Annotated in this window: 38 protein-coding genes; 26 read left to right on the forward strand and 12 right to left on the reverse strand. The window is 72.0% G+C overall.

The window, feature by feature from the left end:
- From B9O00_RS29390 to lpdA, 3 genes are all read left to right on the forward strand, one after another.
- The coding region (locus tag B9O00_RS29390; RefSeq protein WP_235017226.1) for a pyruvate dehydrogenase complex E1 component subunit beta at positions 1–1,191 on the forward strand (1,191 nt) is incomplete at its 5' end.
- A 60-nt stretch (positions 1,192–1,251) separates the two neighbouring features.
- Positions 1,252–2,613 (forward strand): pyruvate dehydrogenase complex dihydrolipoamide acetyltransferase, encoded by a 1,362-nt coding sequence (locus B9O00_RS29395; protein ID WP_085126527.1) that lies wholly within the window; start codon positions 1,252–1,254, stop codon positions 2,611–2,613.
- Between the two features lie 199 nt (positions 2,614–2,812).
- Positions 2,813–4,213: a dihydrolipoyl dehydrogenase gene (lpdA, locus tag B9O00_RS29400; RefSeq protein ID WP_085126598.1), complete on the forward strand. Its 1,401-nt coding sequence runs from the start codon at positions 2,813–2,815 to the stop codon at positions 4,211–4,213.
- Positions 4,214–4,446: 233 nt separating this feature from the next.
- Here lpdA and pdxR read toward each other — a convergent pair whose 3' ends face one another.
- Positions 4,447–5,961 carry a MocR-like pyridoxine biosynthesis transcription factor PdxR gene (gene pdxR / locus B9O00_RS29405; protein WP_085126529.1) on the reverse strand — a complete coding sequence of 505 codons (1,515 nt, stop codon included), beginning with the start codon at positions 5,959–5,961 and terminating at the stop codon, positions 4,447–4,449.
- A gap of 141 nt (positions 5,962–6,102) precedes the next feature.
- Here pdxR and B9O00_RS29410 point away from each other — a divergent pair, with 141 nt between their 5' ends.
- From B9O00_RS29410 to B9O00_RS29445, 8 genes are all read left to right on the forward strand, one after another.
- Complete coding sequence (locus B9O00_RS29410) at positions 6,103–7,206, forward strand: mandelate racemase/muconate lactonizing enzyme family protein (RefSeq protein WP_085126531.1); 1,104 nt, start codon at positions 6,103–6,105, stop codon at positions 7,204–7,206.
- A gap of 2 nt (positions 7,207–7,208) precedes the next feature.
- Positions 7,209–8,708: an aldehyde dehydrogenase family protein gene (locus tag B9O00_RS29415; protein ID WP_085126534.1), complete on the forward strand. Its 1,500-nt coding sequence runs from the start codon at positions 7,209–7,211 to the stop codon at positions 8,706–8,708.
- Between the two features lie 67 nt (positions 8,709–8,775).
- Positions 8,776–10,086 carry an NAD(P)/FAD-dependent oxidoreductase gene (locus B9O00_RS29420; protein WP_085126536.1) on the forward strand — a complete coding sequence of 437 codons (1,311 nt, stop codon included), beginning with the start codon at positions 8,776–8,778 and terminating at the stop codon, positions 10,084–10,086.
- A 370-nt stretch (positions 10,087–10,456) separates the two neighbouring features.
- Complete coding sequence (locus B9O00_RS29425; RefSeq protein WP_085126538.1) at positions 10,457–11,542, forward strand: extracellular solute-binding protein; 1,086 nt, start codon at positions 10,457–10,459, stop codon at positions 11,540–11,542.
- Positions 11,543–11,769: 227 nt separating this feature from the next.
- Positions 11,770–12,876: an ABC transporter ATP-binding protein gene (locus B9O00_RS29430; RefSeq protein WP_085126540.1), complete on the forward strand. Its 1,107-nt coding sequence runs from the start codon at positions 11,770–11,772 to the stop codon at positions 12,874–12,876.
- Between the two features lie 6 nt (positions 12,877–12,882).
- Complete coding sequence (locus tag B9O00_RS29435; RefSeq protein ID WP_085126542.1) at positions 12,883–13,752, forward strand: ABC transporter permease; 870 nt, start codon at positions 12,883–12,885, stop codon at positions 13,750–13,752.
- A gap of 319 nt (positions 13,753–14,071) precedes the next feature.
- A complete protein-coding gene (locus B9O00_RS29440) occupies positions 14,072–14,965 on the forward strand; it encodes an ABC transporter permease (protein ID WP_085126545.1) in 894 nt (297 codons plus the stop codon).
- A gap of 178 nt (positions 14,966–15,143) precedes the next feature.
- Complete coding sequence (locus B9O00_RS29445; protein WP_085126547.1) at positions 15,144–16,754, forward strand: GMC family oxidoreductase; 1,611 nt, start codon at positions 15,144–15,146, stop codon at positions 16,752–16,754.
- 173 nt (positions 16,755–16,927) lie between these two features.
- On the opposite strand, the gene B9O00_RS29450 is transcribed toward B9O00_RS29445, so the two are convergent.
- On the reverse strand, positions 16,928–17,962 hold the full coding sequence (locus B9O00_RS29450; protein WP_218822971.1) for a bifunctional riboflavin kinase/FAD synthetase: 1,035 nt from the start codon (positions 17,960–17,962) through the stop codon (positions 16,928–16,930).
- Positions 17,956–18,513, reverse strand: a complete 558-nt coding sequence (locus tag B9O00_RS29455) for a flavin reductase family protein (protein WP_085126549.1) — start codon at positions 18,511–18,513, stop codon at positions 17,956–17,958. The genes B9O00_RS29450 and B9O00_RS29455 overlap by 7 nt, the downstream gene beginning before the upstream one ends.
- Positions 18,514–18,845: 332 nt before the next feature.
- Between B9O00_RS29455 and B9O00_RS29460 the strand changes: the two genes are divergently transcribed.
- The 5 genes from B9O00_RS29460 to B9O00_RS29480 all read left to right on the forward strand — a co-directional run bounded on the left by B9O00_RS29460 (position 18,846) and on the right by B9O00_RS29480 (position 23,926).
- Positions 18,846–20,072, forward strand: coding sequence for a NupC/NupG family nucleoside CNT transporter (locus B9O00_RS29460; protein WP_235017227.1), 1,227 nt, complete (start codon positions 18,846–18,848; stop codon positions 20,070–20,072).
- A gap of 100 nt (positions 20,073–20,172) precedes the next feature.
- Positions 20,173–21,681, forward strand: coding sequence for a sensor histidine kinase (locus B9O00_RS29465; RefSeq protein WP_085126551.1), 1,509 nt, complete (start codon positions 20,173–20,175; stop codon positions 21,679–21,681).
- Positions 21,678–22,124: a response regulator gene (locus B9O00_RS29470; protein WP_085126553.1), complete on the forward strand. Its 447-nt coding sequence runs from the start codon at positions 21,678–21,680 to the stop codon at positions 22,122–22,124. The genes B9O00_RS29465 and B9O00_RS29470 overlap by 4 nt, the downstream gene beginning before the upstream one ends.
- Before the next feature lie 2 nt (positions 22,125–22,126).
- Positions 22,127–23,164: a histidine kinase dimerization/phosphoacceptor domain -containing protein gene (locus B9O00_RS29475; RefSeq protein WP_085126555.1), complete on the forward strand. Its 1,038-nt coding sequence runs from the start codon at positions 22,127–22,129 to the stop codon at positions 23,162–23,164.
- Positions 23,165–23,251: 87 nt separating this feature from the next.
- The gene (locus tag B9O00_RS29480; protein ID WP_200808703.1) at positions 23,252–23,926 is read left to right on the forward strand and encodes a c-type cytochrome; all 675 of its coding nucleotides are present in this window, start codon (positions 23,252–23,254) and stop codon (positions 23,924–23,926) included.
- An 18-nt stretch (positions 23,927–23,944) separates the two neighbouring features.
- Here the strand turns inward: B9O00_RS29480 and B9O00_RS29485 are convergent, their stop codons facing one another.
- Both B9O00_RS29485 and B9O00_RS29490 read right to left on the reverse strand, forming a co-directional pair.
- Positions 23,945–24,559: a DUF1523 family protein gene (locus tag B9O00_RS29485; RefSeq protein WP_085126559.1), complete on the reverse strand. Its 615-nt coding sequence runs from the start codon at positions 24,557–24,559 to the stop codon at positions 23,945–23,947.
- A 116-nt stretch (positions 24,560–24,675) separates the two neighbouring features.
- A complete protein-coding gene (locus B9O00_RS29490; RefSeq protein ID WP_085126561.1) occupies positions 24,676–25,263 on the reverse strand; it encodes a chalcone isomerase family protein in 588 nt (195 codons plus the stop codon).
- Positions 25,264–25,515: 252 nt separating this feature from the next.
- Here B9O00_RS29490 and B9O00_RS29495 point away from each other — a divergent pair, with 252 nt between their 5' ends.
- The 4 genes from B9O00_RS29495 (at position 25,516) to lon (ending at position 30,364) form a co-directional block, all read left to right on the forward strand.
- Entirely contained in the window at positions 25,516–26,040 is a 525-nt protein-coding gene (locus B9O00_RS29495) for a PAS domain-containing protein (protein WP_085126563.1), read from the forward strand.
- Positions 26,015–27,325 carry a methyl-accepting chemotaxis protein gene (locus B9O00_RS29500; protein ID WP_085126565.1) on the forward strand — a complete coding sequence of 437 codons (1,311 nt, stop codon included), beginning with the start codon at positions 26,015–26,017 and terminating at the stop codon, positions 27,323–27,325. The genes B9O00_RS29495 and B9O00_RS29500 overlap by 26 nt, the downstream gene beginning before the upstream one ends.
- Positions 27,326–27,502: 177 nt before the next feature.
- Positions 27,503–27,910, forward strand: coding sequence for an Hsp20/alpha crystallin family protein (locus B9O00_RS29505; protein WP_085126567.1), 408 nt, complete (start codon positions 27,503–27,505; stop codon positions 27,908–27,910).
- Positions 27,911–27,925: 15 nt separating this feature from the next.
- Positions 27,926–30,364 (forward strand): endopeptidase La, encoded by a 2,439-nt coding sequence (gene lon, locus B9O00_RS29510; RefSeq protein ID WP_085126569.1) that lies wholly within the window; start codon positions 27,926–27,928, stop codon positions 30,362–30,364.
- Here lon and B9O00_RS29515 read toward each other — a convergent pair.
- Entirely contained in the window at positions 30,361–31,242 is an 882-nt protein-coding gene (locus tag B9O00_RS29515; protein WP_085126571.1) for a LysR family transcriptional regulator, read from the reverse strand. The genes lon and B9O00_RS29515 overlap by 4 nt on opposite strands.
- A 107-nt stretch (positions 31,243–31,349) precedes the next feature.
- Here B9O00_RS29515 and B9O00_RS29520 point away from each other — a divergent pair, with 107 nt between their 5' ends.
- From B9O00_RS29520 to B9O00_RS29535, 4 genes are all read left to right on the forward strand, one after another.
- Positions 31,350–32,327 (forward strand): quinone oxidoreductase family protein, encoded by a 978-nt coding sequence (locus B9O00_RS29520; protein WP_322111230.1) that lies wholly within the window; start codon positions 31,350–31,352, stop codon positions 32,325–32,327.
- Positions 32,328–32,448: 121 nt separating this feature from the next.
- Complete coding sequence (locus B9O00_RS29525) at positions 32,449–32,892, forward strand: hypothetical protein (protein ID WP_085126575.1); 444 nt, start codon at positions 32,449–32,451, stop codon at positions 32,890–32,892.
- A gap of 205 nt (positions 32,893–33,097) precedes the next feature.
- Entirely contained in the window at positions 33,098–33,622 is a 525-nt protein-coding gene (locus B9O00_RS29530; RefSeq protein ID WP_159460372.1) for a PAS domain-containing protein, read from the forward strand.
- A 21-nt stretch (positions 33,623–33,643) separates the two neighbouring features.
- Positions 33,644–34,450, forward strand: a complete 807-nt coding sequence (locus B9O00_RS29535) for a fructosamine kinase family protein (protein WP_085126579.1) — start codon at positions 33,644–33,646, stop codon at positions 34,448–34,450.
- 16 nt (positions 34,451–34,466) lie between these two features.
- Here the strand turns inward: B9O00_RS29535 and B9O00_RS29540 are convergent, their stop codons facing one another.
- Genes B9O00_RS29540 through acsA form a run of 5 tightly spaced genes read right to left on the reverse strand, consistent with a single transcriptional unit; the run spans position 34,467 to position 39,725 of the window.
- Positions 34,467–34,718, reverse strand: a complete 252-nt coding sequence (locus tag B9O00_RS29540; protein ID WP_200808704.1) for an acyl carrier protein — start codon at positions 34,716–34,718, stop codon at positions 34,467–34,469.
- On the reverse strand, positions 34,715–35,920 hold the full coding sequence (locus B9O00_RS29545; RefSeq protein WP_085126581.1) for a dihydrolipoamide acetyltransferase family protein: 1,206 nt from the start codon (positions 35,918–35,920) through the stop codon (positions 34,715–34,717). Before B9O00_RS29545 ends, B9O00_RS29540 begins: the two co-directional genes overlap by 4 nt.
- Before the next feature lie 15 nt (positions 35,921–35,935).
- The gene (locus B9O00_RS29550; protein ID WP_085126583.1) at positions 35,936–36,922 is read right to left on the reverse strand and encodes an alpha-ketoacid dehydrogenase subunit beta; all 987 of its coding nucleotides are present in this window, start codon (positions 36,920–36,922) and stop codon (positions 35,936–35,938) included.
- Entirely contained in the window at positions 36,919–37,956 is a 1,038-nt protein-coding gene (gene pdhA, locus B9O00_RS29555) for a pyruvate dehydrogenase (acetyl-transferring) E1 component subunit alpha (protein WP_085126585.1), read from the reverse strand. Before pdhA ends, B9O00_RS29550 begins: the two co-directional genes overlap by 4 nt.
- Positions 37,953–39,725: an acetate--CoA ligase gene (acsA, locus tag B9O00_RS29560; RefSeq protein ID WP_085126587.1), complete on the reverse strand. Its 1,773-nt coding sequence runs from the start codon at positions 39,723–39,725 to the stop codon at positions 37,953–37,955. Before acsA ends, pdhA begins: the two co-directional genes overlap by 4 nt.
- A 263-nt stretch (positions 39,726–39,988) precedes the next feature.
- Here acsA and B9O00_RS29565 point away from each other — a divergent pair, with 263 nt between their 5' ends.
- Positions 39,989–40,585: a hypothetical protein gene (locus B9O00_RS29565; RefSeq protein ID WP_085126589.1), complete on the forward strand. Its 597-nt coding sequence runs from the start codon at positions 39,989–39,991 to the stop codon at positions 40,583–40,585.
- Positions 40,586–40,642: 57 nt separating this feature from the next.
- Positions 40,643–41,377 carry a 4'-phosphopantetheinyl transferase family protein gene (locus B9O00_RS29570; RefSeq protein WP_085126592.1) on the forward strand — a complete coding sequence of 245 codons (735 nt, stop codon included), beginning with the start codon at positions 40,643–40,645 and terminating at the stop codon, positions 41,375–41,377.
- 75 nt (positions 41,378–41,452) lie between these two features.
- Here B9O00_RS29570 and B9O00_RS29575 read toward each other — a convergent pair.
- On the reverse strand, positions 41,453–41,638 hold a 186-nt coding region (locus B9O00_RS29575), incomplete at its 5' end, for a transposase (RefSeq protein WP_200808705.1).

Consider the following 41,638-nt stretch of genomic DNA (forward strand, 5'->3'; position numbering starts at 1 on the left):
CCGGTGAACGAGGTGATCGCGATCCTGCTGGAGGAGGGCGAGAGCGCCGGCGACATCGACGTCGCCGCCGCCCAGAAGGCCGCCCCGCCGGCCCCGTCCGGCGAGGCGGCCGCGGAGCCGGCGCCCGCCGAGACGACGGCCGGGCCGGCGCCGGCCCGGCCGAAGGCGGAGCCCGAGGCGCCGGCCGAGTCCGAATGGGACGGTCCCACGAAGACCCAGACGGTGCGCGAGGCCCTGCGCGACGCCATGGCCGAGGAGATGCGCCGCGACCCCAAGGTCTTCGTCATGGGCGAGGAGGTCGCGGAGTACCAGGGCGCCTACAAGGTGACCCAGGGGCTGCTCGACGAGTTCGGGCCGAAGCGGGTCATCGACACGCCGATCACCGAGCACGGCTTCACCGGCCTGGGCGTCGGCGCCGCGATGTACGGCATCCGGCCGATCGTCGAGTTCATGACCTTCAACTTCGCCATGCAGGCGATCGACCAGATCATCAACTCGGCGGCCAAGACGCTCTACATGTCGGGCGGCCAGATCCACAGCCCGATCGTCTTCCGCGGGCCGAACGGCGCGGCCGCCCGGGTCGCCGCCCAGCATTCCCAGGACTACGCCGCCTGGTACGCGGCGATCCCCGGCCTCAAGGTCGTGGCGCCCTGGAGCGCGGCCGACGCCAAGGGCCTGCTGAAGTCGGCGATCCGCGACCCGAACCCGGTGATCTTCCTCGAGAACGAGGTGCTCTACGGCCAGTCCTTCGAGGTCCCGGACAGCGACGACTGGACCGTGCCGATCGGCAAGGCCAAGGTCGTGCGCGCCGGCAAGGACGTCACCCTGGTCACCCACTCGATCTGCGTCGGGCGCTGCCTGGAGGCCGCCGAGGCGCTGGCCGGCGAGGGCATCGAGGCCGAGGTCGTCGACCTGCGCACGATCCGGCCGATGGACCACGAGACCATCGTGAAGTCGGTCAGGAAGACCAACCGCTGTGTCTCGGTCGACGAGGGCTGGCCGACCTGCGGCATCGGTGCCGAGATCATGGCGGTGATGATGGAGCAGGCCTTCGACTACCTCGACGCGCCGGTCATGCGGGTCACCGGCAAGGACGTGCCGATGCCCTATGCCGCCAACCTCGAGAAGCTGGCGTTGCCGCAGACCGCCGACGTGATCGCCGCGGCCAAGGCCGTCTGCTACGCCGACTGACGCCGTCCCGGACTGACGACGCCCCCTTGTGACGACACCCGGGGCGCTGGAGAAGAAACGATGCCGACGAACATCCTGATGCCGGCGCTGTCGCCGACGATGACCGAGGGCACGCTGTCGAAGTGGCTGGTCAAGGAGGGGGACAGGATCTCCGCGGGCGACGTGATCGCGGAGATCGAGACCGACAAGGCGACGATGGAAGTCGAGGCGGTCGACGAGGGCAAGCTGGGCAAGATCGTGGTGGCGGAGGGCACGGAGGGCGTGCCGGTGAACGAGGTGATCGCGATCCTGCTGGAGGAGGGCGAGAGCGCCGGCGACATCGACGTCGCCGCCGCCCAGAAGGCCGCCCCGCCGGCCCCCGGCGCGCCCAAGGAGGAGACGCCCGCGGCGCCTGCACCGGCGCCCGCTCCGGCTCCGGCGCCCGCGCCCGCTGCGGCTCCCGCGCCCGCTGCGGCTCCCGCGCCGGCTGCCAAGGCCAACGGTGCCGCGGACTCGGGCGGCCGGGTCTTCGCCAGCCCGCTGGCGCGTCGCATGGCCGAGCAGGCCGGGCTGTCGCTCGGCCAGGTCCAGGGCAGCGGTCCGCAGGGCCGCATCGTCAAGGCCGACGTCGAGGCGGCGCTGAAGGGCGGCGCGCCGAAGGCCGCGGCCGCCCCTGCCGCCGCGACGCCCGCTCCGGCCGCCGCCGTCGCCGCACCGGCGGCCGGCGTGCGCGCCAAGGAGTGGGCCGACAAGCTGGGCCTGGCCTACCGCCAGGAGCCGCTCAGCGGCATGCGCAAGACCATCGCCCGGCGTCTGACCGAGTCGAAGCAGACGGTCCCGCACTTCTACCTGACCATCGACTGCGAGCTCGACGCGCTGCTCAAGGTGCGCAAGGAGCTGAACGCCCGCTCCGACGCCTACAAGCTGTCGGTCAACGACTTCGTCATCCGCGCCGCGGCCCTGGCCCTGAAGCAGGTGCCGACGGCCAACGCCGCCTACGACGACAGCGGCCTGATGTTCTTCGAGCACGCCGACATCTCGGTCGCGGTGGCGACGCCCGCGGGCCTGATCACGCCGATCATCAAGCAGGCCGAGAGCAAGGGCCTGGCGCAGATCTCCAAGGAGATGAAGGACCTGGCCGGGCGGGCCCGCGACAACAAGCTGAAGCCCGAGGAGTTCCAGGGCGGCACCTTCTCGGTCTCCAACCTCGGCATGTTCGGCATCAAGCACTTCGAGGCCGTCATCAACCCGCCCCAGGGCTGCATCCTGGCGGTCGGCGCCGGCGAGCAGCGGCCGGTGGTCAAGGACGGGGCTCTCGCCATCGCCACGGTGATGAGCTGCACCCTCTCGGTCGACCACCGGGTCGTCGACGGCGCGGTCGGCGCCGAGTACCTGGCGGCCTTCAAGAAGCTGATCGAGGACCCGCTGACCATGCTGCTGTGACGGGGCCGCCGAGGTCTGCGAGCGCCGTTGTCCGAGCGCTCACGTCCCTCGACAGGCTCGGGACGAAGCAGGTTCCGGTGCTTTCCTCCGCTTCGTCCCGAGTCTGTCGAGGGGCGTGGGAGCGCCGGCCGACGGCCGGACACGAGATCGAGGCGATCTCTCGGAACCCGAGGGTCGCGCAGAAGCTAGGAACGGGATGATGGCCGAGACCTCCTTCGATCTGATCGTCGTCGGCTCCGGGCCGGGCGGCTACGTCGCGGCGATCCGGGCGGCGCAGCTCGGCATGAAGACCGCGGTGGTCGAGCGCGACCAGCTCGGCGGCATCTGCCTCAACTGGGGCTGCATCCCGACCAAGGCGCTGCTGCGCTCGGCCGAGGTCTACCGGACCTTCCAGCATGCCAAGGACTACGGCCTCTCGGCCGAGAAGATCGGCTTCGACAACGCCGCCGTGGTCAAGCGCTCGCGCGCCGTCTCCAGGCAGCTCAACCAGGGCGTCGGCCACCTGCTGAAGAAGAACAAGGTCACGGTGATCCAGGGCACGGCGACCCTGAAGGGCGGCGGCAAGCTGGAGGTCGCCGACAAGGACGGCAAGACGACCGGCTACGCGGCCAGGTCGATCATCGTCGCGACCGGCGCCCGGCCCCGCGTGCTGCCCGGCCTGGAGCCCGACAAGAAGCTGATCTGGACCTACTTCGAGGCGATGGTCCCGGAGGCCATGCCGAAATCGCTGCTGGTCATGGGCTCCGGCGCGATCGGCATCGAGTTCGCCAGCTTCTTCCGCACCATGGGCGCCGAGGTCACGGTCGTCGAGATCCTGCCGCAGATCCTGCCGGTCGAGGACGAGGAGATCGCCGCCCACGCCCGCAAGCAGCTCGAGAAGCAGGGCATCAGGATCCTGACCAAGACCAAGGTCGCCAAGCTGAAGAAGGGCGCGGACTCGGTCACCGCGACCCTGGAGGACGAGGCCGGCAAGGCCAGCGAGCTCACGGTGGAGCGCGTGATCTCGGCGGTCGGCGTGGTCGGCAACGTCGAGAACCTCGGCCTCGAGAACACCAAGGTGAAGACCGAGCGCGGCGTCATCGTGACCCACGGCTTCGGCCGCACCGACGAGCCGGGCGTCTATGCCATCGGCGACGTCGCCGGCCCGCCGATGCTGGCCCACAAGGCGAGCCACGAGGGCGTGCTCTGCGTCGAGGCGATCGCGGGGCAGCATCCCCACGAGATGGACAAGCTGAAGATCCCCGGCTGCACCTACTGCCATCCCCAGGTCGCCTCGGTGGGGCTCACCGAGGCCAAGGCCAAGGCGGCCGGCTACGAGGTCCGGGTCGGCAAGTTCCCCTTCATCGGCAACGGCAAGGCGATCGCGCTGGGCGAGGCCGAGGGCCTCGTGAAGACGGTCTTCGACGCCAAGACCGGCCAGCTGCTCGGCGCCCACATGGTCGGCGCCGAGGTCACCGAGCTGATCCAGGGCTACGTCGTCGCCATGAACCTGGAGACGACCGAGCAGGAGCTGATGCAGACGGTCTTCCCGCACCCGACGCTCAGCGAGATGATGCACGAGTCGGTGCTGTCCGCTTACGGCCGGGCGATCCACTTCTAGGGGGACGTGGCAGAAGGCTTTGGCCGCCAGCTCCTTCGTTCCTCGTCATCGCGGCTCTCTCCACCGTCATCCTCGCGAAAGCGAGGATCCAGAGAACGGTGCCTTGTGCGCGAACCGATGAGGGCCTGTGCACGCCGCTTCTTCCTCTGGATCCTCGCTTTCGCGAGGATGACGAACGAGGGGAGGAGAAGACGAGGAGCGGACAGGTTCGCGGAAGAATCGAGGAAAAGCCCTCAAGCCCTTGCGGCGACTCGCCTTTCCGTGCCCGCCTTCATCCCCTCCAGCAGCTCCGCCAGCACCGCGACGCCGCGTCTCAGCTCGGTCGGCCCGACGCCGCTGAAGCCGAGCACCAGGCCGCGGGCGTCGATCGGCGCCAGGGCGAAGCGCTGCAGGGGCACGACGGTGATGCCGCGGTCCCAGGCGCGGGTCGCGGCCTCGGCCTCGTCGAGGCCCTCGGCGAGCAGCCCGACGGTGTGCAGGCCGGTGCCGGTCGGCACGACCTCGAGCAGGCCGGACAGGCGCTCGCGGGCCGCCGCCAGCAGGGCGTCGTGGCGCTCGGCGTAGAGCTTGCGCATGCGCCGGATGTGCGTCGCGAACTGGCCCTCGTCCATGAAGTCGGAGACCACCGCCTGGGGGTTCGAGGGCACGCCCGGCACGAAGCAGCGCATGACCTTGTCGAAGACCGCGACCAGGCCCGGCGGCACCAGCACGTAGCCGAGGCGCAGGGCGGGGAACAGCGACTTGGAGAAGGTGCCGACATAGATCACCCGGCCGGCGCTGTCGGTGCTCTTGAGCGTCGCCGGCGGGCGCCCGCCGTAGCAGAACTCGCCGTCGTAGTCGTCCTCGACGATCCAGGCGTCGGCCTCGTCGGCCGCGGCCAGCAGGGCGAGGCGGCGGCGCAGGCTCATGGTGCAGCCCATCGGCTGCTGGTGCGCCGGCGTCACGAAGGCGAGGCGGAAGCCGGGCTCGAGCGCCAGCCCGGCCTCGACGTCCAGGCCCTCGCCGTCGACCGGCACCGGCACCAGCTCGGCGCCGGCGGCAGCGAAGCAGTTGCGCGCGCCGATCGCGCCGGGGTTCTCGATCCAGACCGGGTCGCCGGGGTCGAGCAGGATCGAGGCGATCAGCTGGAAGCCGTGCTGGGCGCCATTGACCACGAAGACCTGCTCCGGCTCGCAGGCGATCGCCCGGTTGGCGCGCAGGTGCGCCGCGATGGCGCGGCGCAGCGGCATGTAGCCCTGGCTGTCGCCGTAGCCGAGCACGACGTCGCGGCGGTCGCGCCAGTGCTTGGCGACGTAGCGCGACCAGAGCGCGACCGGGAAGGCGTCGAAGGCCGGCATCGCCGTGGTGAAGGCGCGCGGCTCGTGGGGCAGGCGGTCGAAGAAGGCGCCGGCGCGCTGGGTCATGGTGCGCGACAGGCGGGGCAGGCGGGTCTCGCCCGGCTCGGCCGGCGCCACGGCGGGCGAAGGGCGGCGGCCCTCGAGCACCTGGCTGACGTAGGAGCCGGCGCCGACCCGCGCCTCGATCAGGCCCTCGGCCTGGAGGCGCGCGAAGGCCTCGATCACCGTGGTGCGCGAGACGCCAAGGTCGCGGGCGACCGTGCGGCTGGCCGGCAACCGGTCGCCGGCGCGCAGCGCGCCCGACAGGATCAGTTCGCGCAGGGCGACGCAGAGCTGGGTCGAGAGCGGCTTGGCCGAGTCCTGGTCGAGCTTGAGCGACAGCAGCAAGGCGCCGCCCGAGGTCTTGACCATGCGACTCTCCCCACGTTCCGGCCCCGACAAAACGGACTCGAAGATTATCCAGAATGGACCTTCCGTCCAGACCACTTTGGCGGACCTTTAGAGGCCCGCGTCCCCCTGCCGGGGCGCTCCGCCATCCGGACGGCCAGAGCCATGAAGATCAGATCGCTGGAGACCTTCACGACCGAGTATGTGGGCTTCGTCCGGGTCACGACCGACAGCGGCGACCAGGGCTGGGGCCAGGTCTCGACCTACAACGCCGACATCAGCGCCCTGGTGCTGCACCGCCAGGTCGCGCCCTGGTCGCTCGGCGCCGAGGCGCTGGACATCGAACGCCTGGTCGACCTGATCCCAGAGAGGGAGCTGAAGTTCCCCGGCCCCTACCTGTTCCGCGCGATCGGCGGCCTGGAATCGGCGCTCTGGGACCTGCGCGGCAAGCTGGAGGGCAAGAGCGTCTGCGCGCTGCTCGGCGGCACGCCGGGGCCCCTGCGCGCCTACGCCTCCTCGATGAAGCGCGACATCACGCCGGAACAGGAGGTCGAGCGCTTCCTCGCCTTGCGCGACCGCTGCGGCTTCGACGCCTTCAAGTTCCGCATCGGCGCCGAGTTCGGCCACGACGTCGACGAGTGGCCGGGGCGCAGCGAGGCGATCGTGCCGGCGGTGCGCAAGGCGCTCGGGCCGGAGGTCGATCTGCTGGTCGACGCCAACAGCGGCTTCTCGCCGAAGCGGGCGATCGAGGTCGGACGGATGCTGGAGGACAACGGCGTCTGCCACTTCGAGGAGCCCTGCCCCTGGTGGGAGCTGGAGCAGACCAAGGAGGTCCGCGACGCCCTTTCGCTCAACGTCACCGGCGGCGAGCAGGACTGCCTGCTGCCGAGCTTCCGCCACATGATCGAGATGGGCGCCGTCGACGTCGTGCAGCCCGACCTCTGCTATCTCGGCGGCATCGTGCGCAGCCTCAGGGTCGCCGGGATGGCGGCCGAGGCGGGGCTCACCTGCACGCCGCACAGCGCCAATCTCTCCCTGGTGACGCTCTTCACCATGCACTTCCTCGGCGCCATCCCGAACGCCGGCAAGTACCTGGAGCTCTCGATCGAGGGGCCGGACTACTACCCCTGGCAGGAGGGGCTGTTCCTGAACGACCCCTACAGGGTGGTCGACGGCCGGGTAACGATCCCCGACGCGCCCGGCTGGGGCGCCGAGATCGATCCGGCCTGGCTGGAGCGCGCCGACTACAGGATCAGCGAGGCCGCCTGACCATGAGCGATTCCCTTGCCGCGCTGGCGGCGCGGACCCTCGAGGCCGGCACCCTCGAGGGCCTGCCCGACCGCCACTGGATCGGCGGCTCCTGGCAGGCCTCGGCCTCGGGCCGGACCATGGAGAGTCTCGATCCCGGCTCGGGCAGGGCCTTCGCGCGCTTCGCGGCCGGCGAGGCCGCCGATGTCGAGGCGGCGGTCGCCGCGGCCGAGGCCGGCTTCGCCGCCTGGTCGGCCACGGCGCCGGCCGAGCGCGGCCGGGTGCTGCAGCGGGCGGCCCAGCTGATCCGCGCCGAGGCCGACCGCCTGGCGGTCGCCGAGAGCCTGGACTGCGGCAAGCCGGTCGGCGAGGCGGCGGGCGACGTCCGCGGCGCGGCGCGCGCCTTCGAGTACTACGCCGGGGCCTGCGACAAGCTGCAGGGCGAGCAGATCCCGCTCGGCCGCGACTACCTGGCCTTCACGACCCTGGAGCCGGTCGGCGTCACGGCCCACGTCATCCCCTGGAACTACCCGATCTCGACCGCGGCGCGCGGCCTGGCGCCGGCGCTCGCGGCCGGCTGCTCGGTCGTCGCCAAGCCGGCCGAGCAGACGCCGATGACCGCGCTGATGCTGGCCGAGATCCTGCAGCGCGCCGGCCTGCCGGACGGCGCCTGCAACGTCGTGACCGGGACCGGCGCCGCGGCCGGGGCGCCGCTGGTCGCGCAGCCCGCGGTGCGCCACGTCACCTTCACCGGCTCGGTCGCGACCGGCCGCACGGTGATGGCCGCGGCGGCCCGCAACATCGCCAGCGTCACCCTGGAGCTCGGCGGCAAGTCGCCGGTCGTCGTGCTGGCCGACTGCGACCGCGAGGCGGCGCTGGAAGGCGTGCTCGGCGCGATCTGGGAGAACGCCGGGCAGATCTGCTCGGCCGGCTCGCGCCTGGTCATCGAGCGCTCGCTCCACGACGGCTTCCTGGAGGAGCTGGTCGCCCGGACCCGCCGCCTCAGCCTCGGTCACGGCCTGCGCAACCCGCAGGTCGGCCCGCTCAACTCGCCGGAGCAGCTCGCCAAGGTCAGCGGCTACGTCGAGGCCGCCAAGGCGCGCGGCTGCAGCGTCGCGACCGGCGGCAACGCCACGGTCGACCCGCAGAGCGGGCTCGGCTGGTTCTTCGAGCCGACGATCCTCGACCGCCTCGATCCGGCCGATCCCTGCGTGCAGGAGGAGATCTTCGGCCCGGTGCTGGCCGTGCAGGTCGCCGAGGACGCCGAGCAGGCGCTGGCGCTGGCCAACGGCACGGCCTTCGGCCTGGTCGCCGGCATCTACACCGGCAACGTCGACCGCGCCCTGGCGCTGGCCCGGGACCTCGACGCGGGCCAGGTCTACGTCAACGAATACTTCGCCGGCGGCATCGAGACGCCCTTCGGCGGCAACCGGCTGAGCGGCTTCGGCCGCGAGAAGGGCCTGGAGGGCCTGCGCGCCTACTGCAAGGTCAAGAGCGTAACGGCGCGAATCCGGGCATTCTAGGCTATCCGACGCGTCGCGTGGGTCGGTGGTGCAGCTGCGATCGGTCGATCGCGTGACGGAGGCGTCTGTGGGGCGGGATCTCTTCACCGAGGATTTCAAGGCGGAGCCCTACTGGTGGGAGGCCTCGCCGCGGCCGCCGCAGGACTCCGGGGAGCTGTCGGGGGCGCTGCCGGCGGCGGCCGACGTCGTGGTCATCGGCTCGGGCTACACCGGCCTCCATGCCGCGATCGTGACCGCGCGCGGCGGCCGCTCGACCGTGGTGCTGGAGAAGGAGGCCGCCGGCTGGGGCTGCAGCTCGCGCAACGGCGGCCAGATCAGCACCTCGATCAAGCCCGGCCTGGCCGAGCTCGCCGCCCGCTACGGCGCCGAGCGCGGCTACGCGATCCTGAAGGAGGGCCACGAGGCGCTCGCCTGGATCGGCCGCTTCGTCGCCGAGGAGGGCATCGACTGCGACTTCGAGGTCTGCGGCCGCTTCCACGCCGCCCACAACCCGGCACAGTTCGAGAAGCTGCGGAAGACCGTCGCCGCCGAACCGAAGGGCCTGGAGACCGGCGCGATCCTGGTGCCGCGCGCCGAGCAGCGCAGCGAGCTCGGCACCGACGCCTACCACGGCGGCGTGGTCTATCCGCGCCACGCGGTGCTCGATCCCGGCAGGTACCACCTCGGCCTGCTGGCCCGCGCCCGGGAGGCCGGCGCCACCGTCGTCACCGGCTGCCCGGCCGAGGCGATCCGGCGCGAGACGGGCGGCTTCGAGATCCGCACGCCCAAGGGCACGATCCGCGCCGGCAAGGTCGTGGTCGCGACCAACGGCTATACCGGGCCGATCACCCCCTGGCAGCGCCGCCGGGTGATCCCGATCGGCAGCTACATCATCGCGACCGAGCCGCTGGCGCCGGACCTCATGGACCGGCTGATGCCGAAGCGGCGCATCGTCAGCGACAGCCGCAAGGTCGTCTACTACTACCGCGCCTCGCCGGACCGCCGGCGCATCCTGTTCGGCGGCCGGGTCTCGTTCAGCGAGACCGATCCCAGGGTCAGCGGGCCGCGTCTCCACGACTCGATGACGGCGATCTTTCCCGAGCTGGCCGGGACCCGGATCAGCCACTCCTGGGTCGGCTTCGTCGCCTACACCTTCGACACCCTGGCCCATGTCGGCCAGCAGGACGGCCTCCACTACGCCATGGGCTACTGCGGCTCCGGCGTCTCGATGGCCAGCTACTTCGGCATGCGCCTGGGCCAGCAGGTCCTGGGCCTCGCCGAGGGGCGCACCGCCTTCGACGGCCTGGCCTTCCCGACCCGGCCCTTCTACAGCGGCAATCCCTGGTTCCTGGCGCCCTCCGTCGCCTTCTACCGCTGGCGCGACAAGCTGAACGTGTAGGCGCCTCTACGCCCGATCAGTCACTCCCTCGCCGCCCTCGGGGGCGGAGAGGGCCGGGGAGAGGTGGGGGATTCGGACCCGTCCGCCTGTGCCGGCGTCGGCGGTGGAGACCGCCCCACCTCTCCCTGACCCTCTCCGCCCCCGAGGGGCGGAGAGGGAATTCGCAAAGTGCTGGCCGTCCGATTGGTCTCTCCTTTTCTCCAGAATGGACCTTCTCAGCCGACCATTGCCGTCCTCTACTGACGGTCGATCGTGCCGTCGGACCGGCGCGCCGGCTTGCCGGCGGGTCAAGAACGAGAAGAACGGCGGCGCGGCGGGGAGCTTGCACAGAGATCCCGGCGGCATGCCGACCGGGTTGGAGGACGGACCTATGAAAAGCACCAGAGCGATTCTGTTGTCGGCGAGCGCGGCCGCGCTCGTCCTGCTGGCCGGCACGGGCGGCGCCGAGGCGGAGACCCTGCGCCTGCTGACCTGGGGCTCCTACGCCCCGGACAAGATCGTCGAGGCCTTCGAGAAGAAGTACCCCGACATCCACGTCGAGGTGACCTTCTCGAACAACGAGGAGATGATCGCCAAGCTGCGCGCGACCGGCGGCGCCGGCTTCGACCTGGCCCAGCCGAGCCACGACCGCATCTACGCGGTGCAGAAGGAGTACGGCCTCTACAAGCCGCTCGACCTCTCGAAGATCGACATGTCGGTCTTCGAGCCGAAGCTGCTCGAGGGCGTCAAGGCCAACACCACGATCGACGGCAAGGTCTACGCCGTGCCGCACCAGTGGGGCACCTCGGGCATCATGGTCGACAAGACCAAGGCGCCGGACGCCAAGGGCTGGGGCGACCTCTGCAATTCCAAGTACAAGGGCCGGACCTCGATGCGCCTGAAGCGCACGATCCTGCTCGGCACCGCCTTCTCGATGGGCTACGACCCCTTCGCGGCCTACGGCGATCTCAAGAAGTACCAGGAGATCCTCGACAAGGTCGCGGACAAGCTGATCGCCTGCAAGGACAACATCAAGGCCTACTGGAAGGGCGGCGACGACCTGGCCAGCCTGATGCTGTCGGGCGAGGTGGTGATGTCGGAGACCTGGGATTCGACCGCCTACCGGATCTACAACCAGAACCACAACATCGTCTTCGTGCCGCCGGAGACCGGCGCTCTCGCCTGGATCGACACCTTTGCGATCCCGGCCAAGGGCGAGGCCGACGACGCCGCCTACAAGTGGATCAACTTCGTCATGCAGCCGGAGATGGTCAAGCTGATGTCGGCGAGCTCCGGTGCCGTGATCGCGGTCAAGAACGGCAAGGACATGCTGCCCGACGACAAGAAGGCGGCCTACGAGGCGGCCTGGACGCCCGAGGATGTCCAGCGCCTGAAGTTCTTCGCCAACATCCCGCCGGGCGTCGAGGACATGGAGGGCAAGACCCTGGAGAAGATCAAGGCCGCGACCGGCGGCTGACGATCGGGCAGGCAGTCCTCCACTCCCGTCGATGTCCCTCTCCGCCCTCGCGGGTGGAGAGGGACACGGGGGGCCCGGCGTTTCGTGTGGAGAGGTGGGGGGCCGGCCGGGATCCGGCCTCCGGGGGGATAGCGTCCGCCACCTCACCCCGGCCCTCTCCGCCCTCCGGGGCGGAGAGGGAGTTATCGTCGAGGCGGTTGAAGCAGACAGCGTACCGGCCGGAGACCATGAGCAGCGAGCAGGCTAACGACCTCGAGTGCGAGCACCTGACGAAGCGATTCGGCGCCTTCACCGCCGTCGACGACGTCTCCTTCGAGATCCCGAGCGGCTCGTTCTTCTCGATCCTCGGGCCCTCGGGCTGCGGCAAGACCACGCTGATGCGCATGATCGCCGGCTTCGAGGATCCGGCGGCCGGCGACATCCGCATCAAGGGCCGCTCGGTGCTGGGCACGCCGCCGAACCGGCGCAACGTCAAGATGGTGTTCCAGCACCTGGCGCTGTTCCCGATGATGAACGTCGGCGAGAACATCGCCTACGGCCTGCGCTGCGCCGGCGTCGGGCGGTCCGACATCGAGCGCCGGGTCCGCGACGTGCTGGAGCGCATCGGCCTGCCCGGCGTCGAGGGCAAGGAAATCAACCAGCTGTCCGGCGGCCAGAAGCAGCGGATCGCGATCGCCCGCTGCATGGTCCTGGAGCCCGACGTGCTGCTGCTCGACGAGCCGCTCGGCGCGCTCGACCTCAAGCTGCGTGAGCGCATGAAGATCGAGCTGAAGCTGCTGCAGCACCAGTTCGACACGACCTTCGTCTACATCACCCACGACCAGTCGGAGGCGCTGGTCATGTCCGACCGGGTCGCGGTGATGAACGGCGGCCGCTTCGAGCAGATCGGCGCGCCGCAGGAGCTCTACAACGCGCCCGGCACCGCCTTCGTCGCCGGCTTCGTCGGCGACAGCAACCGTTGGAGCGGCCGGGTCGTCGCGGCCGACGCCGAGGCGGTGCAGGTCGAGACCGCGGGCGGCGCGCGCCTGCTCTGCCGGCCCGGCGCCCTGCGCCCGGCGCCCGGCGAGGCGGTCGAGGTCTTCGTCCGGCCGGAGGCGATCGCCATCGCCGGCGGCGGGGCAGGGGAAGGCGCGGGCGGCAACCGCCTGGCCGGGCGCGTCGACTCCCTGCTGTTCAACGGCGCCGCCAGCCGGGTCCTGGTGCGCGGCGCCGACGACCGCCTGGTCGAGGTCGCCTACGCGCCGGAGGGCGGGCCCGGCGACTTCGGACCGGGCGACGCCGTCGAGCTCGCCTGGGCGGCGGCCCAGACCAAGTGCTTCCCGAGCCAGGGCTGAGCGGCCATGCCCCGCAAGGACGCCGACCGGCTGTCGCTGATCCTGCTGATGACGCCGCTGCTGCTGTGGCTGGTGCTGCTGATCCTGCTGCCGCACCTTGGCATCGGCTACCTGTCGCTGCGCGAGAAGGTGGCGCCACGCGTCTATCACTTCAGCTTCGCCAACTACATCGACTTCCTGCACGAGCCGATCTACTGGAACACCCTGCTGCGCACCGCCTGGATGTCGATCCTGGTGACCGTGCTGACGCTCTTCGTTGGCTTCCCGATCGCCTACTACATCGCCAAGGTCGCCGGGCGGCGCAGCCGGGCGGCGCTGTTCCTGCTCTGCCTGGTGCCGCTCTGGGTCAGCGACCTGGTGCGCGCCTTCGGCTGGATGATGCTGCTGCGCGAGACCGGCATCGTCTCGGGCCTGCTGCAGTGGGCCGGCCTCTCCTCGGGTCCGGTCGAGATGCTCTACAACGACGTCACGGTGATCGTCGGGCTGGTCTACACCGTCGTGCTGTTCATGATCGTGCCGATCGTCTCGACCCTCGACGGCATGGACAACAGCCTGATCGAGGCCGGCTACAACCTCGGCGGCAGCCGCCTGACCGTGCTGCGCCGGATCATCGTGCCCTACGCCATGCCGGGCATCGTCGCCGGCTGCATCATCGTCTTCATGCTGACCGCCGGCAGCTACCTGACGCCGGTGCTGCTCGGCGGCAAGAACTCCATGTGGTTCACCGAGCAGATCTACGACCAGTTCATCACCCGCTACAACTGGGAGGGCGGCTCGACCTTCGGCATCCTGCTGCTGGTCTTCACCTCCCTCGTCGTCTGGGCCGGCCTGCGCCTGAGCGGCCAGAACCTGGCGACCACGGTGGCGAAGCGGTGAGGGGGACGGGGATGCTCGACATTGTCGTCTTCGCATTCGGGACAGGTCAGACACGCAGGTTCGTCTTCCCGGACGCCGCTTTGCCCGACAGCTCTGCTGTCGTCGGCAAAGCGAGCGATCCGGGACCCAGGGCCAAGGGGCCGGGACAGCGGAGCGCGTGGCCCTGGGTCCCGGGTCACAAGGCTCGCGAACCGAAAGCCTTTCCAAGGCTTTCGGGCTCGCCTAGCGCCCGGGATGACGGGGCGGGAGAGATCTGTGCATGCCCTGGCGCCTCGGCGGGGAAGATGAAGGAGAGAGGCGGCAGCGTGGGAGCCCGCCGATGAACGTCGCAGCCCCCCAGACCCCCGCGCTGCGCCTGGCCTACCGGGCCTACGTGCTGCTGTTCTTCCTCTACCTGGCGGCGCCGCTGGTCGCGGCCAGCTTCTTCGCCTTCAACGACTCGCAGTTCCCCTCGCTGCCCTGGCGCGGCTTCACCCTCGACTGGTTCTTCGGCAGCGTCGACCCGAAGATCGGCCTGTTCCACGACCGCCGCCTGCTGCAGGGCCTGGAGAACTCGCTCTACATCGGCCTGATCGTCTCGACGCTCTCGGTCGCGGTCGCCACCTGCAACGCCTTCCTGTTCGAGCGGCGCGACTTCCCGGCCAAGGGCTTCCTCTACGTCATGATGATCCTGCCGCTGGTCATCCCCGGCGTGATCCTGGGCATCTCGATCCTGGTGCTCTCCTCGATGGTCGCCAACGGCATCTACGACTCCTGGGGCGTCGAGCTCGACTTCATGCGGCCCGGCATCCCGCTGGTCGTGGTCGGCCAGTTCTCCTTCCTGACGACGATCACCACCCTGGTCATCCAGGCGCGCCTGAAGAAGTTCGACGTCGCGCTCGAGGAGGCGGCCCTCAACCTCGGCGCCAGCCGGCTGCGCGTGCTGCTGACCGTGACCCTGCCGTTCCTCAAGCCGGCGATGATCGCGGCCGGCATCGTCGGCTTCCTGGTCTCCTTCGAGAACTTCAACACGACCCTGATGCTGGTCGGCTCCGAGGCGCCGCTGACCATCACCATGTTCGACCGCGTCGCCAAGGTCGGCTCGACCCCGGTGCTGAACGCGACCTCCTTTTTCCTGATCGTCGCCTCGGGCCTGCTGGCGCTGATCTCCGTCCTGGTCCAGCGCGAGCCCAGGGCCCGCGCCGCGGTCGCGCTGGACGACGGGCACGACTGACGGCCATGTCGCTGCCCGGTCGGCTCGTGACCGCTTGCGCGCTGCCACGTCCCTCGACAGGCTCGGGACGAAGCCGAGTGCTGGTCAGCTCTGCCGGTCGCTTCGTCCCGAGCCTGTCGAGGGACGTGAGAGCTCCGGCGATCCCACTGTCGGCGACCTAGGACAGGCGGAACCCCCCATGGACTACGACTACATCGTCGTCGGCGCCGGCTCGGCCGGCTGCGTGCTGGCCAACCGCCTGACCGCGAGCGGCCGCAACCGCGTGCTGCTGCTCGAGGCCGGCGGCAGCGACAAGCAGTTCTGGATCACCACGCCGATCGGCTACGGCCGGATCTTCTACGACGAGTCCGTCAACTGGATGTACCAGACCGAGCCGGACCCCGGCACGGGCGGCCGGGTCAGCTACTGGCCGCGCGGCAAGGTGCTGGGCGGCTCCAGCTCGATCAACGCGATGGTCTACATCCGCGGCCAGGCCGGCGACTTCGACGACTGGGCGGCGGCCGGCAACCCCGGCTGGGCCTGGGCCGACGTGCTGCCGCTGTTCCGGCGCATGGAGCGCCACGTGCTCGGCGAGAGCCCGTCACGCGGCGGCTCCGGGCCGCTCAGCGTGACCGGCATCGAGCGCGACGCCCATCCGCTCTGCCAAGTCTACCTGGAGGCCTGCCGCCAGGCCGGCTTCACCGTCGTCGAGGACCTGAACGGCAGCGAGCAGGACAGCGCCGGCCTCTACCACCTGACGATCAGGGACGGCCGCCGCCACTCGGCCGCGACGGCCTACCTCGACCCGGCGCGCCGCCGCCCGAACCTGGACGTCGCGACCCACGCCCAGGCGACTCGCATCCTGTTCGACGGCACGCGCGCCATCGGCGTCGAGCACCGCCGCCACGGCCGCACGGAGAAGGCGCTGGCCTCCCGAGAGGTGATTCTCTCCGCCGGCGCGATCAACTCGCCGCAGCTGCTTCAGCTCTCCGGCGTCGGCCCGGCCGGGCTGCTGCGGCGCCACGGCCTCGAGGTCCGGCTCGACGCCCCGGCGGTCGGCCGCAACCTGCAGGACCACCTGGGCCTCGACTTCCTGTTCCGCTCGAAGCTGCCGACCCTCAACCAGATGCTGCGGCCCTGGTGGGGCAAGCTGCGCTGGGGCCTGACCTACCTCGCCCTGCGCCGCGGCCCGCTGGCGCTCTCGGTCAACCAGGGCGGCGGCTTCGTTCGCGGACGCGAGAACCTGACCCGCCCGAACCTGCAGCTCTACTTCAGCCCGGTCAGCTACCTGAAGGCGCCGCCGGGCAGCCGGCCGCTGCTCAACCCCGATCCCTATCCGGCCTTCCTGCTCGGCTACTCGCACTGCCGCCCGACCAGCCGCGGGCACCTCGAGATCCGCAGCGCCGATCCCTTCGCGGCGCCGGCGATCCACCCCAACTACCTCTCGACCGAGGCGGACATGGCCGACCAGCTCGACGGCTGGCGCCTGATGCGCCGCCTCGCCGCGACCCCGGCCTTCGCCGGCCTCATCGAGTCCGAGATCACCCCCGGCGCCGCGCTGCAGAGCGAGGAGGAGATGATCGCGGACATCCGCGCCCGCGCCGGCACGGTCTTCCACGCGAGCTGCACCTGCGCCATGGGCCCCGACCCGCAGACCTCGGTCGTCGACCCGCAGCTCCGGGTCCACGGCCTCCAGGGCCTGCGCGTCATCGACGCCTCGGTCTTCCCCTGCGTGCCCTCCGGCAACACCAACGCCCCGGCCATCATGGTCGGCGAGAAGGGCGCGGAGCTGGTGCTGGGCGAGGGGTAGGGCGGGGGCAGGGCTCCCGATTCCCACCCGTCATCCTCGCGAAAGCGAGGATCCAGAGGAAGACGATGTACGCACGAACCTGCGTCCGTCCGCGTTGGCCGCACCGTTCTCTGGATCCTCGCTTTCGCGAGGATGACGCGAGGGGGGAGGACCGGCAGAGGGCGAAGGTGCCGTCACCCGCCGCCCGCAATGAACGGACTGACCGGCCACTCGGTCTGCCAGGTCTCCCAGGACAGCGTCGCCCGCGCCCGGGCGCTGTCGGCGGCCATCTGCTCGACCAGCTTCTCGACGGACTCGAACCTGGCCTCGGGGCGCAGGTAGTCGATCAGGGCGACGCGCAGGTGGCGGCCGTAGAGGTCGCCCTCGAAGTCGAAAAGGTGGGTCTCGAGCAGCGGCTCGGGCAGCTCGAACATCGGGTTGATGCCGAGGTTGGCGACGCCGGGGCGCCAGACCGTCGCGCCGGCGCCTCGCTCGCCCTCCTCGTGCTCGATGGCGGCGCGCACGGCATAGACGCCGTAGGCCGGGCGCAGCAGCTCGCCGAGCCTGAGGTTGGCGGTCGGGAAGCCGAGCGTGCGGCCGCGCCTGGCGCCGCTCTCGACGCGGCCCTCGATCTCCCAGTAGCGGCCGAGCAGCAGGGCGGCGCGGGTCGGGTTGCCGCCCTTCAGGTACTCGCGCACCAGGGAGGAGGAGTAGGGCTTCTCGCCGCCCTTCGAATCGCCGGGTCCCGAGACCGGCGCCATGGCCGTGACGCCGAAGCCGTGGCGGCGGCCCTCGGCGGCCAGGAGCGCGGCGTCGCCACGGCGCTTGCGGCCGAAGCGGAAGTTGTCGCCGACCACGACGTGGCGCGCCGCCAGCCCGTCCTCGGGCCCGCCGACCAGGACCTGCGCCACGAAGTCCTCGGCCTCCAGGCCGGCGAGCTCGGCGTTGAAGGCGAGCACGTAGAGCAGGTCGACGCCGAGCGATTCGATCAGCTTGGCCTTGGTCCGCCAGTTGGTCAGGCGGAAGGGCGGCTGGTCGGGCTGGAAGAAGAGCCGCGGGTGCGGCTCGAAGGACATCAGCGCGAGCGGCGCGTCCATCTCGCGGGCCAGGCGGCCGGCCTTGGCGATCAGCGCCTGGTGGCCGCGGTGGATGCCGTCGAAGTTGCCGATCGCGACGACCGCGCCGCGCGCGGCCGGCGCCGTGTGGGTCCAGTGGCGCAGGATCAGCACGGCCCGCGCTCCCCCCCGGCCGGGGTGGTCGGGCCGGCCGGGGCGGGGGCCGGCTCGGGCGGCTCGCTGGCGGCGAAGTGGCCGTAGCGGCTGCGCAGGTAGACCAGCGGCCGGCGGTCGGGCCGGCTCTCCATGCGCTCGATCTCGCCGAGGAAGATGCGGTGGTCGCCGCCCTCGTGGACCGCGACCTTGCGGCACTCGAAGCCGGCGACAGCGCCGGCGATGACCGGCGAGCCGCGGTCCCAGGCGTGCCAGGCGACGCCGGCCCACTTGTCCGCCGAGGGGGTGGCGAAGCGGATCGAGATCGCCTCCTGGCCGGCCGAGAGCACCGAGACGCCGAAGTGGTCGGCGCGCAGGAAGGCCGAGAGGCTGAAGGCGGTCTTGGCCAGGCTGAACAGCACCAGCGGCGGGTTGAGCGAGACCGAGGCGAAGGAGTTGCAGGTGATGCCGACCGGATTGCCGGCGCCGTCGCGCGTCGTCACCACGGTGATCCCGGTGGCGAAGTTGCCGAAGGCCTTCTTCAGGGCGGCGATGTCGAGCGGCGCGGGCATGAGACTCCGAAAGCGGCCCCGGCGGGAGCGCCCCATAATGGCGGCTGGCCCCGCGAGCGCAAGAGAGGGGGCGGGAAGGAAGCGCCGTCGAACTCCCTCTCTGCCCCACGGGGGCGGAGAGGGCCGGGGAGAGGCGGGGGATCAAGGCCGGCCCGCCTGCACGGGCCTTGCCGGCGGAGACCTACCCCACCTCTCCCTGACCCTCTCCCCCCAAAGGGGCGGAGAGGGAATGATATCGAGGGCGGCCCGGACACTTGCGCCGGCGTGCCGCTCCCGGCATAGGAGAAGAGGGCTTCTGGTCGGGGGACCGAGAGATCGACAGGTTTCAGGGGTTGCTGGGCATCGCGGCGATCGTCGCGATCGCCTGGGCGGTGAGCGAGAACCGGAAGGTCTTCGATTGGCGGGGCGTCGTCGCGGGCCTGGCGCTGCAGTTCGGCCTGGCCTTCCTGCTGCTGCGCCTGCCGGGCGCGCGCGACGTCTTCCTGGCGCTCAACGGGCTGGTCCTGGCGCTGCAGGACGCGACGCGGCAGGGCACCGCCTTCGTGTTCGGCTACCTGGGCGGCGGGCCGGCCCCCTTCGAGGCGACCCAGCCGGGCAACTCCTTCGTCCTGGCGCTGCAGGCGCTGCCGCTGATCCTGGTGATCTCGGCGCTCTCGGCGCTGCTCTGGCACTGGCGGATCCTGCCGGTCGTGGTCAAGGCCGTCTCGGCCGTGCTCGAGCGGATCTTCGCGATCGGCGGCGCGGTCGGGGTCAGCGCAGCGGCCAACATCTTCGTCGGCATGGTCGAGGCGCCGCTGCTGGTCCGGCCCTATTTCGCACGCCTGACCCGGGCCGAGATCTTCATGGTCATGACCTGCGGCATGGCGACGGTCGCGGGCACGGTGATGGTGCTCTACGCCTCGTTCCTCAGCCAGGTGATCCCCGGCGCGCTCGGCCACATCCTGACCGCCTCGATCATCTCGGTGCCGGCCGCGCTGATGGTCGCGCGCCTGATGGTGCCGGGCGTCGAGAAGACCGAGAGCGACGGCTCGATCCCCGAGCTGGAGTACGACAGCTCGATGGACGCGATCACCCGCGGCACCGAGCAGGGCGTGCAGCTGCTGATCAACGTCACGGCCATGCTGATCGTGCTGATCGCCCTGGTCGCGCTGGTCAACGCGCTGCTCGGCCTGCTGCCGCCGGTGTTCGGCGCCGAGCTGTCGCTGCAGCGGGTGTTCGGCTGGATCTTCGCGCCCTACGCCTGGCTGATCGGCATCCCGGCGCACGAGGCGGCGACGGCCGGCGAGCTGCTCGGCCTCAAGACCGTGCTCAACGAGTTCATCGCCTACCTGCAGCTCGCCAAGCTGCCGGCCGACACCCTGGACGAGCGCAGCCGGCTGATCCTGGTCTATGCGCTCTGCGGCTTCGCCAATCCCGGCAGCCTGGGCATCATGATCGGCGGCCTGGTCGCGATGGCGCCGCAGCGGCGCGGCGAGCTGGTGCAGCTCGCCGGCAAGTCGGTGCTGTCGGGCACGCTGGCGACCGGCCTGACCGGCGCGGTCGTCGGTATCCTCTGGTAGGGCCGCGACGGCCGAGAATCGGCCCCGCCGCGGCGCGGAGCGAGAAATTTGCCGTCGAGGGCGAACCATTTCGCCCGAGCGGCGTTCTCAGCATCCCGCCATGCCGATCTCCAAGTCCACCTACATAGGCGCCGCGGCGCTCCTGCTGCTGCTCGGCCTGGCCGCGCTGCTGGCCATCGTCGCGACCTCGCTCGTGCTGGTCGCGCGCAGCCAGCAGCAGTTCGCCGGCGTCGTCACGGCGCGCGAGGTGCGCAGCGCGGCCGCCGACCTGTTGGCGCTGGTCCAGGACATGGAGACCGGCCAGCGCGGCTATCTGCTGACCGGCGACGAGAGCTATCTGGCGCCCTACCGCCAGGCGGTCGGGCAGGTCGCCAGGAAGGCCGAGGCGCTGCGCCGGGCGCTGCGCGATTTCCCCGACCTGGAGCCGGTGCTCGGCCGGCTGTCGTCGACGCTCGACGCCAAGCTCGCCGAGCTCGCCGACACCCTGCAGCTCTACCGGTCCGGCGCGCGCGAGCAGGCCCTGGCGATGGTCGACACCGACCGGGGCAACAAGCTGATGGAGCAGCTGCGCGGCGAGCTGCAGCGCGTGCGCGAGAGCGCCGAGGTGCGCCTGGACCTCGCGGTCGACCGCCAGCGGGCGAGCGCCGACCTGCTGCGCTGGGTCAGCATCCTCGGCGCCGTCGCGGTGATCCTGGTCGTCGCCGGCGCGGTCTGGCTGGTGCTGCGCTACACCCGCGTGCTGGGCCGTGCCCGCCAGGACGTCGAGCGGCTCAATGCCGAGCTGGAGGAGCGGGTGCGGGACCGCACCGCCGAGCTCGGCCGGGCCAACGAGGAGATCCAGCGCTTCGCCTACATCGTGACCCACGACCTGCGCGCCCCGCTGGTCAACATCATGGGCTTCACCAGCGAGCTGGAGACCAGCCTGGCGACGCTGCAGAGCTACGTCGCGCGGGTCGTCGACGCCGACCAGTGCGAAGAGGAGGACCCGGCGACCGTCGAGGCGCGCATCGCGATCGAGGAGGACCTGCCGGAATCGATCGGCTTCATCCGCTCCTCGACGCGCAAGATGGACGGCCTGATCAACGCGATCCTGAAGATCTCCCGCGACGGGCGGCGGCCGCTGAAGCCAGTGCGCCTCGACCTGCGCTCGGTCATCGAGACCTCGGTCGAGGCGATCCAGCACCAGCTCAAGGAGCACGACGGCGCGGTCGAGCTGGACATCCGCACCGGCCCGATCGTCTCCGACCGCCTGTCGCTGGAGCAGATCTTCGGCAACCTGCTCGACAACGCCGTCAAGTATCGCCAGCCCGACCGGCCGCTGCGGCTCGCCGTCTCCTCGCACGAGGCGCCGGGCCGGCAGATCGTCGTCGAGATCCGCGACAACGGTCGCGGCATCAGCCCGCAGGACCACGAGCGGGTCTTCGAGCTGTTCCGACGCTCGGGCAGCCAGGACCAGCCGGGCGAGGGCATCGGCCTCGCCCACGTCCGCGCGCTGGTCCGCTCGCTCGGCGGCGACATCACGCTCGCCTCGGAGTTCGGGGCCGGCACGACCTTCCGGATCCGCCTGCAGCGCGATCTCGGCCAATTCCTGGGGAGCAGCAGAGCATGAGCAGCGAAGCCAGAGCCGTGACGATCGTCATGATCGAGGACGACGAGGGCCACGCCCGGCTGATCGAGAAGAACATCCGCCGCGCCGGCGTCAACAACGCCATCCTGCCCTTCACCAACGGCACCGACGCACTGACCTACCTGTTCGGCGCCGACGGCAGCGGCGAGGTCAGCCGGGCCCGGCACCTGCTGGTGCTGCTCGACCTCAACCTGCCGGACATGACCGGCGTCGACATCCTGGAGAAGGTGAAGGGCAACAGGCACACCAAGCTGACGCCGGTGGTCGTGCTGACCACGACCGACGACGAGCGCGAGATCCAGCGCTGCTACGACCTGGGCGCCAACGTCTACATCACCAAGCCGGTCGACTACGAGAGCTTCGCCAACGCGATCCGGCAGCTCGGCCTGTTCTTCTCGGTGATGCAGGTGCCGGAAACCAACTGACCATGCCGTACCAGGGCTTCCGAGTCCTCTACATCGACGACGACCCGGCGCTGGCGCGCCTGGTGCAGAAGACGCTCGCCCGCCGCGGCTATGCCGTGGAGCACGCCGACAGCGCCGAGAGCGGCCTGGCGCGGCTCGACGCCGGCGGCATCGACGTCATCGCCCTCGACCACTACCTGCCGACCGGCACCGGCCTCGACGTGCTGGCCCGGCTCGGCGAGGTGCCGGCGCGCCCGCCGGTGGTCTACGTCACCGGCTCGGCCGAGACTGCCGTGGCGGTCGCGGCGCTCAAGGCCGGCGCCTGCGACTACGTGCCGAAGGCGGCCAGCGAGGAGTTCCTGGAGCTGCTCGGCAGCGCCGTCGACCAGGCGATCGACGCGGCCCGCCTGATGCGCGAGAAGGAGCGCGCCGAGCGCGAGATGCGCGAGGCCCGCGAGCGCGCCGAGCTGCTGCTCGGCGAGGTCAACCACCGGGTCTCCAACAGCCTGGCCCTGGTCGCGGCCCTGGTCTCGATGCAGGCCAAGGCCGTCACCCAGCCGGCGGCGCGCGACGCCCTGTCCGAGACCCAGGCGAGGATCCTGGCCATCGCCGGCATTCACCGCCGGCTCTACACCTCGGAGGACGTGCGGATCGTCGAGCTCGGCGGCTACCTCAGGAGCCTGATCGAGGACCTCGAGGCCTCGATGCGCTCGGCCGGCCACGGCGCCGCGGTGCGCCTGGAGGTCGAGAACCTCGCCGTCGCCACCGACAAGGCCGTCTCGATCGGCGTGCTGCTGACCGAGCTGGTGACCAACGCCTTTAAGTACGCCTATCCGGGCACGGAGACGGGCGAGGTCCGGATCGGCTTCCGCGCGCTCGGCCCCGGCCGCGCGGAGCTCAGCGTCGAGGACGACGGTGTCGGCTGGAACGGCGAGGGCAGGGTCCAGGGCACCGGCCTCGGCAGCCGCATCGTCAGGGCCATGGCGAGCAATCTCGGCGGCGTCGTGTGCTACGCCGAGCGCGAGCGCGGCACGCGCGTCTTTCTGGCCTTCACGCTCTAGGCCTCGAAGGACGGCCCGGCGGCGCCTGATCTGCGTCAACGACAGGCGGCGCTCCGCAGGTCGAGAATGGCTTCCTGTCCGGCCACAATGCTCCGAGCCATCGTCGCCGGACCGCCGGTCGCAGGTCGATGGCTCTCCAGCATTTCGGGGGCCTTCGCCATGACCTCACTCACGAATCGCCGGCTCCGCCGTTCCTGCGCCCTGTTGGGGACCGCGGCGCTCGTCTCCTTCGCCGCCGTCGCGTTGCTCGCCGGCGCGCCGCCGCAGGGGCCGGCGCTCGCGGCCCAGGCGGCGACGATGCCAGGCGAGCCGAACCTCGAGCTGCCGAAGCTCGACCCCAGGGCGGGGCGACGGCTCTTCGCCAGCAAGGGCTGCGTCGTCTGCCATTCGGTGAACGGCGTCGGCGGCACCGATGCGCCGCGGCTCGATGCCGACACCATGCCGCCGCACATGAACCCCTTCGACCTGGCCGCGCGGATGTGGCGGGGCGCCCCGGCGATGATCATGATGCAGCAGGAGGAGCTGGGCGGTCAGATCGAGTTCACCGGCCAGCAGCTCGCCGACATCACAGCCTTTCTCCATGACCGGACGCAGCAGGCGCAGTTCTCGCTGTCCGACGTGCCGCAGGCTGTTCGCGCGCTGATGGACGACGACGATGCCAAGGGGGAGAAGGACCGCGACGAATCGAGGAGCGGCGCCCGCGGCGGCATGATGGGCGGCGGTTCGATGGGCGGCGGGATGATGGGCAGCCCGCGCAACTGAGCGGCGCCGCGCCCCGCCTCAGGGGCGGTCGAAGCGGTCGCGCAGGCGGCGGAAGAATCCGTTGGCGTCGTCGACGAGCTCGTCGGCCTCGTCGTCCAGGCGGTCGATGAAGGGCTCGACGCGCTCGGCGCGGAAGCGTGCGACGAAGCGCCAGATCTGCCAGATCACGAAGAGCAGGATCAGCAGGAAGACGATATTGAACCAGGGGATCGTGCTGTAGTCGGCACTGTCGACCTGGCGCAGCGCGACGGCGTTGGGGAACATCGAGAGCACGGGGATACGCCAGCCGTAGTGGGTGACCAGCACCCATTTCGGCTTGTCGCTGCCCGAGACCAGGTTCTGCGCCTCGGCCTGCAGGTTGCCGCTGTCGAACTTGAAGTACCAGGGGAAGCCCCAGCCGGTCTCCTCGTTGCGGTAGACGCGCGGGCCGCCGTCGGGCCAGACCGCGTTGATGAAGCGCACGTCGCGGGTCGTGTCGGCGGTCTCCGGCTGGCCGCTGCGCCCGGCGACGTCGACGCGCTTGATGTCGGTGCCGACGATCCGGACGACGTCCTTCGAGGGCAGGTAGAATTGCAGGAAGCCGCCGACGACGAGCAGCAGCAGCAGGACGAGGATCGGCTTGACGAAGCGCATGGCACCCCAGGCAGGAACGGGACAGGCCTCCCTAATCTAGGATGGATGCCGGTGCGGCGCGACCTCCTTGCCGGCCGGATCGACGCCGGTGCGGCGACGGGATCCGGAGGTCGCGGTCAGCGCGCGTGGCCGGCCGCGCGGTCGCGCTGCGTCGCCAGCAGCGGACTGGCGCTCCGCAGCAGGGCTTCGCGGACCTGCGACGAGGTCGCGTCGGGGCCGGCGAACAGCGCGACGATCGCCTTCATGAAGCGATCGTCGCGGGTCGCGATCACCGGCCGGCCGTCGACCTCCATCAGTGTGCCGCGGCCGGGAAAGAAGCTGAACAGCAGCTCGTCGCCGGCCGACAGGCCCCGGTAGCTGCGCTTCAGGCGCAGGCGGTCGGCCGGCTCCAGGGCCGGCAACAGCTTGTCGGCCCAGTCCGCGGGAATGCGGTCGGGCAGGTCGCCGTCGTAGAGCACCTCGACGCGGAACGCCTTGGCCAGGTCCGGCTGGTCGAGCGGAGGCGCCGGGCGGCGCGACTCCGGCAGGTAGAGGGTGACGCGGTAGAGATCGATCCACAGCAGGCTGCGCACGGCCTCGCCGGCGCGCGCCAGGGGGCCGCCGGCGAGCGCGAGCCGGTCCGGCGCCGCGGCGCCGGCGGGACTCCAGGCGCCGGCTCCGGCGAGCAGCGCGAGGGCCAGCAGCGATGGCAGCAGTCGAGGCATCGTCGCTCCTCCTCCGCCCCGGAAAAGGGGCTCGAACGAGGTGGGCGGGCAGGGGGAAAAGGGGGCCGGGCAGGGGCTGTCGCCGGTCGCCCGCGCGGCCGTCTCGCGCGGGCCTCGCTCGATCAACGCGCAGGCCCCGCGCGGCGTTCCGCCGCGGGTGCGATTGACGGAGATCAAAAGTTGCGGCGGTTAGGCTTTCTTTACCGTCTCCGTCGCTAGCTTACCCCGCGAAGCGAAGCGCTGGAGAGAGCGATGTCGAAATACGCCGTCCGACCGACGGGTCGGGAATCCCTATTTCGCGAGGGCGAGCTGATCGTCTCGAAGACCGACCTCAAGGGCCGTATCACCTACTGCAACGACGTCTTCCGGCGGATCGCCGGTTTCACGGAGGAGGAGCTGCTCGGGGCGCCGCACAGCATCATCCGTCATCCCGACATGCCGCGCTGCGTGTTCAAGCTGCTGTGGGACACGATCGAGGCGAAGGGCGAGATCTTCGCCTACGTGATCAACCTGGCGAAGAACGGCGACCACTACTGGGTCCTGGCGCACGTCACGCCGACCCTCGACGCCAAGGGCAACATCGTCGGCTACCACTCGAACCGCCGCAAGCCGCGTCCCGAAGCGGTCGCGGCGGCGGCCGGGCTCTACCGCGAGCTCAAGGCGATCGAGGATGCGCCCTCGAGCCGCAAGGAGGGCATGCAGGAGGCCTATGCCCACTTCATCGACCTGCTGGCCAAGAAGGGCGTGAGCTATGATCGTTTCCTGTTCTCTCTCTAGGGTCCGCTGGTTCTCGGCCGGCGCCGCAGTCGTCGCCGTGGCCGCCGCCGCCGCGCCGCAGCTGCCGATGGCCTGGGCGCCGTGGGCCGGCACCGCGCTGGGCGGCCTCGCCGCCGTCCTGGCGGTCCTGGCCCTCGGCAAGCTGCAGCAGGTCTCACGCCGGCTGCGCGAGGGCGCCGAGGTCTGCGACGCCATCGCGCGCGGCGAGTTCGAGCGGCGGATCCTGCACATCCGGGACCGCGGCGTCCTGGGCCGGCTGCTGCTCTCGATCAACCGCAGCGCCGACGTCACCGACGCCTTCGTGCGCGAGGCCGGGGCCGCGATGCAGGCGGTGGCCGGCGGCGTCTACTACCGCATCGTGCGGCCCGAGGGCCTGCAGGGTCACTTCCTGGCCAGCGCCGGGCGGATCAACGAGGCGGCGGCCAGCATGGAGGCCCGGGTCGCCCGGCTGGACGCCCTGACCGAGGCCTTCGAGCGCAACGTCGGCGCGGTCGTCGACAGCGTCGCCTCGGCCTCGACGCAGATGCAGTCGACCTCCGGCGACCTGGCGCGTCTCGCCGGCTCGACCACCAGCCTGACCGCCAGCGTCGCGGCGACCACCCAGGCCGCCTCCGACAACGTCGGCAGCGTCGCCGCGGCGGCCGAGGAGCTGTCCTCCTCGATCGCAGAGATCAGCCGGCAGGTCGAGGATGCCAGCCGCAAGTCCAGCGTCGCCAGCAGCGAGGCCGACACGGCGAACCGCCTGGTCGAGACGCTCTCGGCCGCGGCCGGCGAGATCGGCAGCGTCGTGACGCTGATCCAGGAGATCGCGGAGCAGACCAACCTGCTGGCGCTCAACGCGACGATCGAGGCGGCGCGCGCCGGCGAGGCCGGCAAGGGCTTCGCCGTGGTCGCCGGCGAGGTCAAGTCGCTGGCCAGCCAGACCGGCCAGGCGACCCAGCGGATCCAGGAGCAGGTCGCCGCGATCCGCGGGGCCACGGAGAATGCCGTGCGGGCGATCCAGGCGATCGTCGCCTCGATCGGCGAGGTCGGCAGCGTCACCGGCACGATCGCGACGGCGGTGCAGCAGCAGGCCTCGGCGACCACCGAGATCTCGCGCAACGTCCAGGCGGCCTCCAGTGCGACCGGCGAGGTCGCTCACAATACTGCCCAGGTCTCCCGGTCGGCGACCGAGACCGACCAGGCCGCCCGGCAGGTCGAGGCTGCCGCCGGCCAGCTGGCCGAGCAGGCCCGGACCCTGAGCCGGGAGGTCGCCCGCTACCTGCAGGAGAGCCGCGCGGCCTGAGTCCCGGCCGACCGCCGGCTGCCGGCCGGGTCGGGCTGTCCTGGATCATTTCGTCGGCCCCGCGCCGCGTGTCACAACGCTGCGATGGGCGCCGGCTCGGCCGCTCCCCTGGTTCGACGGGCCCGGGCTTCCCAATTGAGGGAGGCATTCCAACCGCCTGTTGCGGAGAACCCGGGCATGAGCAAGCCGGATCCACGGACCTGGATGTGGTCCGACGCCGTCGAGATGCTGGCACGCGCCGAACGGCTCCATCGCGAGCTGTTCCGGCCGGCGCCGGGCCAGGCGCGGCCGCGCTGCTGGGAGCCCCCGGTCGACATGCTGGAGACGGAGCGCGAGCTCCTGGTCCTGGCGGCGCTGCCAGGCGTCGATCCCGAGGCGATCTCGCTGCGCATCGAGGACGGTCGCCTGCTGATCGCCGGCGAGCGGGTGCTGCCGCCGCAGCTCAGGACCGCGACGATCCACCGGCTGGAGCTGCCCCAGGGCCGCTTCGAGCGCCAGCTGGCCCTGCCGGCCGGCCGCTACGAGGTCGGCCATCCCTCGATGGTCAACGGCTGCCTCGTCGTTGTCCTGCGCAAGCTCGCCTGACCGGGAGCCACCGCCATGATCCGCTCTCACGCTCCCCTCTTCGCCGCCGAGACCGGCGCGCCGCCCGCCGGCGAGGCCGCCGCCGGAGCCGCCGCGCAAGCCGCGGTCGCGCTGCCCGAAGACGCCCTGATCATCCTGCCGGTGCGCAGCCTCGTGCTGTTTCCCGGCGTCGTCATGCCGATCGCCGTCGGCCGCCCCGGATCGATCGCCGCCGCGCAGGAGGCGGTGCGTCAGGGCCGGCCGGTCGGCGTCCTGATGCAGCGCGATGCGGAGGAGCCGGAGGCGACGCCCGGCAACCTGCACCGCATGGGCACCATCGCCAACATCCTGCGCTACGTGACGGCGCCGGACGGCAGCCACCACCTGATCTGCCAAGGCGAGCAGCGCTTCCAGATCGAGGACTTCGTCCGGCAGCAGCCGTTCCTGGCGGCCAGCGTGCGGTCCATCGAGGAGCAGGAGCTGCGCACGCCCGAGATCGAGGCGCGCTTCGTCAACCTGAAGAACCAGGCCGGCGAGGCCCTGGAGCTGCTGCCCCAGCTGCCGCAGGAACTGGCCCAGGCGATCGCCACGGCGAGCTCGGCGGCGGTGCTGACCGACATGGTCGCGGCCTACATGGACGCGACTCCCGACGAGAAGCAGGAGATCCTGGAGACCCTCGATCTCTCGACCCGCATGGACCGGGTCGCCCGCCTGCTGTCCGAGCGCATCGAGGTCCTGAAGCTGTCCCGGGAGATCGGGCGCCAGACCAAGGCCTCGCTCGACGAGCGGCAGCGTGAGGTGCTGCTGCGCGAGCAGATGGCGGCGATCCAGCGCCAGCTCGGCGAGGGCGACGGCAAGGCCGAGGAGGTCGCCGAGCTGACCAGGGCGATCGAGGCAGCCGGGATGCCCGAGGAGGTCGAGCAGGCGGCCAGGAAGGAGCTGCGCCGGCTGGAGCGCATGCCCGACGCTTCCGCCGAGTACGGCATGATCCGCACCTACCTCGACTGGCTGATCGAGCTGCCCTGGAGGCTGCCCGAGGAGCCGCCGATCGAGATCGCCGAGGCCCGCCGCATCCTCGACGAGGACCACTTCGGCCTCGACAAGATCAAGCGGCGCATCCTGGAGTACCTGGCGGTGCGCAAGCTGGCGCCCCAGGGCAAGGCGCCGATCCTCTGCTTCGTCGGCCCGCCGGGCGTCGGCAAGACCTCGCTCGGCCAGTCGATCGCCCGCGCCATGGGCCGCAAGTTCGTCCGCGTCAGCCTGGGCGGCGTCCACGACGAGGCCGAGATCCGCGGCCACCGCCGGACCTACCTGGGGGCGCTGCCGGGCAACATCGTCCAGGCGATCCGCAAGGCCGGCGCCCGCGACTGCGTGATGATGCTCGACGAGATCGACAAGATGGGCTCCGGCATCCAGGGCGATCCCTCCTCGGCGATGCTGGAGGTCCTGGACCCCGAGCAGAACGGCACCTTCCGCGACAACTACCTGGCCGTGCCCTACGACCTGTCGCGCGTCGTCTTCATTGCCACGGCGAACCTGCTGGAGACCATTCCGGGGCCGTTGCGCGACCGCATGGAGGTGATCAGCCTGTCGGGCTACACCGACAGCGAGAAGCTGCAGATCGCCCGCCGCTACCTGGTCCGCCGGCAGCTCGAGGCCAACGGCCTGAAGCCGGAGCAGATCGAGATCGACGACGCCGCCCTGGCCGAGATCATCCGCGGCTACACCCGCGAGGCCGGCGTGCGCAACCTGGAGCGCGAGATCGGCCGGGCGCTGCGCCACGTCGCCGTCGAGATCGCGGAGGGCAAGCAGGCCCGGGTCACGATCGGCCTGGAGGACCTCGCCGAGCTGCTCGGCCCGCGCCGCTTCGAGGACGAGGTCGCGATGCGCGTCAGCCTGCCGGGCGTGGCGACCGGCCTCGCCTGGACGCCGGTCGGCGGCGACATCCTGTTCATCGAGGCGACGCGCAGCCCGGGCAGCGGCAAGCTGACCCTGACCGGCCAGCTCGGCGAGGTCATGCGCGAGAGCGCCCAGGCCGCGCTCAGCCTGGTCAAGAGCCGCGCCGCGGCGCTCGGCATCGCCCAGGAGACCTTCGAGAAGAGCGACATCCACGTCCACGTGCCGGCCGGCGCCACGCCGAAGGACGGCCCGAGCGCGGGCGTCGCCATGACCGTCGCCCTGGTCTCGGTGCTGACCGGCCGCACGGTGCGCAGCGACACCGCGATGACCGGCGAGATCTCGCTGCGCGGCCTGGTGCTGCCGGTCGGCGGCATCAAGGAGAAGGTCGCCGCCGCCGCCCGTGCCGGCGTCACCCGGGTGTTGCTGCCGGCGCGCAACCGGCGCGACTACGACGACATCCCCGAGGACGCCCGCAAGCGCCTGGAGTTCGTCTGGCTGGAGCGCATCGACGAGGCGATCGAGGCGGCCCTGGAGCCCGAGACGGCGGAGACCCAGAAGGCAGCGGCCGGCGCCTAGACGGTCCTGGCGTCCTCGGGCCCGGCCGGCTTCAGCGCCGAGCGGAGGCAGTCGACGACCGCGCGGATCGGCGCCGCGTTCCGGAGATCGCTGTGCAGGGCGAGCCAGATGCCGCGGACCGGCAGGGGCTCCGCCGCGCCCGTCGGTGCCGGGGCGAGGCCGGCCTCGCCCTCGGCCATGAAGTCGGCCAGGAGCGCGACGCCGCCGCCGGCCCGGACCGCGGCGAGCTGGATCTCCGCCGTGCTGGCCCTGAGGGCCAGCGGGCGGCCGGCGGCGAGGCGCAGCAGGGCCTGCTGCTGGGGCGAGTCCTCCATCGTCTCGTCGTAGCCGATGAGGCGCCAGTCGGCCGGCGGCGTCGCCGCCAGATAGGCCGGCGCGCCGTAGAGCCGGAAGGCCGTCTCGCCGAGCTTGACGATGGTCAGTTCGCCGGCCTCGGGCCGGCCGAGGCGGACCGCGAGGTCGGCCTCGCGGCGGTCGAGCAGGGCGCGCCGCGATTCGCCGAGGATCTTCAGCCGCAGGGCCGGATGGCGCGCCTGCAGGTCGGCGAGGGGACCGGCGAGCCGGCGCGCGGCGAGCGCCGGCGGGGCGCTCAGCGTGACCAGGCCGGCCAGCGCGCTGCGCGCGCCGGCAGCCGCGCGCTCGACCGCCTGCGCCTCCCGCTCCATGCCGCCGGCGAGGCCGGCGATCCGCTCGCCGTCGGCGGTCAGGGCCAGCCGGCGGCCGCGCCGGTCGACCAGCTTGACCGACAGCTCGGCCTCCAGGGCCGCGACCCGGCGCGCGACCGTGGCGTGCTCGACGCCGAGCCGGCGGGCCGCGGCGCTGAGCGAGCCGTCCTGCGCCAGGGCCAGGAAGTGCCGCAGGTTCTCCCAGTCGGCCATCCGCTTCCTCATCCGTGAAAAATCTCACAGTATCTGGTCGATATTAGGGAATTTTCCGACAGTCGACCATCGCGGAGGATCGCCTGGCCCCCACAGAGAACCGAGCGATGGAGCGAGCGATGGACTGCATGGTGAGAATGACCGGCCCCGGCGGCGTCGAGCGGCTGGAGGTGCTGCCCTGCGCGCCGCAGGAGCCCGGCCCGGGCGAGATCCGGATCCGCCACGACGCGATCGGCGTCAACTTCCTCGACATCTACCATCGCACCGGGCTCTACCCGCTGCCGGGCCTGCCGGCCGTGCTCGGCGTCGAAGGCGCCGGGGTCGTCGAGGCGGTCGGCCCGGGCGTCGCGGCGCTCGCCCCCGGCCAGCGGGTCGCCTACTGCGGTGCGCCGGTCGGCGCCTATGCGGCGACGCGCCTGTTGCCGGCGGCACGGGCGGTGCCGCTGCCCGAGGGGATAGCGGCGCGGCTCGCGGCCGCCGCGATGCTGCGCGGCCTGACCGCCCACATGCTGCTGACCCGCGTCCATCCCGTCGGCCCGGACACGACGCTGCTGGTGCTGGCTGCGGCGGGCGGGCTCGGCGCGCTGCTGGTGCGCTGGGCGAGCCGGCTCGGCGCGCGGGTCATCGGCACGGTCGGCTCGCCGGCGAAGGCGGCGCTCGCCGAGCGGGCCGGGGCCGGGGCGGTGATCGTCGGCCGCGACGTCGACCTGCCGGCCGAGGTCGCCGCCCTGACCGGCGGCCGGGGCGTCGACTTCGCGGTCGACGGGGTCGGCGGCGCGGGCCTGCTGAAGGTCCTGGGCTGCGTGCGGCCGTTCGGCACGGTCGCGAACGTCGGGCAGGCGGCCGGGCCGGTTCCACCGCTGCGCATCGAGCAGATCGGCTCGCGCAGGCTGTCCAGGCCGAGCGTGATGGCCTATTCGGCCGATCCCGAGGCCTATCCGGCTGCGGCCGCGGCGCTTTTCGCGGCACTCCGCGAGGGCATCGTGCCGGAGATCGGCGCCGAGTACCCGCTGGCGGAAGCGGCCCGCGCGCAGGCCGACCTGGAGGCCGGCCGGACGGTCGGCAGCCTGCTGCTGATTCCGTGACTCCCGGCCCGGCGCGGAATCACGCCCCGGTCACGCGGCCGTCACGGGCCCCGCGGCAGGCTTCCCCCCGGCAATCCGCCGACGCGTGAGACCGCGCGAGATCCTGCCGGGAGGAAGCCGCATGCCGTCCAGCATTTCGTTCCGCGTCTCGGCGCTCGCCGGAGCGGCCGCCCTGGCGCTCCTGACCGGGGTTCCGGTCGGCCCGGTCGGCTTCGTGGAGCCGACCGGGTTCCGGGCCGTGTTCCGGCCGCTCCAGGCCATCGGCTACGACCTCGGCTCGAAGCAGGTGAGCGGATACTTTCTCGAGCAGGCCGCGACCTGCCGGGTCACGCTGATGGTCGCCGAGCGGAACGAGGCCGGCGATCCCGCGCCGGCCTCTCCGGTCCGCCTGCGCCTCACCCTTCGCCCCGGCGACGTCGCCGGTCTCGACAGCGCCGAGGACCGCTCGCTCAACCTGACCTGCGGCGAGGCCGCGACGTCCCTGCTGGCCGAGTCCGGTCCCCGCGACCGTCTGAGCGCGCGCCAGGCCCTGGCGCTGCGACGCGGCACGGCGCAGCTGCCCTAGCAGCCCCGGGCGAGCCGGCGACGAAAGTCGGTCGCGGGAAGGTGCGCGAGCGCGCCGCTTCGACGCGGCCGGTCCGCGATGCACGGAAAGCGAGTGCTCGCACTGGCAAAGAATCCCTACGCCGCCTATGTTCATTCGGAGGCCGGCGGAGATTCACCTCCGCCGCGCTGCGCTCTTCCCGATGCAACAGGCTCCCCGACGGCAGATGGCGGCACAGGCGACCTTCGTCGACAGCATCGAGGATCCTCGGCTGCGCGAACTCTACAGGTACTGGGACGAGCTGCGCCGGGGCCGCATCGGGCCCGCCTATGCGGAAGTCGACGTGCTCGAGCTGCCGAGACGCGTGCTGCCCTTCATCCTGCTCGCCGAGGTCGTCGGCGAGGGGGCGCAGCAGCGCTACCGCTTCCGGCTCTGCGGCACCGAGGTCGAAGCGACCTTCGGCCGGAAGATGGGCGGCTTCTTCGTCGACGAGCTGTCGACCGGCGAGTATCGCGCCTACATGGTCGGTCTCTACGCGCAGCTCGTTCGCACCCGGCGGCCGATCTACTCGGTCGGCTCGTACCATGGCCGGGCGATCTCCACGGAGCGGCTGATGCTGCCCCTGTCGGACGACGGCCGCAAGGTCGACCGCGTGCTCTCGGCCCAGACCTTCTCGTTCCGCAAGGAGCTGCCGCGGGTGATCATGCCGATCGAGCGGGAGTTCGATGAGGAGAAGCTGCTCCAGCCCTGACCGTCCCCGGAGCCCCGCACCGTGACCGGGCTCGCGGAGGCGGCCGCCGCGCTGCTCGGTGGCAGCCTGAAGTCCGTGGAGCCGCTGCCCGGCGGCGATCTCTCGCAGATTCTCCGGATCCGGCTCGACGACGGGCGCAGCGCCGTCGTCAAGTCCGGCCCGGCACCGCGCCGCGAGGCCCGGATGCTCGAAGCCCTCGCTGCCGCGGGCGCGCCGGCCCCGGCCGTGCTGGCGGTCGACGGGACGGTCCTGGTGCTCGAGCTCCTGCCGGCCGGCGGCAGCCTGGACGGCGCCTGGGCCGCGCTCGGCACGGTCCTCGCCCGCCTCCACGGGGCGACGGCCGGGCGCTACGGCTGGACCGAGGACTACGCCTTCGGACCGGTCGCGATCCCGAACGGCTGGAGCGACGACTGGCCGGCCTTCTGGGCCGAGCGGCGGCTGCTGGCCGATGTCGCGGACCTGCCGGCGGCGCTGGGGCGGCGCCTGGAGGCGCTGGCCGGGGGCCTGGCAGACCGGCTGCCGCGCCGGCCGCCGCCGGCTCTGCTGCACGGCGATCTCTGGGGCGGCAACGTGCTGGTCGAGGGGAACCGGGTCAGTGACCTGATCGATCCCGCCTGCTACCACGGCCACGGCGAGGTCGACGTCGCCATGCTCGGCCTGTTCGGCCGGCCGGGCCCGGCCTTCTTCGAGACCTACGGCGCGCTGCCGCCGGGCCAGCAGGAGCGCCTGGCGATCTATCGCCTCTGGCCGGCCCTGGTGCACCTGCGGCTGTTCGGCGCCGGCTACCGGCCGCTGGTCGAGCGGCTGCTCGAGACGCTCGGCTCCTGACGGGCGGGCGCCTGCCTCAGCCGGCCCGGGCCAGCAGGTAGGCGACGGCGGCGTCGACAGTCAGCAGCTTCGGGTAGTCGCGCTCCGGGATCTCGATGCCGAGCCGCTTGTGCAGGGCGATCATCAGGTTGAGGTGATCCATCGAGTCGATGTCCAGGGCGTCGCGCAGATCCTCCGACGGGTCGAGGCCGTCGAGCTCGGCGTCCGGCGCGACGTTGCCGAGCTCCTCCAGCACGGCGGTGCGGATCTGCTGTTCGGTCAGGCTCATAGCTGTTCGGGCTCCTGCAGAAGGTCGGCGATGCGGCGCAGGAACAGGCCGCCGCGGTGGCCGTCGGTGACCCTGTGGTCGGCGGCGAGCGACAGCTCGACCGTCGGCCGCACCGCCGGCGCGCCGTCGAGCGCGACGACCTGGTCGGACACCCGGCCGAAGCCGAGCAGGGCGACCTGGGGCGGATAGATCACGCCGAACAGGCTCTCGACGCCGCGCTCGCCCAGGCTGGAGACGGTGATCGTCGGGTCGGTCAGCTCGGAGGAGCGCAGGCCGCCGCGGCGCACCCGCTCGACCAGGTCGCGCAGCTTCGCCATCAGGGCATCGAGGTCCAGGTGGTCGACCTCGTGGATCGCCGGCGCGATCAGGCCGCCGCCGCGGATCGCCACGGCGCTGCCGACATGGACGCCGCTGCCGGGCCGGAACGCGCCTTCCTCGTAGGTGCCGTTGAAGGCGCCGTGGTCGCGCAGGGCCAGGGCCGTGGCCTTGAGGAACAGCACGGAGATCAGCAGCCGGGCCTCGGGCGGCCGCTCGGCGTTGCGCCGGGCCAGCCAGTCGCTCGCCGCCTGCAGGTCGACCCGGGTCGCGAGGTAGTAGTGCGGGATCTCGCGCTTGGAGCGCGCCATCGCGGCGGCGATCGCCTTGCGCATCTCCTCGAGGTCGAGGCCGCGGCGCCGGGCCGGCTGCTGGGTTGCCGCCGGCGCCGCGGCCCGGGTCGTCTCGGCGGCGCGGCGCACGTCGCTGCTGACCACCGCACCCTGCGGCCCGCGCCCCTCGACCCCGGCGAGATCGACGCCGAGCGTCTCGGCGAGCCGGCGTGCCGCCGGCGAGACCCGCCGGCGCGGTCCGGCCGGGGCCGGGGAAGGCGCGGCGACGGGCGTCGGGGCGGGAGCCGAAGGAGCTGGCGCGGGGGCGGCCGGCGGCGGCGCGCTGGGGGCCGACGCGGGAGCGGCCGCGGTCGCCTCGCCCGGTGCGCCCAGGCGGGCGATCACCGTGCCGACCGGCACCTCCTCGCCCTCGGCGATCTCCAGGCTGGCGACCCTGCCGCTGTCGAAGGCCTCGATCTCGATGGCGCCCTTCTGGGTCTCGACGACGGCGATGACGTCGCCGTGGGCGACGCTGTCGCCCGGCTTGATCAGCCACTCGGCGAGCCGGCCGCTCTCCATGTCGGCGCCGAGCGAGGGCATGAGGATGTCGGCCATCGGCGTCGCGGTCCGTCAGCGGCCCAGGCTGCGCCGCGCCGCCGCGACGATGCCCTCGACCTGGGGCAGGGCGGCCTGCTCCAGGTGCGCGGCGTAGGGGATCGGCACCTCGAGGCCGCAGACTCGCTCGACCGGCGCATCGAGCTCCCAGAAGGCCTGCTCCATGATCCGCGCGGCGATCTCGGCCGAGACGCCGCCGGAGCGCCAGCCCTCGTCGATCACGACGGCGCGTCGCGTCCTGGCGACGCTCGCGACGATCGTGGCGGTGTCGAGCGGGCGCAGCACGCGCAGGTCGACGACCTCGGCGGCGATGCCCTCCTCGGCCAGCTTGTCGGCGGCCTCCAGGGTCTTGTAGAGCGCGCCGCCGTAGGTCAGCAGCGAGACGTCGCTGCCCTCGCGGCGCACCGCGGCCTTGGCGATGTCGACCGGGCCGGCGTCGGCGGCCAGCGTGCCCGAGCGGTTGTAGAGCATGACGTGCTCGAAGATCAGCACCGGGTCGGGATCCTCCAGCGCCGTCCAGAGCATGCCGCGGGCATCCTCCAGGGTCGCCGGGGTCAGCACCTTGAGGCCGGGGATGTGGGCGTACCAGCCCTCCATCGAGTGCGAGTGCTGGGCGGCGAGCTGGCGGCCGGCCCCGGTCGCCATGCGGATCACCAGCGGCACGTTGAAGGCGCCGCCCGACATGTGCAGCAGGGTCGCCGCGTTGTTGATGATCTGGTCGAGCGCCAGGAAGCTGAAGTTGACCGTCATGATCTCGACGATCGGCCGCAGGCCGCCCAGGGCGGCGCCGATGCCGATGCCGGTGAAGGCGTTCTCCGACAGCGGCGTGTCGCGGATCCGCTCCTCGCCGAACTCGGCGAGCAGGCCCTTGGAGACGGCGTAGCAGCCGCCGTAGTGGCCGACGTCCTCGCCCATCAGGAAGACCCGCTGGTCCCTGATCATGGCCTCGCGGATCGCCTGCTTGACGCACTCGCGGTAGGTCGTCTCGACGGGCTGGCTCATGACGCGGCCGCCCCCTCGCTGTAGACGAAGCGCTCGAGCTCCCCGACCGGCTCCCAGCCGCCGGCCTCGGCGAAGCGCACCGCCTCCTCGATCTCGGCCTCGATGGCGGCCTCGATCCCGGCGAGGTCCTGCGGGTGCAGCAGGCCGGACTCCTCCAGCCAGGTGCGGAAGCGCCGGATCGGGCCCTTGGCGCGCCAGCTCTCGACCTCCTCCTTGTCGCGGTAGAGCTGGGCGTCGAACATCGAGTGGGCGCGGAAGCGGTAGGTCTCGGCCTCGATGAAGCGCGGGCCGTCGCCATGGCGGATCGCCGTTGCCGCGTCGCGCGCCGCGGCCTCCACGGCGACGACGTCCATGCCGTCGACCGTGACCGCGGTCAGGTTGTAGCTCGCGGCCTTGCGGGCGATCTGCGGCTCCGATTCCTCGTAGCGCAGCGCCGTTCCCATGGCGTAGCGGTTGTTCTCGCAGACGAAGAGCACCGGCAGCTTCCACAGGGCCGCCAGGTTCAGGCTCTCGTGGAAGGTGCCCTCGGCGGAGGCGCCCTCGCCGAAGAAGCAGGCGACGAGGGCTGGCTCGCCGCGCATCTTGTGGGCCAGGGCCAAGCCGGCGGCGAGCGGCAGGCCGCCGCCGACGATGGCGTTGCCGCCGTAGAAGCGGTGCGCTCTGTCGAAGAGGTGCATCGAGCCGCCGCGGCCGCGGCTGCAGCCCTCCCGCTTGCCGTACATCTCGGCCATGACCGCCGGCATCGGCACGCCGCGGGCCAGGGCGTGGCCGTGCTCGCGGTAGGTCGCGACGACCGCGTCCTCCGGCGCCAGGGCGCGCATCGCGCCGACCGCGACCGCCTCCTCGCCGTCGTAGAGATGCAGGAAGCCGCGGATCTTCTCGTAGCTGTAGAGCTCGGCGCAGCGGTCCTCGAAGCGGCGGATGCGCAGCATCTGGTGCAGCAGCTCGAGCAGGTGGCCGCGCGAGAGGTGCGGCCGCGGGGCGCGGGGATCCTCGGCAGGCGCCGGGGAGCCCGGTGGGGCTATGTCGGTCACCGTTTCTCGTCGCTTTCCAGGGTGGAGGTGTCGCCGGCCTCGAGGCCCAGCTCGCGGGCCTTGAGCAGCCGGCGCAGGATCTTGCCGCTGCGGGTCTTCGGCAGGTCGCTGCGGAAGGCGATCTCGCGTGGCGCGACGGCGGCGCCGAGGCGCTTGCGGGCGTGGCCGAGCAGCTCCTTCGCGAGGGCGTCGCCGGCGGCGAAGCCGGGCTTGAGGGCGACGAAGGCCTTGACCACCTCGCCGGCGACCGGGTCCGGCAGGCCGATCACCGCGGCCTCCGAGACGGCCGGGTGCTCCATCAGCGCGCTCTCGACCTCGAAGGGGCCGATCAGGTGGCCGGAGGTCTTGATCATGTCGTCGGCCCGGCCGACGAACCAGTAGTAGCCGTCGGCGTCGCGCCGGGCCAGGTCGCCGGTCAGGTACCAGCCGCCGGCGAAGGCCTTCTCGTAGCGCGCCTCCTCGTGCAGGTAGCCGCGCATCATCGAGGGCCAGCCGGGCCTGAGCGCCAGCTCGCCGGGGCGGTCGGGCTCGGCGATCTCGGTGACGCTGCCGTCCTCGCCGCGCTCGACGATGCCGGCCTCGATGCCGGGCAGGGGCAGGCCCATCGAGCCGGGCCGGACCGGCAGCGCGGCGAAGTTGGCGATCATGATGCCGCCGGTCTCGGTCTGCCACCAGTTGTCGTGGAAGGGGGTGCCGAGCACCTCCTTGCCCCAGACCACGGCCTCGGGATTGAGCGGCTCGCCGACGCTGGCCGGGAAGCGCAGGGCGCTCAGGTCGTAGCCGGCGGCGACCTCGGCGCCGAGCCTCATCAGCATGCGGATCGCCGTCGGCGCTGTGTACCAGACCGTGACCTTCTGGTCCTGCAGGATGCCGTACCAGCGCTCGGCCTCGAACTCGGCCTCGTCGACGATCATCGTCACGCCGTGCAGCAGCGGCGCCAGGATGCCGTAGCTGGTGCCGGTGACCCAGCCGGGATCGGCGGTGCACCAGAAGACGTCGTCGGCGTGCAGGTCGAGGGCGAAGCGTCCGGTCGCGTAGTGGTGGGTCGCGGCGTCGTGGACGTGGATCACGCCCTTCGGCTTGCCGGTCGTGCCGCTGGTGAAGTGCAGCAGGGCCATGTCCTCGGGGCCGGTGTCGGCGCAGGCGAAGGCGTCGGGCTGGGCGGCCAGGGCCGGCGCCAGCGCGATCGTGGCCCCGGCCCCGGTGGAGGCGTCGGCTTCGGCGTCGGTCAACAGGACGTGGCGCAGGCCGGGGAGCTCGCGGCGCCAGGGCTCGACCTTGCGGCGATAGAGCGTCTCCGAGGTCAGCAGCAGGGCGGCGTCGCCGATCTCCATGCGCGCGCGGATCGGCTCCGGCCCGAACTGCGAGAACAGCGGGCAGAAGACGGCGCCGGCCTTGAGCGTGCCGAGGGCGGCGGCATAGAGCGCCGGCGTGCGGTGGGCGAGGGCGAAGACCCGCTCGCCGCGGCCGACGCCGAGCCCGCGCAGCAGGTTGGCGAAGCGGTTGGCCTCGGCGTCGAGCGCGGCATAGGTGAAGTCGCGCTGGCTGCCGTCGCGGCCGAGCCAGCGCAGCGCCAGCTTGTCGCCGAGGCCGCGGTCGATCTGCCGCTCCAGGGCCAGGAAGGCGATGTTGAAGTCGCCGCCGGGCTGCCATCCGAGCTCCCGGCGCACCGCCTCGTAGGAGAAGACGCGGCGGGTCGCGCGGTAGTTGGTCAGGTTCGGACGCGGCCGGAGGGCGGACGCGTTCTTCTCGATCGTCGCGAAATCCATGACCGGCGCGTTCCGTTGTTCTGGCATGCCGGCAGCCTGAGCCGGCGGGCGCCCGCCGGATATGACTTGAGTCAAAGGGCCGGATGCGGCCCGGCCGTGCCACCATCGGCTGTGACGATTCGTCTCCGGCTCGCCGCCGGACGGCGCGTCGACGGGTCCGGCCTTGCCATCGATACTGGTGGCGCCCGGGATCCGGGGGGCTTCGGGGATGCCGGACGGCCGGCCGCGCCGCCTGGGACCGCTCCGAGAGGGAGGGCCGGATCATGCTGCCGTCGAGACACCTTCGCGCGAGCCTCGCAGCGGCGCTGCTGGCGACCGCGGGCGGCGGGATCGCCGCCGGCCGGGCCGCAGGAGAGACCGCGCTCGATCCCTGCGCGCTCTTCACCCAGGCCGAGGCCGAGCAGGTGCTGGGCGGCAAGGTCGTGCAGCGGCACGACCAGGAGGTCGGCTTCTCGCCGGGCACGATCTGCAGCTACGACACGGTGGCCTCCCCCGATCAGGTCGGCGGCGCCTACGGCGCCTCGCTGGAGCTCTACGACGCCGTCGTGTTCGCCCAGCAGGGCAGCTACTTCGCGTCGCCCGAGCAGTACTTCCATCGCAACCGCGAGGCCCAGGGCGCGACCCCGCCGGGGGTCGAGGACATCGCCGGGGTCGGCGAGGCCGCCTTCTGGCTGCCGGCGCCGGGCCAGCTCCACGTCCTGGACCACGGCGTCTACCTGGTGCTGAGCGTCCACGCGAACTTCCACATCCCGCCGGGGCCGAGCGACCAGGTCGACGCCGAGGAGCGGGCCGCCGAGACCAAGGCCGCCAAGCAGCTCGCCACCGGCGTCGTGCTGCCGGCCCTCGAGACGCTGCGCTGAGGGCGCCGCGCGGGACGGGCTTCACTCGCGGGCCGGGCGCTCTATGCTGCGCCGGCGATGATGCTGCGAGAGAACGAGGTCCTGCTGCTCTGGCTGCCGACCGAGCCGATCGGCGAGGCGGACTGGCCCAAGCTGCGCCGGCTGCTCGACGAGGCCGAGCGGGCGCGCGCCGACCGCTTCCACTTCGAGCGCGACCGGCAGGTCTACACCGCCGCCCACGCCCTGCTGCGCGGCACGCTTTCCGAGCTGACCGGCCGCGCGCCCCAGGACTGGCGCTTCGAGGTCGGCGAGCACGGCAAGCCCGAGGCGATCCGCCGGCCCGGCGAGCCGCCGCTGCGGGTCAACATCTCGCACACCCGCGGCCTTGCCGCCGTGGCGGTGACCCTGGGGCGCGAGGTCGGGGTCGACGTCGAGTGGCTGGAGCGCGACAACGCCATCCTCAACATCGCCGGCCGCTACTTCGCGCCGGCGGAATGCGCCTACCTCCTCTCGCGGCCGGCGGCCGAGGCGACCGACACCTTCTTCGCCTTCTGGACGCTGAAGGAGGCCTACATCAAGGCGGTCGGCAAGGGCCTGTCGCTGCCGCTCGACGCCTTCGCCTTCACCCTCGACCCGCTCGCCGTCTCCTTCGTGCCGCCGATCGAGGACGACCCCGCGAGCTGGCAGTTCCAGCGCTTCCGGCCGGGGCCGGCCCACGTCGCCGCGCTCGGCGTGCGGCAGCCGGCGGAGGCGCCGCTGGAGGTGACGGCGCGCCCGGCCGGGCTCGACGCGCTGCTGGCCCTGGCCGGCTAGGAGCCTGTCCGGCTAAAGGCGCGGCGGTTTGGGCGGCTGGGGGTGGTGGCTTGTCGAGCGGTGCATGTCTGGTGGTCAGGCGGTGCGTGCGATGAGGAGCTTTGCGAGGTTGTGGACGGTGCAGACGAGGGCCCACTCGTGACGGACCTTGGCGTATCCGCGCAACAGGAACTGGCGGAAGCCCCTGGCCGCCTTGATCTGGCCGAACACCGGCTCGACGACCTGCTTCCTGAGGCGGTATCGGCTGCGCCGGCCGGCGCG

It is taken from the genome of Tistlia consotensis USBA 355, assembly GCF_900177295.1.
GTDB classification, from domain to species: domain Bacteria; phylum Pseudomonadota; class Alphaproteobacteria; order Kiloniellales; family DSM-21159; genus Tistlia; species Tistlia consotensis.

What these genes read in the sequence shown, in the direction of transcription:
- B9O00_RS29395 (WP_085126527.1), top strand. Translation starts at nt 1,252, where the DNA reads ATGCCGACGAACATCCTGATGCCGGCGCTGTCGCCGACGATGACCGAG.
- lpdA (WP_085126598.1), top strand. Translation starts at nt 2,813, where the DNA reads ATGGCCGAGACCTCCTTCGATCTGATCGTCGTCGGCTCCGGGCCGGGC.
- pdxR (WP_085126529.1), bottom strand. Translation starts at nt 5,961, where the DNA reads ATGGTCAAGACCTCGGGCGGCGCCTTGCTGCTGTCGCTCAAGCTCGAC.
- B9O00_RS29410 (WP_085126531.1), top strand. Translation starts at nt 6,103, where the DNA reads ATGAAGATCAGATCGCTGGAGACCTTCACGACCGAGTATGTGGGCTTC.
- B9O00_RS29415 (WP_085126534.1), top strand. Translation starts at nt 7,209, where the DNA reads ATGAGCGATTCCCTTGCCGCGCTGGCGGCGCGGACCCTCGAGGCCGGC.
- B9O00_RS29425 (WP_085126538.1), top strand. Translation starts at nt 10,457, where the DNA reads ATGAAAAGCACCAGAGCGATTCTGTTGTCGGCGAGCGCGGCCGCGCTC.
- B9O00_RS29430 (WP_085126540.1), top strand. Translation starts at nt 11,770, where the DNA reads ATGAGCAGCGAGCAGGCTAACGACCTCGAGTGCGAGCACCTGACGAAG.
- B9O00_RS29435 (WP_085126542.1), top strand. Translation starts at nt 12,883, where the DNA reads ATGCCCCGCAAGGACGCCGACCGGCTGTCGCTGATCCTGCTGATGACG.
- B9O00_RS29440 (WP_085126545.1), top strand. Translation starts at nt 14,072, where the DNA reads ATGAACGTCGCAGCCCCCCAGACCCCCGCGCTGCGCCTGGCCTACCGG.
- B9O00_RS29445 (WP_085126547.1), top strand. Translation starts at nt 15,144, where the DNA reads ATGGACTACGACTACATCGTCGTCGGCGCCGGCTCGGCCGGCTGCGTG.
- B9O00_RS29455 (WP_085126549.1), bottom strand. Translation starts at nt 18,513, where the DNA reads ATGCCCGCGCCGCTCGACATCGCCGCCCTGAAGAAGGCCTTCGGCAAC.
- B9O00_RS29465 (WP_085126551.1), top strand. Translation starts at nt 20,173, where the DNA reads ATGCCGATCTCCAAGTCCACCTACATAGGCGCCGCGGCGCTCCTGCTG.
- B9O00_RS29470 (WP_085126553.1), top strand. Translation starts at nt 21,678, where the DNA reads ATGAGCAGCGAAGCCAGAGCCGTGACGATCGTCATGATCGAGGACGAC.
- B9O00_RS29475 (WP_085126555.1), top strand. Translation starts at nt 22,127, where the DNA reads ATGCCGTACCAGGGCTTCCGAGTCCTCTACATCGACGACGACCCGGCG.
- B9O00_RS29480 (WP_200808703.1), top strand. Translation starts at nt 23,252, where the DNA reads ATGCTCCGAGCCATCGTCGCCGGACCGCCGGTCGCAGGTCGATGGCTC.
- B9O00_RS29485 (WP_085126559.1), bottom strand. Translation starts at nt 24,559, where the DNA reads ATGCGCTTCGTCAAGCCGATCCTCGTCCTGCTGCTGCTGCTCGTCGTC.
- B9O00_RS29490 (WP_085126561.1), bottom strand. Translation starts at nt 25,263, where the DNA reads ATGCCTCGACTGCTGCCATCGCTGCTGGCCCTCGCGCTGCTCGCCGGA.
- B9O00_RS29495 (WP_085126563.1), top strand. Translation starts at nt 25,516, where the DNA reads ATGTCGAAATACGCCGTCCGACCGACGGGTCGGGAATCCCTATTTCGC.
- B9O00_RS29500 (WP_085126565.1), top strand. Translation starts at nt 26,015, where the DNA reads ATGATCGTTTCCTGTTCTCTCTCTAGGGTCCGCTGGTTCTCGGCCGGC.
- B9O00_RS29505 (WP_085126567.1), top strand. Translation starts at nt 27,503, where the DNA reads ATGAGCAAGCCGGATCCACGGACCTGGATGTGGTCCGACGCCGTCGAG.
- lon (WP_085126569.1), top strand. Translation starts at nt 27,926, where the DNA reads ATGATCCGCTCTCACGCTCCCCTCTTCGCCGCCGAGACCGGCGCGCCG.
- B9O00_RS29515 (WP_085126571.1), bottom strand. Translation starts at nt 31,242, where the DNA reads ATGGCCGACTGGGAGAACCTGCGGCACTTCCTGGCCCTGGCGCAGGAC.
- B9O00_RS29520 (WP_322111230.1), top strand. Translation starts at nt 31,350, where the DNA reads ATGGAGCGAGCGATGGACTGCATGGTGAGAATGACCGGCCCCGGCGGC.
- B9O00_RS29525 (WP_085126575.1), top strand. Translation starts at nt 32,449, where the DNA reads ATGCCGTCCAGCATTTCGTTCCGCGTCTCGGCGCTCGCCGGAGCGGCC.
- B9O00_RS29530 (WP_159460372.1), top strand. Translation starts at nt 33,098, where the DNA reads ATGGCGGCACAGGCGACCTTCGTCGACAGCATCGAGGATCCTCGGCTG.
- B9O00_RS29540 (WP_200808704.1), bottom strand. Translation starts at nt 34,718, where the DNA reads ATGAGCCTGACCGAACAGCAGATCCGCACCGCCGTGCTGGAGGAGCTC.
- B9O00_RS29545 (WP_085126581.1), bottom strand. Translation starts at nt 35,920, where the DNA reads ATGGCCGACATCCTCATGCCCTCGCTCGGCGCCGACATGGAGAGCGGC.
- B9O00_RS29550 (WP_085126583.1), bottom strand. Translation starts at nt 36,922, where the DNA reads ATGAGCCAGCCCGTCGAGACGACCTACCGCGAGTGCGTCAAGCAGGCG.
- acsA (WP_085126587.1), bottom strand. Translation starts at nt 39,725, where the DNA reads ATGGATTTCGCGACGATCGAGAAGAACGCGTCCGCCCTCCGGCCGCGT.
- B9O00_RS29565 (WP_085126589.1), top strand. Translation starts at nt 39,989, where the DNA reads ATGCTGCCGTCGAGACACCTTCGCGCGAGCCTCGCAGCGGCGCTGCTG.
- B9O00_RS29570 (WP_085126592.1), top strand. Translation starts at nt 40,643, where the DNA reads ATGATGCTGCGAGAGAACGAGGTCCTGCTGCTCTGGCTGCCGACCGAG.